This window comes from Streptomyces iranensis (assembly GCF_017874715.1).
GTDB lineage: Bacteria > Actinomycetota > Actinomycetes > Streptomycetales > Streptomycetaceae > Streptomyces > Streptomyces iranensis.
In genome coordinates this window covers 115,344-172,399 of the sequence record NZ_JAGGLR010000031.1, presented here as the reverse complement: position 1 = coordinate 172,399, position 57,056 = coordinate 115,344, and the positions used below count along the sequence as shown (strand labels likewise).

49 protein-coding genes and 9 pseudogenes are annotated in these 57,056 nt (G+C 67.0%); 32 read left to right on the top strand and 26 right to left on the bottom strand.

Going from position 1 to position 57,056, the window contains the following annotated elements; translation table 11 throughout:
• Positions 1-454 (top strand): biotin/lipoyl-containing protein (locus J2Z30_RS42805; protein WP_308280248.1); only part of this gene is annotated, 454 nt, incomplete at its 5' end.
• Positions 455-690: 236 nt separating this feature from the next.
• Here J2Z30_RS42805 and J2Z30_RS42800 read toward each other — a convergent pair.
• Positions 691-1,134: an ATP-binding protein gene (locus J2Z30_RS42800; protein ID WP_044580311.1), complete on the bottom strand. Its 444-nt coding sequence runs from the start codon at positions 1,132-1,134 to the stop codon at positions 691-693.
• 595 nt (positions 1,135-1,729) lie between these two features.
• Here J2Z30_RS42800 and J2Z30_RS42795 point away from each other — a divergent pair.
• The 4 genes and pseudogenes from J2Z30_RS42795 (at position 1,730) to J2Z30_RS52175 (ending at position 5,966) form a co-directional block, all read left to right on the top strand.
• Positions 1,730-2,684, top strand: a pseudogene (locus J2Z30_RS42795) (IS701 family transposase).
• 235 nt (positions 2,685-2,919) lie between these two features.
• Positions 2,920-3,612 carry a FadR/GntR family transcriptional regulator gene (locus tag J2Z30_RS42790; protein ID WP_044580309.1) on the top strand — a complete coding sequence of 231 codons (693 nt, stop codon included), beginning with the start codon at positions 2,920-2,922 and terminating at the stop codon, positions 3,610-3,612.
• Entirely contained in the window at positions 3,609-4,886 is a 1,278-nt protein-coding gene (locus tag J2Z30_RS42785; RefSeq protein ID WP_308280247.1) for an MFS transporter, read from the top strand. Before J2Z30_RS42790 ends, J2Z30_RS42785 begins: the two co-directional genes overlap by 4 nt.
• A 71-nt stretch (positions 4,887-4,957) precedes the next feature.
• Positions 4,958-5,966: pseudogene (locus J2Z30_RS52175) on the top strand (IS630 family transposase).
• A 452-nt stretch (positions 5,967-6,418) separates the two neighbouring features.
• Here J2Z30_RS52175 and J2Z30_RS42770 read toward each other — a convergent pair.
• The 7 genes and pseudogenes from J2Z30_RS42770 to J2Z30_RS42740 all read right to left on the bottom strand — a co-directional run bounded on the left by J2Z30_RS42770 (position 6,419) and on the right by J2Z30_RS42740 (position 12,883).
• Positions 6,419-7,402 carry a LysR family transcriptional regulator gene (locus J2Z30_RS42770; protein ID WP_044580308.1) on the bottom strand — a complete coding sequence of 328 codons (984 nt, stop codon included), beginning with the start codon at positions 7,400-7,402 and terminating at the stop codon, positions 6,419-6,421.
• A 60-nt stretch (positions 7,403-7,462) separates the two neighbouring features.
• Positions 7,463-7,558, bottom strand: a pseudogene (locus J2Z30_RS50320) (IS982 family transposase); the annotation flags it as partial.
• Positions 7,559-7,725: 167 nt separating this feature from the next.
• Positions 7,726-9,555, bottom strand: a complete 1,830-nt coding sequence (locus tag J2Z30_RS42760; protein WP_052701891.1) for an AMP-dependent synthetase/ligase — start codon at positions 9,553-9,555, stop codon at positions 7,726-7,728.
• A 46-nt stretch (positions 9,556-9,601) separates the two neighbouring features.
• Positions 9,602-10,102: a flavin reductase family protein gene (locus J2Z30_RS42755; protein WP_044580305.1), complete on the bottom strand. Its 501-nt coding sequence runs from the start codon at positions 10,100-10,102 to the stop codon at positions 9,602-9,604.
• Positions 10,095-10,874 carry an enoyl-CoA hydratase/isomerase family protein gene (locus J2Z30_RS42750; RefSeq protein WP_044580304.1) on the bottom strand — a complete coding sequence of 260 codons (780 nt, stop codon included), beginning with the start codon at positions 10,872-10,874 and terminating at the stop codon, positions 10,095-10,097. The genes J2Z30_RS42755 and J2Z30_RS42750 overlap by 8 nt, the downstream gene beginning before the upstream one ends.
• Before the next feature lie 12 nt (positions 10,875-10,886).
• Positions 10,887-11,705, bottom strand: a complete 819-nt coding sequence (locus J2Z30_RS42745; protein ID WP_044580303.1) for an enoyl-CoA hydratase/isomerase family protein — start codon at positions 11,703-11,705, stop codon at positions 10,887-10,889.
• Entirely contained in the window at positions 11,702-12,883 is a 1,182-nt protein-coding gene (locus J2Z30_RS42740; RefSeq protein ID WP_044580302.1) for an LLM class flavin-dependent oxidoreductase, read from the bottom strand. Before J2Z30_RS42740 ends, J2Z30_RS42745 begins: the two co-directional genes overlap by 4 nt.
• A gap of 197 nt (positions 12,884-13,080) precedes the next feature.
• Here J2Z30_RS42740 and J2Z30_RS42735 point away from each other — a divergent pair, with 197 nt between their 5' ends.
• Positions 13,081-13,848: a creatininase family protein gene (locus tag J2Z30_RS42735; RefSeq protein ID WP_209469069.1), complete on the top strand. Its 768-nt coding sequence runs from the start codon at positions 13,081-13,083 to the stop codon at positions 13,846-13,848.
• Positions 13,849-13,916: 68 nt separating this feature from the next.
• Positions 13,917-14,465 (top strand): TetR/AcrR family transcriptional regulator, encoded by a 549-nt coding sequence (locus J2Z30_RS42730; RefSeq protein WP_199335039.1) that lies wholly within the window; start codon positions 13,917-13,919, stop codon positions 14,463-14,465.
• 341 nt (positions 14,466-14,806) lie between these two features.
• Here the strand turns inward: J2Z30_RS42730 and J2Z30_RS51170 are convergent, their stop codons facing one another.
• Entirely contained in the window at positions 14,807-14,938 is a 132-nt protein-coding gene (locus tag J2Z30_RS51170) for a hypothetical protein (RefSeq protein WP_281062818.1), read from the bottom strand.
• A gap of 73 nt (positions 14,939-15,011) precedes the next feature.
• Here J2Z30_RS51170 and J2Z30_RS42725 point away from each other — a divergent pair, with 73 nt between their 5' ends.
• Positions 15,012-16,841 carry an AMP-dependent synthetase/ligase gene (locus J2Z30_RS42725; RefSeq protein WP_052701890.1) on the top strand — a complete coding sequence of 610 codons (1,830 nt, stop codon included), beginning with the start codon at positions 15,012-15,014 and terminating at the stop codon, positions 16,839-16,841.
• A gap of 555 nt (positions 16,842-17,396) precedes the next feature.
• Entirely contained in the window at positions 17,397-18,695 is a 1,299-nt protein-coding gene (locus J2Z30_RS42720; RefSeq protein WP_044580299.1) for an MFS transporter, read from the top strand.
• Between the two features lie 96 nt (positions 18,696-18,791).
• Here the strand turns inward: J2Z30_RS42720 and J2Z30_RS42715 are convergent, their stop codons facing one another.
• From J2Z30_RS42715 to J2Z30_RS42700, 4 genes are all read right to left on the bottom strand, one after another.
• Positions 18,792-20,450 carry a sodium:solute symporter family transporter gene (locus J2Z30_RS42715; RefSeq protein ID WP_308280246.1) on the bottom strand — a complete coding sequence of 553 codons (1,659 nt, stop codon included), beginning with the start codon at positions 20,448-20,450 and terminating at the stop codon, positions 18,792-18,794.
• Positions 20,451-21,032: 582 nt separating this feature from the next.
• On the bottom strand, positions 21,033-21,398 hold the full coding sequence (locus J2Z30_RS42710; RefSeq protein WP_044580297.1) for a VOC family protein: 366 nt from the start codon (positions 21,396-21,398) through the stop codon (positions 21,033-21,035).
• Between the two features lie 111 nt (positions 21,399-21,509).
• Positions 21,510-22,010: a flavin reductase family protein gene (locus J2Z30_RS42705; protein WP_044580296.1), complete on the bottom strand. Its 501-nt coding sequence runs from the start codon at positions 22,008-22,010 to the stop codon at positions 21,510-21,512.
• The gene (locus J2Z30_RS42700) at positions 22,003-22,173 is read right to left on the bottom strand and encodes a hypothetical protein (RefSeq protein WP_020867429.1); all 171 of its coding nucleotides are present in this window, start codon (positions 22,171-22,173) and stop codon (positions 22,003-22,005) included. The genes J2Z30_RS42705 and J2Z30_RS42700 overlap by 8 nt, the downstream gene beginning before the upstream one ends.
• Positions 22,174-22,489: 316 nt before the next feature.
• Between J2Z30_RS42700 and J2Z30_RS42695 the strand changes: the two genes are divergently transcribed.
• The 5 genes from J2Z30_RS42695 (at position 22,490) to J2Z30_RS42675 (ending at position 29,854) form a co-directional block, all read left to right on the top strand.
• Positions 22,490-23,671, top strand: coding sequence for an LLM class flavin-dependent oxidoreductase (locus J2Z30_RS42695; protein WP_078957181.1), 1,182 nt, complete (start codon positions 22,490-22,492; stop codon positions 23,669-23,671).
• A gap of 100 nt (positions 23,672-23,771) precedes the next feature.
• Complete coding sequence (locus tag J2Z30_RS42690; protein ID WP_044580295.1) at positions 23,772-25,337, top strand: acyl--CoA ligase family protein; 1,566 nt, start codon at positions 23,772-23,774, stop codon at positions 25,335-25,337.
• Complete coding sequence (locus J2Z30_RS42685) at positions 25,307-26,050, top strand: NUDIX domain-containing protein (protein WP_078957180.1); 744 nt, start codon at positions 25,307-25,309, stop codon at positions 26,048-26,050. The genes J2Z30_RS42690 and J2Z30_RS42685 overlap by 31 nt, the downstream gene beginning before the upstream one ends.
• 171 nt (positions 26,051-26,221) lie before the next feature.
• Positions 26,222-28,564 carry a thiamine pyrophosphate-binding protein gene (locus tag J2Z30_RS42680; protein WP_044580292.1) on the top strand — a complete coding sequence of 781 codons (2,343 nt, stop codon included), beginning with the start codon at positions 26,222-26,224 and terminating at the stop codon, positions 28,562-28,564.
• Between the two features lie 627 nt (positions 28,565-29,191).
• Positions 29,192-29,854, top strand: coding sequence for an adenylate kinase (locus tag J2Z30_RS42675; RefSeq protein ID WP_044580291.1), 663 nt, complete (start codon positions 29,192-29,194; stop codon positions 29,852-29,854).
• Between the two features lie 122 nt (positions 29,855-29,976).
• Here the strand turns inward: J2Z30_RS42675 and J2Z30_RS51950 are convergent.
• Positions 29,977-30,111: pseudogene (locus J2Z30_RS51950) on the bottom strand (IS701 family transposase); the annotation flags it as partial.
• 118 nt (positions 30,112-30,229) lie between these two features.
• On the opposite strand from J2Z30_RS51950, the gene J2Z30_RS42670 reads away from it, so the two are divergent.
• Positions 30,230-30,862: a hypothetical protein gene (locus J2Z30_RS42670; RefSeq protein ID WP_308280245.1), complete on the top strand. Its 633-nt coding sequence runs from the start codon at positions 30,230-30,232 to the stop codon at positions 30,860-30,862.
• A 59-nt stretch (positions 30,863-30,921) separates the two neighbouring features.
• Here J2Z30_RS42670 and J2Z30_RS42665 read toward each other — a convergent pair.
• Positions 30,922-31,299, bottom strand: a pseudogene (locus tag J2Z30_RS42665) (transposase); the annotation flags it as partial.
• A gap of 87 nt (positions 31,300-31,386) precedes the next feature.
• Between J2Z30_RS42665 and J2Z30_RS42660 the strand changes: the two are divergent.
• A pseudogene (locus J2Z30_RS42660) lies at positions 31,387-32,472 on the top strand (integrase core domain-containing protein).
• A 57-nt stretch (positions 32,473-32,529) separates the two neighbouring features.
• Positions 32,530-33,117: pseudogene (locus J2Z30_RS42655) on the top strand (helix-turn-helix domain-containing protein); the annotation flags it as partial.
• A gap of 78 nt (positions 33,118-33,195) precedes the next feature.
• Here the strand turns inward: J2Z30_RS42655 and J2Z30_RS42650 are convergent.
• A complete protein-coding gene (locus J2Z30_RS42650) occupies positions 33,196-33,699 on the bottom strand; it encodes a TetR/AcrR family transcriptional regulator (RefSeq protein WP_245389065.1) in 504 nt (167 codons plus the stop codon).
• 221 nt (positions 33,700-33,920) lie between these two features.
• Positions 33,921-34,181, bottom strand: coding sequence for a hypothetical protein (locus tag J2Z30_RS42645; protein ID WP_209469068.1), 261 nt, complete (start codon positions 34,179-34,181; stop codon positions 33,921-33,923).
• A gap of 135 nt (positions 34,182-34,316) precedes the next feature.
• On the opposite strand from J2Z30_RS42645, the gene J2Z30_RS42640 reads away from it, so the two are divergent.
• The 4 genes from J2Z30_RS42640 to J2Z30_RS42630 are packed head-to-tail and all read left to right on the top strand — an operon-like array spanning position 34,317 to position 36,191.
• A complete protein-coding gene (locus tag J2Z30_RS42640; protein WP_044580289.1) occupies positions 34,317-35,024 on the top strand; it encodes a hypothetical protein in 708 nt (235 codons plus the stop codon).
• A gap of 17 nt (positions 35,025-35,041) precedes the next feature.
• Complete coding sequence (locus J2Z30_RS51520) at positions 35,042-35,338, top strand: SDR family NAD(P)-dependent oxidoreductase (RefSeq protein WP_308280244.1); 297 nt, start codon at positions 35,042-35,044, stop codon at positions 35,336-35,338.
• Positions 35,242-35,589, top strand: coding sequence for an SDR family oxidoreductase (locus J2Z30_RS51515; protein ID WP_052701888.1), 348 nt, complete (start codon positions 35,242-35,244; stop codon positions 35,587-35,589). Before J2Z30_RS51520 ends, J2Z30_RS51515 begins: the two co-directional genes overlap by 97 nt.
• Before the next feature lie 20 nt (positions 35,590-35,609).
• Positions 35,610-36,191, top strand: coding sequence for an NAD(P)/FAD-dependent oxidoreductase (locus tag J2Z30_RS42630; RefSeq protein ID WP_052701882.1), 582 nt, complete (start codon positions 35,610-35,612; stop codon positions 36,189-36,191).
• A gap of 11 nt (positions 36,192-36,202) precedes the next feature.
• Here J2Z30_RS42630 and J2Z30_RS42625 read toward each other — a convergent pair whose 3' ends face one another.
• On the bottom strand, positions 36,203-36,772 hold the full coding sequence (locus J2Z30_RS42625) for a helix-turn-helix domain-containing protein (protein ID WP_044580288.1): 570 nt from the start codon (positions 36,770-36,772) through the stop codon (positions 36,203-36,205).
• A 128-nt stretch (positions 36,773-36,900) separates the two neighbouring features.
• On the opposite strand from J2Z30_RS42625, the gene J2Z30_RS42620 reads away from it, so the two are divergent.
• The 4 genes from J2Z30_RS42620 (at position 36,901) to J2Z30_RS51510 (ending at position 40,487) form a co-directional block, all read left to right on the top strand.
• A complete protein-coding gene (locus J2Z30_RS42620; protein WP_044580287.1) occupies positions 36,901-38,403 on the top strand; it encodes an MFS transporter in 1,503 nt (500 codons plus the stop codon).
• A 59-nt stretch (positions 38,404-38,462) separates the two neighbouring features.
• Complete coding sequence (locus J2Z30_RS42615; protein WP_044580286.1) at positions 38,463-39,113, top strand: SAM-dependent methyltransferase; 651 nt, start codon at positions 38,463-38,465, stop codon at positions 39,111-39,113.
• Positions 39,114-39,163: 50 nt separating this feature from the next.
• The gene (locus tag J2Z30_RS42610; RefSeq protein WP_044580285.1) at positions 39,164-40,234 is read left to right on the top strand and encodes an alkene reductase; all 1,071 of its coding nucleotides are present in this window, start codon (positions 39,164-39,166) and stop codon (positions 40,232-40,234) included.
• A 70-nt stretch (positions 40,235-40,304) separates the two neighbouring features.
• Positions 40,305-40,487: a hypothetical protein gene (locus J2Z30_RS51510; RefSeq protein WP_209469075.1), complete on the top strand. Its 183-nt coding sequence runs from the start codon at positions 40,305-40,307 to the stop codon at positions 40,485-40,487.
• A gap of 96 nt (positions 40,488-40,583) precedes the next feature.
• On the opposite strand, the pseudogene J2Z30_RS51945 reads toward J2Z30_RS51510, so the two are convergent.
• Positions 40,584-40,658: pseudogene (locus J2Z30_RS51945) on the bottom strand (integrase core domain-containing protein); the annotation flags it as partial.
• 150 nt (positions 40,659-40,808) lie between these two features.
• On the opposite strand from J2Z30_RS51945, the gene J2Z30_RS51940 reads away from it, so the two are divergent.
• Both J2Z30_RS51940 and J2Z30_RS42595 read left to right on the top strand, forming a co-directional pair.
• The gene (locus J2Z30_RS51940; RefSeq protein ID WP_372453398.1) at positions 40,809-41,453 is read left to right on the top strand and encodes a hypothetical protein; all 645 of its coding nucleotides are present in this window, start codon (positions 40,809-40,811) and stop codon (positions 41,451-41,453) included.
• Positions 41,454-41,735: 282 nt separating this feature from the next.
• Positions 41,736-42,143, top strand: a complete 408-nt coding sequence (locus J2Z30_RS42595) for a TetR-like C-terminal domain-containing protein (protein WP_281062816.1) — start codon at positions 41,736-41,738, stop codon at positions 42,141-42,143.
• Positions 42,144-42,459: 316 nt separating this feature from the next.
• Here the strand turns inward: J2Z30_RS42595 and J2Z30_RS42590 are convergent, their stop codons facing one another.
• The 7 genes and pseudogenes from J2Z30_RS42590 to J2Z30_RS42560 form a co-directional block, all read right to left on the bottom strand.
• Positions 42,460-43,506 (bottom strand): amidohydrolase family protein, encoded by a 1,047-nt coding sequence (locus J2Z30_RS42590; RefSeq protein ID WP_345660521.1) that lies wholly within the window; start codon positions 43,504-43,506, stop codon positions 42,460-42,462.
• 55 nt (positions 43,507-43,561) lie between these two features.
• On the bottom strand, positions 43,562-45,562 hold the full coding sequence (locus tag J2Z30_RS42585) for an acetoacetate--CoA ligase (RefSeq protein ID WP_044580281.1): 2,001 nt from the start codon (positions 45,560-45,562) through the stop codon (positions 43,562-43,564).
• Positions 45,559-46,401, bottom strand: coding sequence for an SMP-30/gluconolactonase/LRE family protein (locus J2Z30_RS42580; RefSeq protein ID WP_052701881.1), 843 nt, complete (start codon positions 46,399-46,401; stop codon positions 45,559-45,561). The genes J2Z30_RS42585 and J2Z30_RS42580 overlap by 4 nt, the downstream gene beginning before the upstream one ends.
• Positions 46,398-47,885: a bifunctional 3-(3-hydroxy-phenyl)propionate/3-hydroxycinnamic acid hydroxylase gene (locus tag J2Z30_RS42575; protein ID WP_209469067.1), complete on the bottom strand. Its 1,488-nt coding sequence runs from the start codon at positions 47,883-47,885 to the stop codon at positions 46,398-46,400. The genes J2Z30_RS42580 and J2Z30_RS42575 overlap by 4 nt, the downstream gene beginning before the upstream one ends.
• Positions 47,886-47,896: 11 nt before the next feature.
• Entirely contained in the window at positions 47,897-48,526 is a 630-nt protein-coding gene (locus J2Z30_RS42570) for an MFS transporter (protein ID WP_308280243.1), read from the bottom strand.
• A gap of 73 nt (positions 48,527-48,599) precedes the next feature.
• A pseudogene (locus J2Z30_RS42565) lies at positions 48,600-49,682 on the bottom strand (integrase core domain-containing protein).
• A gap of 102 nt (positions 49,683-49,784) precedes the next feature.
• Complete coding sequence (locus J2Z30_RS42560; RefSeq protein ID WP_044580279.1) at positions 49,785-50,489, bottom strand: FadR/GntR family transcriptional regulator; 705 nt, start codon at positions 50,487-50,489, stop codon at positions 49,785-49,787.
• 240 nt (positions 50,490-50,729) lie between these two features.
• On the opposite strand from J2Z30_RS42560, the gene J2Z30_RS42555 reads away from it, so the two are divergent.
• The 5 genes from J2Z30_RS42555 to J2Z30_RS42535 all read left to right on the top strand — a co-directional run bounded on the left by J2Z30_RS42555 (position 50,730) and on the right by J2Z30_RS42535 (position 56,817).
• On the top strand, positions 50,730-51,974 hold the full coding sequence (locus tag J2Z30_RS42555; RefSeq protein ID WP_209469066.1) for an aminotransferase class V-fold PLP-dependent enzyme: 1,245 nt from the start codon (positions 50,730-50,732) through the stop codon (positions 51,972-51,974).
• Positions 51,975-52,059: 85 nt separating this feature from the next.
• Positions 52,060-53,361: an ABC transporter substrate-binding protein gene (locus tag J2Z30_RS42550; protein ID WP_044580278.1), complete on the top strand. Its 1,302-nt coding sequence runs from the start codon at positions 52,060-52,062 to the stop codon at positions 53,359-53,361.
• A gap of 146 nt (positions 53,362-53,507) precedes the next feature.
• Positions 53,508-54,353, top strand: coding sequence for a carbohydrate ABC transporter permease (locus J2Z30_RS42545; RefSeq protein WP_245389063.1), 846 nt, complete (start codon positions 53,508-53,510; stop codon positions 54,351-54,353).
• The gene (locus J2Z30_RS42540; RefSeq protein WP_044580275.1) at positions 54,350-55,186 is read left to right on the top strand and encodes a carbohydrate ABC transporter permease; all 837 of its coding nucleotides are present in this window, start codon (positions 54,350-54,352) and stop codon (positions 55,184-55,186) included. The genes J2Z30_RS42545 and J2Z30_RS42540 overlap by 4 nt, the downstream gene beginning before the upstream one ends.
• Positions 55,187-55,191: 5 nt before the next feature.
• Positions 55,192-56,817 carry an alpha-amylase family protein gene (locus J2Z30_RS42535; protein ID WP_052701879.1) on the top strand — a complete coding sequence of 542 codons (1,626 nt, stop codon included), beginning with the start codon at positions 55,192-55,194 and terminating at the stop codon, positions 56,815-56,817.
• Positions 56,818-57,056: the final 239 nt, after the last annotated feature.

Here is a 57,056-nt window from a genome sequence, read left to right as displayed (position 1 = left end):
GTTCACCATCCACACCCGCTGGATCGAGACCGAGTTCAACAACACCATCGCCCCGTTCACCCCGACCGGGGCGGACGAGGCCGAGGAGCCCACCGGCCGCGAGACGGTCGTCGTCGAGGTCGGCGGCAAGCGGCTGGAGGTCTCGCTGCCCGCCTCCCTGGGCGTGGCCACCGCCCCCGCGGGCGGCTCGAAGAAGCCGAAGCGCAAGGCGGTCAAGAAGTCCGGCTCCGCCGCCTCCGGCGACGCCCTGGCCTCCCCGATGCAGGGCACCATCGTCAAGGTCGCCGTGGGCGAGGGCGACACCGTGGCCGAGGGCGACCTCGTCGTGGTCCTGGAGGCCATGAAGATGGAGCAGCCCATCAACGCCCACCGCGCGGGCACCGTCAAGGGTCTGGCCGCCGAGGTCGGCGCGTCCCTCACCTCGGGCGCCGTCATCTGCGAGATCAAGGACTGACAGTAATGATCGCTGCGGCTCCACTCGGAGGTAAGCCCCAGAACTGACTGGCGCTTCCGCCGTCCTCGGCAGGATTAGCCGACCGCCCGGCGGGGCCACAACGCGTCGCCAGACATCTGTGACTTCCGAGTACGTGCCGCCAGAACTCGCGAGCTCCCCCCTTGACCGCCTCCAGCAGCCGAAGGTGACACGTCTGCCGCGCGGGGTGGACGCCGGAGAGCTGGCCAGGGCGTGCGCTATTGGATCTCCGCCCATCGAGTGGTCCCGCCTTGGTAGGTCGTGGTTCCGGAGCGGGCGGACAGTGCGGCGACGATGGCGCTCCCGCGGCCGCTCTCCTCGGGCTGCCGAGGGCTGCCGCCGTGGTGACGCAGCAGCGCCGGGCCCGCGTCAGTGACCTCGATGCGGACGGCGCACGCAGCCCGGCCACCCTGCCGGGACAAACACAGCGACGCAGGGGGAAGGGCGTGAATGACCGCATTGGTGATCAGTTCGGAGACGACCAGAAGCGCATCGTCCGCAAGGTCCGAGGGGATGCGCCACTGTTGCATAGCGCGGGCGGCGCGTCGGCGGACGGCGGCAAGACCTTCTGGAATGTGAGGCAGAGGGAAGACCACATCTGTCCGAGCAGATGAGACTGTCTCAAGGCTGTTGCCGAGCTTCACGGGCAGGTTGTGAGTCATGGTGCTGTCCTGGGGGTGCTCCCGGTGGGGCTGCGGACGACGAGGCCGAGGAGGAACCTCTCGGGCGCGGTGTGGCGGCGCCTAGCCACCGGGGATCCGGCGGGGGTGGCCCCTCAGTCATGACGATGACGTCCGTACCGACTCTTCCGTCGTTATTGGCCGCTAACGTTATGGGCGATTCACATTCAACATATGTCCTGATATCGACGGAGTCAAGGCATGAGCGAAGAGGAAAAAAGTTAATGTACAGTAATGTGGCCGTGGTGTCAGGGATCGGTCTGCCACCTATTCGCGCGGCTGCCAGCTGGCAGCACAACCAGGGAGGACGTACCGGCTGATCAAGTGCCGGGGAGGATGCGATCACGCCCATGGACGACGAACCACTGGCCCGCGTATTCACTGACGGCGTCAAGGCAGTCGCATCCCGTGGAGTGCTCGGCAACCCACATGGCATGTCATCTGAGCTGGGCTTCGCCTGTCTTAACGCGCGCAGCCGACCTACTCGCGGAACACGCAACGGCATGTTATCGGCTGCCCACCTAGTAGGACTCCGTTAGGTCTTCCGGTTCGGCCTGTTCCTGGGCATGTTGGGTGGATGGACGCACATGAAGTGAACCGTGTCCGGGCGAAGTTGGCGTTATACGTGGCTGACGTGTTCGCGTCGGTGCCGCGCAAGGACCAGCGGACCAAAGGCGACTGCTACCTGCGGGGACTGATGTTGGACGGCCGCCGCAAGTCGATCCAGGCCATGGCCTCGCGGCTGCCGGACGGCAACGAACAGCGCGTCGGATCTGTGAACGCATGCTGCCACTGGTCAACCCGACCGCCTGGGTGATCGACGACGTGTCGCCGCCCAAGGACGGAAGAATGTCGGTCGCCGTGACTCCGCAGTACTGCGGAGCTCTGGGCAAACGCGCCAACCGCCAGGTCGCGGTCAGTGGCGGCTGTTCCTGCCCAAGGAGTGGGCGGCGGACACTGACCGCAGGACCCTCACCCGCATCCCGCCCGAAGCCGGGCACCGCGAGAAGTGGCGGCTGGCTCTGGACATGCTCGACACGCTGGCCGGCTGGGGCATGAGGCCGCCGGTCGTGGTGGCCGACGCCGCCTACGGCACCAACGCCCACCTTCGGGCCGGCCTGGCACAGCGGGGAATCGACTACACGCCGGCCGTCCGCGCGGACGTGACCGCCCACCCATTCGACGCCCAACCGACAGCCCCGGACCGCAAGGGCCCCGTCGGCTGCTGGCCCCAGCCCCGCTACCGCCACCCCGCACCCTCAGTGGCAGCCCTTGCCACCGGCCTCGGGCAGAAGGCGTTCACCTCCCTCACCTGGCGGCAGGGCTCAGGCGGCGAGTTACGTTCCCGTTTCGCCGCCGTGCGCGTCCGCCCGGTCGGCAACTTCGAAGGCAGGTCCTGGCCCGGCTGGCACCACCACGTCACCCTCGTGACCGCGGCCCACGCGTTTCTCACCGAACAACGTCCGGTCCCAAAAGTACCTGGACCGCACTCACCCTCTACCAGATCCTCGACGCCCTCCAGGACATCCTGAGGTGCTGGACCGGCACCTGCACCACCTGCCACCAGCCCCTCCCCACCAGGCCCACAACACCTAGATCAAGACAGACCTAACGGAGTCCTACCAGGCCGAGTCGTCAAGACGCCCATCCGCGCCGCCGCGATCAACGCATTCGCTGCGTCGAGGGCCCATGGACGGCAGGAGGACCAAGGCGGGTGGCGACCTACATCACGTACAGATGTCAGACATTCGGTGTTAGGTTCGCCTTATGAAAGATCTTCGCACGCCGCGCCGCGTCGCGAGCTTGTCGGCGCAACTGGTGGACACCCTTCGTGAGCAGATCACATCCGGCACATGGCCTGTAGGGATGCGGATTCCGCCCGAACATGATCTGGTCGAGCAACTCGGTGTCGGGCGTACGACGGTGCGCGAGGCGCTCGGCGCGCTGGTGCATCTGGGCCTGCTGGAGGCTCGGAAAGGTGACGGGACGTACGTCCGGACATCAAGCGAAATGCATTCGGTACTGATGAGACGTGCCAACACCTCGAGGTGGAGCGACGTGCTGGAACTGCGCGCAGTGCTGGAAGAGTACGCCTCGGGCTTGGCCGCGTTGCGGCGTACCGAAGACGACCTGAATCGCCTGCGGCACCTCCTCGACGAGGCCGAGGCGACAGCGGATTCACCGGAGATGGCCGCCATCGCAGAGATCGATACCCGCTTCCACCAGGCCGTGGTGAGTGCCAGCGGGAACACCCTCCTTACCGAGGTGTACGACGTCCTCAGCACCGCGGTCACCGAACAGATCGGCGGCACACTCTGGCCCGGCGCGACGGCCGCAGAGCACAGCCTTCTGCACAGGCGTCTCGTTGAGGCGATCGCTGCCCAAGACGAGGTCGGTGCACGCTACTGCGCCACCGAGATCGTGAAGCTCACCGAGACCGGAACGGAACGACAGAAGTGACCACCTCGAGGAACTCCCGCGCCGGCCTCACCACGGCTACGAAGGCCGACCGGATCGCAACCCCGAAGACGCCGGTTACTACGCCCACCCTTTCGGCCGGCCTCTTGATCGCGATCCTTTTGGTGGCGGCCAACCTACGCGTGACCTTGACGGGTGTGGGCACACTGCTGCCGGCCATCGAGCACGACACAGGGTTGACTGCGTCAGAGGGTGGCGTACTGAGCACCCTGCCGCTGTTTGTGTTTGCTGTGACTTCGCCCTTTGTCGGGCGCACCTCGCACCGGGTCGGCACCACCCGCCTCCTCGTGGCCGCCCTCGCAGTGCTGGCAGCGGGCACCGTGATCCGGTCCTTGCCTTCGCTTGCCTGTTTGTTCGTCGGAACCGTGATCCTCTCGGTGGCGATCGCAGTTGGCAACGTCCTGCTGCCTACGGTGATTCGCACCCACGTGCCCGGCTCGCGGGTTCATACCGTCAGCGCTCTCTACGTCACCGCTATGGGAGTGGTCGCTGCTCTGTCGTCCGGCATCTCCGTCCCGCTTGCCGAGACCCTACCCGGAACCTGGCATTCCGCCCTGGCCTGGGGAGTAGTCGTCGCCGTCGCCGCTCTCGCCGTGTGGCTGCCTCGGCTACGCGGGTCCCGGCCGGACGGCGGCGTGCGGTCTCATGGGACACACGCTCGAACCCCATGGCGATCCTGGCTGGCATGGCAGGTGTCCTTCTTCATGGGCCTGCAATCCCTTGCCTTCTACACCGCCGTCGCTTGGCTGCCCAGCATCCTCAGTCAGCAGGGCACGAGCACCACAGCTGCCGGCTGGATGCTGTTCTACTACCAGCTCGTCGCACTGGTCACGAGCATGTTGCTGCCTTTGATCACTCGAGGCCGCCACGACCAGCGCTTCGCTGCGGCTGCGGGCTCAGCGATCGTCGCCGCAGGCTTCGCGCTTCTGCTCCTCTTTCCAGCGCTCGCACTCGCGGCGTGCACTCTTCTCGGGTTGGGAGCCGGTGTCTGTCTCGTGCTCGCCCTGAGCTTCCAAAGCCAACGTGCCACTGGTCCCAGCGAGACCACAGCCCTGGCCGGGATGGCTCAGTCCATCGGCTATCTCGTCGCCGCGGCCGGACCCCTTCTTCTGGGCGTCCTCCACGACACCACCGGCAGCTGGACCGGTGCTCTCCTTCTCCTCACCGCATTGAGCCTGGTCATGGCCGCTGCCGGTTATGGCGCTGGACGCGACCGCCACGTTCACACCCGGCCTGACCACAAAACAGACTACTGATCTCGGCTCGTTAGGGTGATGTTTGCGGAACATCCTGATGTGAGTGTTGTGTTGTCGGTAGTCCGTGGTGCGTGAGATATGCGGATGGGGGCGGGCTGACGCCTGCAGCACGGCGGCGCCGGGAAGCGGTGCGGATACAGTCGGCGGAGCTGTTCGCTCAGCAGGTCAACCGCCCGAGGTGGCCCGGCAGCTGCGTGTGAGTGTGAAGTCGGCTTACCAGTGGCAGCAGTTGTGGCGGCAAGGTGGTGCCGACGCGCTGCTTTCGCGAGGGCCGAGCGGGGGCCGGTGTCGCCTGTCGTCGCGCTGTCTGGAGAAGCTCGCCGGGTATCTCGAGCAGGGGCCGGCCGCGCACGGGCTGGACGGAAGACCAGGTGTGGACGGCTGCACGGGTGGCCACGCTGATCAGCAGGAAGTTCCACGTCTCCTACAGCGTCCCGGGCGCAACGAGGCTGATGCGCCGGCTCGGTTTCACTCCGCAGATGCCCGCACGCAGGGTGGCCGAGCGCGACGAGCAGGCCGTGACCGGCTGGAAGGAGGCGACCTGGATGGAGGTAAAAAGTGGGCGGCCTGCAGGGACTACATCTGCTTTGAGGACGAGGCGGGCTTCACCCGCAGGCCGCCCAAAGGACGCACCTGGGGCCGGCGAGGCCACACCCCAGTCGTCACCGTCAGTGGACGACGCTCGGGGCGCCTGTCGGTGGCCGGGCTGATCGCCTGGCGTCCGGGCTCCCGCACCCGGCTGTGCCACCGCCTGCTCACTCACCCCGCGGGGTGAAGGCACCCATCGTGCTGGTGTGGGACCGGCCCAACACCCACGTCTCCAAGACGATGCAGGAGCTGGTTGCCGAACGTGGGTGGCTGACGGTGTTCCTGCTTCCTGCGTACTCGCCCGATCTGAACCCGGTCGAGGGCGTGTGGGCACATGTCAAACGCAGCCTGGCCAACCTCGCCGTCGTCGCCCTCGACCCCCTGGAGAAGCTCGTGCGCAACCGGCTCAAACACCTGCAGTACCGACCCGACACCCTCGATGGGTTCATAGCCGGGACCGGCCTGCCCCTGGACACCCCCACATCACCCTAACGAGCCGAGATCAGTAACGCTGATACGTAGTTAGCGGAGCCCATCGGGCGTGGCTGGTACGGGGAGCCCACGGGGCGCGCCGGATGAGTCGGATCGGTAGGACGGGACACATGTTGGACCGAATGCACCGACCGCCTCCTCATCACCGGCGAACGACACCTGCGCACGGTCCTCACCCAGTACGCGGAGCACTAGAACGCGGGACGGGCCCACCGCAGCCTCGACCTACGCGCCCCGGACGACCACCCGAGCGTCATCCCCCTGCCTGCTGCCGTAGTCCGACGGCGACAGCTACTCGGCGGTCTGCTCAACGAGTACCACACCACGCCACCCCAACGACTTCTCCAGCCACAAGAAACACCCAGATCAGCGGCCTGATCGGGGTATTGACACCCTTCAGGCCCGCCGAAGGCCACCCGGCAGCACCACCCGGCCCGAGACGATCGCCGACCTCATTCTGCGAGCTCCACCCCCGCGTGGCTCAATGTGTCTGGTTCGCCGGTGTAGCCCTCGTGAACGTGGGAGACTCCTCGCGGGGGATCGATCTCGGTGGCGCGCATGAAATCCAAAAAGCGAGCCGCGACGGGCGAGAGGTCCTGAGAGCAGCGGTACATCACGCCGGTGACCCTGGTTGCTCCCGGAGAAACCACGGGTACCGCGACCAGATCATCCAGACCGAAACCCTGCAACTCCAAGGCCGGCAGAGCTGCCACGCCCACGCCGGCCCGTAGCAGCCCGCGGATCGTCGCCGCGCTACAGGCATTGAAGTGGTGGCTCACCGAGATCGAGTGCTTGCTGAACGCAGCGTCGGTGATCGCTCGGATGCTGGTTCCGGGCCGCGTTGCGACCACGGTCTCACCATTGAAGTCCGCCCACGAGATGGAATTCTGCGCCGACCAAGGATGGCTGTGGTGCGCGACCCCGTAGAACTGTTCCCGCAGCAGTGGTGTGAAGCAGAAGCCGTCTGGCAGGTCACCGTGGGCGGTCAAGCCGAGTTCGACAGTCCCACCTTCGAGGCGTTCGACAACTTCATCCGCGGCCCCGTCGATGATCTCGAACTCCACCTCGGGGTGATCCAGCATGAAGCCGCGCATCACGCCCGGCAGCACAGCCGCCGCGAGCGACGGAAGCGCGGCTAGGGCGATGGTTCCGGACTGGGCCGCCACGTACGACATGAAGCGGCTCAGTCGCATGTCCATGTCGTCGAGGACGGCGCCCGTCATGAGGAGAAAGGCATGCCCCGCGGCCGTGAGGTCGAGCTGTCGAGTGGTGCGGTCGAACAACCGCACCCGCAGGAGACGCTCGACTTCCTTGATCCTCCTGCTGAGGACTGACTGAGAGATGTGCTCCGCTGCGGCTGCTTTCGTGAAACTGCCGGATGCGGCGAGTGTCCGGACTGCGCGAAGCTGCTGCAACGTCAGGTCAGGGACCGGCATGGCTCCACCTCTTGCCGCATACTCGGGTGGACGTGGCAATCATGACTGCACCTGCGGTCCGGCGGCGTAGTAGCCGTTGTCGGCGTGCCCGGTCAGCTCCGAGCGCTTGACCGTTTCCCGCGACATGCCGCAGGGCACAGGGGTGGCGGACAACAACGGCTGATGGCCACGGCAGGCACGGGATACGACCACCTGGTCGTTGATCAGCACGTAGAGTGCCATCAGAAGGGTGTTCGGTTCTTCGCTCACACATCAAGCTGAACGCCCTCCTCCCACGCCTGCGGACCCATCTCACCTCACGCGATCTCCATGCGATCAACGGCCTAGTTCGGCCTCGAGCGCACATGGTTTGCGATCGCCGCATCGTCGTTCGCGCCGTACATGTCGTCGATCAACGTTGCGAACGAGTTCACGACGGCATTGCGCTTGATCTTGCCGTTCGCGGTCCGCTCGCCGCGCTCGACTTCCAGGGACCGCGGCAGAACGCGGAAGTCCTTCAACTGCTCTACGCGCGCGAGGTCCGCGTTGACCCGAGCGACCTCCGCTCGCAGGCTCTCGGCCAGCACCTCTGCCGACCGGGCGTCTGCGGTTGTGCTCGGTTCGAGCAGGACGGTGAGGTATTTGCGGGCGTCGCCGACGACGATCGCTTCGTTGATCAGTGAGCTCTCCTTCAACCGGGTTTCGATGGGCTGAGGATTGATCGTTTTGCCGCCTCGGGTGATGATCACGTCCTTCTTCCGGCCGATGAGCCGGATGTCGCCGTGGGGTGTGCGCTCCATCAGGTCACCGGTACGGAACCAACCATCCTGGAAAACAGCCTCGGTCTCCGCCGGGTTGCGCCAGTATCCGTCGAAGAGCAACGGCGCGCGGAGCAGCATTTCGCCATCGTCCGCGACTTTCACCTGGAACCGCGGGTCCGGGAATTCCCTGCCGATGAAGCCCGGACGGGGGAACGGCTGGTTGAAATGAGCGATGGGACACCCGGCGGTCTCGGTGAGACCGTAGTTCTCGCGAAGATCGAGCCCCCAGATCTGCCAAATCGCGATGACGCTTTCGGGCATCGCGGCAGATGCGGTGTAGGCAACCCGGATGCGATCCATTCCGACGGTAGCCCGCAGTGGCAAGAACACTCCGCGAAGTGCGGCAGCGTACGCGATCCGCAGCAGTACCGAGGGTCGGCGATGGGACCAGCGGCGTTCGGCTACCCTGCGGCCGGCCCACATGGCGGCGTCATAGGCGTAGCGACGAAGTCGCGGCCAGACCTCCGTCTGTGCGATCAGTTCGCCGGCGATCTTCTCGTAGAACCGCGGCGGCCAGAGCACTGCCGTCGGCCGCACCGAGCGCAACACATCTTCGTAGTCACCAATGCGGCAGTATGTGACCACCAGCCTTGAGAGCAGCGGCGCGAACACCGACACCACCGCCGGCGCCACATGGGCCAACGGCAGGAAGCCCACGACATCGTGCTCGTGGCGGAGGAGCTGCGGGTAGAGGCCGACGAAGGTCTGAACCGAGTGCTGAAGCGTGCGGTGCGAGTGGGTGACGCCTTTCGGAACTCCCGTGGATCCCGACGTGTAAAACAGCACGGCGGCATCGTCGAGGGAGCCGACGGCGACCAGCTCGGACAGAGGATCGGCGCTGTCGTCGGCGTACTGTGTTCCTTCTTCGCACAGCGCTTCCCACGGTGTCCTTCTGATCACCTCGGGTAGCTCCGGCGGAGTGGCGTCGATTCCGACCACGAGCCGCAGCTTCGGTGTGTGTGCGGCGACCTTCGCCACCTTGCTGAGCTCCGTCGTCGTCTCGCCGATGAAGGCGACGGCCTCGCTGTGTACGAGGAGTTGCTCGATCTCGGCAGGTGAGTTGGTCGGATAGACGCCGATCACGACGCCGCCGACACTCTGCACGGCCAGCGCGGCGAACACCCACTCCGGGCGTGCGCTGCTCATCACCGCGACGCGATCGCCGTGCCGCACACCTTGCGCGATGAGGCCGAGCGCGAGATCTTGCACGCGATCCCGGTACGTCCGCCACGTGATCGCCTGCATGACCCCATCACGCCAGTAACGCAGCGCGACGGCGTCGGGTTCCCTGTTCGCGCGATCGAGCAGCAGCCCCGGTAGCGTCCGGGTTGGCTCGAAATTGGTCAGATCCATGACACGGCCTCTCTTCCAGAGCCGACAAGCCCGAGCCCGATGAGATTCATGCGGCACTCTCCCCGAGGTGCAGGAAGCCACCTCGGTACCACGTCACCGGCTTGCCACTACCTGTCCGCGCGTCGTCTACACGGCCGATGAGGATCACATGATCCCCGCCGGGTACGGCTTGCTCCAGTTCGCAACCGATGACTGCCGCTGCATCGGGCAGTAGCGGGTGACCCGTCTCATCGAATTCGAAGGCTCCGTACGCGAACTTGTTTTCACCTTTTGTCGCGAACTTGATCGCCAACTCGGCGTGTGCGGGTGTCACGATGTTGACGATGAACCGCTCAGCTGCCATGAAGACGGGAGAGCAGTCCGCTCCTTGGTCCAGGCACACCAGGACGAGCGGCGGATCGAGCGACAGCGCCGCGAAGGAACTCGCGGTGAACCCGTGGAGCGTGCCTGACGCGCTTCGCGTCGTCACGATCGTCACGCCTGAAGGGAAGCGGGCCAACGCCGAGCGGAAGGCGGCCGGGTCCAGCCCTTGAAATTGATCAACCATGATATCCCTCGCGGGCAGCTCGGGCGGCAGGGTCGTCGAAGACCGTGCGCGCGTCGGCAACCGTGACGCGGAGCTGCTCTTCGACCGGCCAACTGGAAGTCCCTGAGTGAAGGGCCCGTTTCAGCGCCGCGAACACGGCAGGTGGTTTCGCCGCTGCCGCCCGCGCGTCCGCCATCGCGATCGCGAGCAGGTCGTCCTGCTCGACCACCTGGTCGACGATGCCCATCCTCTCCGCATCGAACGCGTCGACGGGCTCTCCGCCCAGCAGGAGGCGCCGGGCCGCGCGGTCACCCAGGACCCCGCGCACTCGAGTGATCCCCTTCACGGCCGGCAGCATCCCGTGGTTGATCTCGGGGAAGACGAAACGCGCCTCAGTCGACGCGTACACCATGTCAGCGAACAGTGCCATTTCGATGCCACCACCGACGCACCAGCCGTTGACCGCACACACCAGCGGCCGGGCAAAGTCCTCCAACGCGCAGAGCAGCGCGTGAAACGACGCCATCCGTTCGACCATCGAATCGGCGCCGAAGCCGATGGCTTCCTTGATGTCGCCACCCGCGCAGAAGAAGCGCTCACCAGCTCCCGTCAGGACCACTGCGGGGGTGCCGGGGCCGCTGGCAAGGGTTTCCAGCGTCTTTGACAGCTCGCTGACGAGCGAATTGCTGAGCGCGTTCGCCGGCGGGTGATTCAGAGTGAGTACAACCACGCCGTCCACTTCGTCGGACGCGTGCACAGCGCTGGGCGCTGTGTTGTGCGAGGCAATGCTCATGCTCGCCTTCCCTCAGTTCGCCGGTCCGCCGGCGGCGCGAGCGGAGGGGAAGTCCACGGGGCGCTTCTCCCGGAAAGCCTGGCGTGCTTCGGCGTAGTCGGCACCGGCGAAGTCGAGGATCTCGAGTGCCGAGGACAGCTCGTGCTGGGGCATCGCGTTGGTGAGCCAGGCGTTGAGCGCACGCTTGGTGAAACGGAGCGCCTGCTGGGAACCGCGGGCCAGCTGGGACGCGACCTCGAGCGCGCGGGGCAGCACCTGCTCGCGGGGAACGGACAGGCTCACGAGCCCGATCCGCTCGGCCTCGGCGCCCGTCAGCTTCTCGGAGGTGAGCACGTAGTACTTGGTCTTGGCCATGCCGACAAGCAACGGCCAGATGAGCGCGGCGTGGTCGCCGGCGGTCACACCGACCTTGGTATGGCCTTCGATCAGCACCGCGTCGTCCGCGGCGATGCTGATGTCGGCGAGAAGCGCGGTCGACAGCCCGTAGCCGACCGCGGGGCCGTTGATCGCGGAGATGATCGGCTTCTCGATGCGCAACATCGTCGCGACCCGCTTGCGTTCGGTCTCCAGCATCGCGAGCGCATCCTGGGGCGTGGGATCGGGCTGAGCGACGTCCATCCCGGTACAGAAGGCTTTGCCGGCCCCGGTGATGACGACGACCCGGGTCTGGTCGTCGCGCTCGACGTCGGCCCAGATCTGGTTCATCTCCTCGAACATCGGCAGGGTGAGCGAGTTGTACCGGTCGGGTCGATTGATCGTGATCTGGAGGATGCCGTTGTCGTGGTGTTCGGTGAGGATGTCGCCGGTGCCGTGGTTGTAGAGGTTGGTCATCGGCTGGTCTCCTTGTGGTGTGTGGGGTTGTGCTGGGAGTGGAAGTGGTGGAGTGCTTCTTGGTGGGCGGGGCGTGCGGCTCGGATGTCGGCGAGTACGTGGTCGGCGGGGCGGACGACGTTGCGGGGGTTTTTGAAGTGGGGGATGACGTATTTGCCGAAGAGTTCGATCGAGCGCAGTAGCTGGTGGTGGGGGAGGCTGTCGACGCGTAGTACGAGTGCGTCGACGCCCATGTCGGCGTATCGCTGTACGTGTTCGATGCAGTGGTGGGGGTCGCCGACCATGAAGCCTTGGGAGTGTTCGAACATGTACTCCTCGTCGTTGAAGTCGATGTTTTTGACGGCGCCCATGTAGGCGTAGTCCTGTGAGAGCTTGGACAGCCGTTCGTAGGCGTCGGTGGAGAGTTTGGCCATCTCGAAGAGGGGTTTGGCCTCGGTGCGGGCTTGCGCTGTTGTCTCGGCGCAGTGCATTCCGCCCGAGATGGCGACCATCTTGCGTGGTGTGATCGGGTGGGGGTGGTCGGTGGCGGCGAGTGTTTTGTCGTAGAGCTTCACCATGTTTTCGACGAGGTCGAATCCGAGGTAGAGGCCGCCCATGATGGCGCCGATGCCCATGGTGGCCGCGGTTTCGACGGAGCTGGGGCTGCCGGCGGCGGCTGAGATGGGCGGGTGGGGCGCCTGGAGGGGCTTGGGGACCAGGCTGCGGGGCGGGATCTTGTAGTGCTCGCCCACGTAGGAGAACGGGTCGTCGAGGAAGGCGCGGCGGATGAGTTCGACGCCTTCTCGCCACTGGGACTTGTTCTCGGATGGGTCGACTTCGAAGGCGCGCAGGGCGAGGGTGGTGTTGCCGCGTCCGGTGCCGAGTTCGACGCGTCCGTTGGAGAGGATGTCCTCGGTCGCGACGCGTTCGGCCACGCGCAGTGCGTGGTTCATCCGTGTCGGCAGCAGCGTCACGAGGTGGATGAAGCGGATCCGGCTGGTGAGAGCCATCAGGTAGGGGTAGAGCACCTCCGGAGCGGAGACCGAGGCCGTCCCGAGGGCGACGTGCTGCTCGGAACTGCCGAAGGCGTCGAAGCCGACGCGCTCTGCGAGCAGTACCTCCTCGACCAGTTCCCGGTAGCGGTGCTCATGGGTGAGCCCGACCGGGGTGTCCCCCTCGGTCATGAGGATGAAGTCCATACCGACCCTTCCGTCGAATGTTATTCGGCGATAACGTAGGACGTAGACCAGCCCAGGTCAAGGCCGCGATGGATGGGGAAGACGTTAGTTATGATTAACGTGCGTGAGCCTCGACCGCGGACCTCTCCCCATCCGTCGAGTAGTGACGCATCCGCGAGGTACTGGCCGAGCAGGCGCAGGAGGAGGAGTGACCACACGTGAGCGAGTTGCGGATTGAGCGTTTGACCTCGTCTGACATCGCGAGTGCCATCGCGAGCGGTATGCGTACGGCGGTCTTGCCGCTGGGCGCCACGGAGCAGCACGGTGCGCACCTGCCGATGTCGGTCGACAGTGATCACGCCGATCGACTGGGTGTTCTTGTCGCCGAGCGGCTTGGCGACGCGCTCGTGCTACCGACGGTGCGGATCGGCTGCTCGTCGCACCACCTCGGCTTCGCCGGAACGCTCTCGCTGCGGGCCGAGACGCTCGAAGCGATCTGCGCCGACTGCTGCGCGAGCCTTGCCGTGCACGGCTTCCGTCGGGTTCTGATCTTCTCGGCGCATATCGGCAACTACCCGGTGCTCAGCGACATCGAGCCGAAGCTCGCCGCGCGGTTTCCCTCCGACCTGGATGTCATCGCGTTCGCAGACTCGGCAGCGGTCCTCCGCGCGTGGCGCGATGCCGCTCAACGCGTCGCCGGCCTCGCCGACCACGTCGGAGGCCATGCCGACGTCGCCGAAAGTTCGATCATGCTAGCCGTGCGGCCGGACGCCGTGAGGAACGATCGTGCCGCCGCAGGTTTCACCGGGTCCATGGATGACGCGTTGCTGGCCCGCGTATTCACTGACGGTGTCAAGGCAGTCGCACCCAGCGGGGTGCTCGGTGATCCGCGCGGCATGTCGTCTGAGCTGGGCTTCGCCTGTCTGACCGCGGTGGCCGACCTGCTCGCGGAACACGCAATGGCACGTTATCGGCCGCTCACCTAGACTAGACTTTACGTGTGTCGAGCTCACCTACCCCCCGTACCGCGTCTCCCCGCGCCACCCGTCGGCAGGTGCTGATCAAGGTCGCCGGAGAGTTGTTCAACGAGCGTGCCTTCGATGCGGTCACCACTGAGATGATCGGCGCGCGTGCCGGTGTGACCGGCCCCGCGCTCTACCGGCACTTCCCGAGCAAGCAGGCGTTGCTGATCGCCGTGCTCGAGGATCCGCTCAACGAACTACTGGTTCATGCCCGCAAGACGGCAGCCGAAGTGACGGATCCACGCAAGGCACTCGAGGAGATGATCGATTACCACGTCAAACGCAGTCTCCAGAACGTTCCGTCCACGCTGGTGTTCCTGAAGAACGAACACAACGTCCCCGAGGACGAACGCCATCGCATGCGACGCATGATGCGCCTCTACGCCGAAGAGTGGAGCGGACTGGTCACCCGGCTGCGGCCCGACCTGTCAGACGCGCAGACCCGCGTTCTCACACACGCCGTCTTCTCGATGATCAACGCGGTACCCCAGTTCAACAGTGGCCTCGATCCCGACATCGTCGCGACGACCATCCGCACCGCCGCGATCAACGCGCTGCTCATCCCCGCGGACGCGATCTGACAGGAGTGGGCGTCTTCAAGGGTGCGGCTCGTAGCCGCTGACCTGATCCAGGCCGGGGCTGGTGACCGGGAGGTGACGCGGCGCTTCGGGATGCCCCGGATGTCGGGGAACCATTGGCGGCGAGCGTCGGCTCCACGTCGTTGGCGGCGGTCCAGGGTGGACCTTGGCGTGCCGATGCAGGGAGAAGTCGTCCAGGACCGCGAACAGCATCTCCCCCGGCCAACGCTCGCGCAGTGTCTTGGGTGAGGCGATGTCCTTGACCGCCTGGACCTGGGCAGACTCGGCCGGATGCCGAAGGCTCCGGTGCGCTGCGGAGGGCGATCGAGCCACTACTCTTCTTGTCAGCTCGCGTCCGCGGGGACGAGCAGCGCGTTGATCGCGGGAATGCGGATGGTCGCCGTGACGATATCGGGATCAAGGCCGTTGTTGAACTCTGCGAGCCGATGACGTGGTACCGCGGCGATTTCCTCCACCTTGGCAGGGTGTTATATGGATGACGTCGGGCCCGGCTCGTCAGCTCTCGTGGATCCGCGGAGAGGCCGTGTGATGGATCTGATGAATTTTGAACCGATCCGGACGCATCCGCAGCTGTTGCTTGATCGTGCGCGCTCCGAGCCCAACATCGTTGCGCTGCGTCACTGGCGCGAAGGGGTTGTACACGCGATCACATGGCGGACGTACCGAGACCGAGTACGCGAGATCGCGCTCGGCCTTGTCGAGCACCACGTGCGGCACGGCGATCGCGTCGCGGTCATGAGCAGCGCACGCCCGGAATGGGCCTTCGCCGCACTGGCCGTGCAGAGTGTCGGCGGCGTGGTGGTCGGCGTCTACCCGACCAACTCGCCCGCCGAGATCGAGCAGATCCTGGCGCACAGCGAGGCAGTGGCCTTTATGGGCGAGACAACTACGGAGCTCGACAAGGTGGCGGAGATCGCGGCCCGCACACCCAAGCTGCGGCTCGTCGTCGGCATGGACACCGCCCCGTCGGCGCTGCCCGGGGCAATCACTGGGACAACGTGGGAGGAGCTGCGCACAGAGGGAGCTCGGCATCCAAGCGTCGTATCCGACCGTCTGGTCGAGATGGTCGCTGCCACGACACTCGACGACCCCGCCGTTCTCTTCTACACGTCGGGCTCCACAGGAGCTCCGAAAGGCGTCACACACTCGCACCGTACGCTTCAGCACTCGGTCCAGACCGTCGTCGGCCTCTATCCGGAGCTCGACAGCCGTGAGCACGACATCGTCGGCTTCCTGCCGCTGGCCCACGTGGCGCCGGCGCTGCTGCTGATCTTCACTCCGCTGCTCTCACGTCTCGTGGTGACGTACTGCCGCATCGAGGACTACGAGGACGCATTGCGCACCGTGCGACCGACGGCACTGCTGTGGCCCCCGCGCTTCTACGAGAAGGTCGCCGGCGAGCTGATCGCACGAACGCAGGCATGGCCCCGGGTGCGCCGGTACGCCTACAAAGGCGCGATGTGGGTCGGTCGCCGAATGGTCGAGCGCCGTTGGTCCAGTGGTCAGCCTTCGGTATTGCTGCGGATCGCGTACACCGCAGTGCTTCACCGTGTCTTCCTGCCGTTGCGGGCAAGCGTCGGGTTGGACCGCCTTCGCGTCGCTTTCACCGCCTCTGCCGCGACGCCCGAGAACGTCATCGCGCTGTGGCAGATCTGGGGGCTGGATCTACGCGAAAGCTATGGCCTCACCGAAACAGCCGGCTGCCCCGTTGCTCATTTCGACCAGACGTTTCCTCGCCCGGGATATATTGGTCGAAAATTCTCGGACCCACGCTTCCAGATCGAGGTCGCACATGATGGTGAAATGCTGGTCCGCGCACCACTGCTGTTTCGCGAATACTGGCGCAACCCCAAAGAGACAGATGCCGTTCTGCAGGACGGTTGGTTCCGTACCGGCGACCTGATTGAGCGTACCGCGCACGGTGAGATCCGCCTCATCGGCCGAAAGAAGGACGTGATCATCACCAGCGGCGGCAAGACGATCAATCCGCAGCCGATCGAAACCCGGCTGAAGGAGAGCTCGCTGATCAGCGAAGCGATCGTCGTGGGCGACGCGCGCAAGTGCCTCACCGTGCTGCTCGAACCGAGCACACAGGCCAAGGCGCTGACTGCGACGGCGCTGTCCGAACGCCTGCGGGCCGAGCTCGGGCGAGTCAACACCGGCCTCGCACGCGCGCAACAGCTGAAGGACTTCCGTGTGCTGCCTCGGCCCCTCGAGGCCGAACGCGGCGAGCGGACCGCGAATGGCAAGGTCAAGCGGAACGCGGTAGTGAATTCATTCGCTACGCTGATCGACGAAATGTACGGCGAGAATGACGACACAGTGATCGCGAACCACCTACGGCCGCGGTCGCATTAGTGAAGGCTCCCGATCTGACACAACAACAGCGCCGAGCAGTGCAAGCCGGCGCCGCGGCGCAGACCTTTCTTGCGCGCCACTCCCAGATCATGTCTCTTCTGCATCCATACTTGTGGAATTTGAATTAGTCCAGTCGTATCAGTGCATTGCGCGTCTGTGTACGACGGGTCAGAGTCAGCACATGCGAAGTGCATCGAGAGTGTGCGTACGCAGTTCCTGCTGACCCACGAGGTATGGCATGCCATCGGCGGCGCTCCATCAATGCGCCCCATCATCCGATGGCCATCCCGCAGCCGTCGAATCAGCAGTCACCGACGAGGTAGCCCGGACGGCTGCGCCGCTCGAATCCAGAGAGATTGGGGCTTCAGCCCCCTGAGGCAGCACCGGGCACCGGCGACTGTCGACCTCGCCACAGTGCCTCCGGGCCTGACCCGACGGAAAGGTCCAGTCAGGACCCACCCCCCTGATCGCGCCGAGCAACGTGACGGCGTCGACCTCGCGCGGCGAGGGCGGCCGAACGGCGCGTCTCCCATCCTGGTGTGACAAGGAGAGTCAATGACGACGGCACAACATTCCGAAAAGACGATCAGCTTGAGGTCCGCCCGGCGTGCATCGCTGGCGGGCGGCGTCGGGACACTGATCGAGTACTACGACTTCAGTGTCTATGGGTTTCTGACGCTCACCATCGGACCGTTGTTCTTCCCCAGCGACAATCCGACGGTCTCAACCCTGTCCGCGCTCGCGGTGTTCGCGTCGTCCTACCTCATCCGTCCGCTCGGTGGCTGGTTCTTCAGTCGCCTCGGCGACCGCCGCGGCCGCCGGACAGCCCTCGTCGCGACGATCGTGATGATGGGCGTGGCGTGCGGCGTGATGGGCCTGCTGCCCACCTACGGACAGATTGGAGTCGCCGGGACGATCGCAGTCATCGTTGTGCGACTCGCCCAAGGGTTCGCTGCCGGCGGTGAGATCGGTGGCGCTGCCACCTACATCGCCGAGCTGGCGCCGCCCGGCAAGCGGGGCTTCTACGGATCGACGGTTTCCATGGGGTCTACTCTCGGGTTCGCCGTGGCCGCCGGCGTCGTAGGGCTGGTCCGGCTGCTGGTTCCGGCCGACCAGATGGCAACGTGGGGCTGGCGGATCCCGTTCCTCCTCTCGCTGGTCCTCACTGTGGTATGTCTGCAGGCTCGGCTGCGGGTCGAGGAGTCGCCTCAATTCCAAGAGCTGAAGGAGAAGGCCGCGATCGTGCGCAGCCCGATGCTGGCCGCTCTGCGTAGCCACCCGCTGTCGGTTGCCCGCGTGGCGGGCCTGGCCATCGCGTTCAACGGCACCGGCTACTTCGGCGTTGCCTACTTCGCCATCTTCCTGCAGGAGGAAGGATTCTCCGCCACAGGCGTCGCCTGGACATCAGCGTTGTGCATCGCCCTGGCCACCTTCACCTACCCATGGGCGGGCAAGTTGACGGATCGCTACGACCGCAAGCCCATCCTGCTGGCGTCCTACATCATCTTCGCCGTCATCGCTTGGCCGGTCTTCGCACTCCTCATCGCAGCAACCAACCTCTGGGCCGTCGGAGCCGTCTATCTGGTCTTCATGTTCTTCACCGGGTGGGCGCAGGTGCCTACGTGGCCGTTGGCCACGGAGCTGTTTCCGGCAAGCGTGCGCTACTCAGGCATCGCGATCGGCTACAACCTGGGCGTGATCATCGGCGGCATCACGCCACTCGTCGCCGCTGCCCTCGTGGCCGGTACCGGAAGCAGAACCAGCCCCGTCTACTGGATCCTCGCCGTAGCACTCATCGGAGTGATCACTGTCGCGCGACTACCGAAGACCGCGTCGAAGCCGCTACCCGCCTAAGCGGACAGGCCAGGTCCACGATCTCCTGCAACGCTGCGCGGAAGCCGCCCGGGTGCAGGAGATCGTCGAGCCTGCGGATACCACAACCGCGGCGAATCAGCCTGCATGCCGACCGCGCGCTGTCCGCGGGCGGGCTGTACTCCTCCGTCCGACTTCCTTTCCCGTCGTACTCACTGCACCGACAACCGGTTGAGAACTCTCTGGTGAGGTGAGGCTGCCGATCCACCCGAGGAAGAGTGCCGCCGGCACGGACACCATGCCCGCGTTGTAGTACGGATACCAGTTGAAACTCAACTCAGGCCATAGTGAGTTCTTGGTACCGGTGGCGACGGGTGAGGAGACCGTGAGCACGAGGGACAGCAGCAGTCCTCCGTAGACGGACCAGAGAAGCCCCCGGCGATTGAACTTGGGCCAGAAGAAAGTGTAGATCAGCGCCGGGAACACACCCGACGCCGCAACGCAGAGAGCGAAGATGACCAGGGACTCGACCGGGTACCGGCTGATGGCTGTGGACAGCGACAGGCTCACGGCGACCAGGACGGCGAGGACCAGACGCAGTACCCGCGCTTCTCCGGTTCGGGTGCGCGGGTCCTTGCCCTGAGCGAACACATCACGCGTGAAGGTGACAGCGGCAGCGAAGGCCACGCTTGACACGGTCGTGAGCGCGGCGAGGAAGGCCACGGACGCCATGGCCGTGATGAGCGCAACGCGCGCCACTGAGCCGTGCGGGAGTACTTCCGAAGCCAGCAGAATCGGGGACCCCTGCCCAACGTCGTCAACCGCTCGGATGACGTCGCCTCCCACCACGGCCGCGGCCGCGAAGCCCGCCGCGCTCAGGAGGACGACAAAGGCAGCACCCAGTCCCGAGGCAATGCTCATGGATCGGCGTGCCGAGCGCCCGGTGCGGGAGGCACTCACACGCAGGATCAGGTTCGGCAGCACGGCCGTACCGAGGATAACGACGATGTGTTCGCCGATCGCGTTGAGTGATCCGAGGTTCGCGGCGCGCGGCCAGAGTCCCGGGCTCAGATATCCGTTCGGCGACATGCTCTTCTCCGCCGCCGCGGAGAGCAGATACCCGGGGTTCCACTCGAATCTGCTGAGGGCCAGCAGCGTGATCAGCGAAAGCGTGATCAAGGTGACGACCACCTTGACGACCTGCATGAAACTGGTGCCTCGCAGATCTGCCACGACGGCGAAGAAGCCGACGAGAAGCCCCATCAGCACCGTGCAGACCACTTGGGTTCCATGGTTCGACCGGCCGATCAGGAGGGCCACGCTGATGCCGGTAGCCCGCAGTTGGACCATGAGAAGGGGAATGGTGATCGCAAGTGTCACCAGAGCCGCGGCAGTCCGCGACGCGCGCCCCGCAGCACGCAGGGAGAAGAGGTCACCGAGAGTGTAAAGTCCGCTGTCGCGTATTTTTTGAGCAAGGAGCAGCAGTACACCGAGGGCGAGCATGAGGTCGATGGCGATGCTGAACCCGTCGTAGCCGTACAGAGCGATAAACCCGGACGTCACCAACAGAGTGACGACCGTGATCTGCTCGCCCGCCATGGCGAACCCGTTGAAGACCGGAGAGAGTGACCGATCCGCGATGTAGAGCCTTTCCGGCTCGTGTTCCTGACTCGAGGCAAGCGTGAAAAGCCACAGGACAGACAGCCCGATGAATACCAGGAAGGCGACGATCACGGGGCCTCTGGCGTCTGAACCGATCGGGTCGAGTACACCTGCGCTCAAGATGTGTACGGTCACCGCTTCACCGCCAGGGATCGTCGTCGGGGGACGCACCCGACGTCTCGGCCTGGGGTATGCCGGAGGTCCGGGGCCGCTCGACGGGATCACAGGCTGTGCATCGCGTCTCGTACACCCACACGGTGGCGGCGAAGAGGCCGCATTGCAGGATGCCCCAGACAAGGCCGAGAGTGATGTGCCCGTACACATGAACTGCGGGAACGGCGGTCAGCAAGGACAACGCGATGCCGACGACAAGAGGGACAGCGTTGGCGGCGACGAATGCACGCTGGGCACGACGCGTGGTTCCGCGGAGACTTTCACCGTGTTGCAGTCGGAGGGCATCGAGCGATGGGTCCGGTGCCGGCGGGTGTTCCGGTGAGGGCGAGGAGAAGACGGGGTGCACGGAAACCTTCCGGGCTTCGAGGGCGGGTGACTCGGCCGGCGAGTATTGGTGCCTCGGACGCGCAGCTTGTTCCTGCGCGCAAAAGGTCGAGGATCTGGCCGACGGCCGGGGGGGGGACACGAACAGGAATGTCAAGGGCATCCGACGACGTCTCGGTCCGGGGCATGGCGGAGGCCGAGCCGCTGCCGGACTGACCGCTACCGCGGCCCGTAGATCACTACGGTGTTGCCCCATGGGTCCCGTGCCACGGCCCGGACCTCGTGCGGGCCTTGCTCGGGCTCCCGGACTACGGATCCGCCGCCTTGTACGAGGGCGGTGAGCGCCGAGGTCACGTCGGGGACCTTGAACGACGCCGCGGGCACCCCACCGGTGACGTCCTCGGCCGGGCTGGTCAGGGCCAACGTGGTGCTGCCGGCGTCGAGGGCGGCGTAGCGGTCGCCGTCGACGAACTTCGTGGCCAGGCCGAAGGCGTCGGTGTAGAAGCGCACGGCGGCGTCGATGTCGGCCACCGGGTGCAGCACGTTCCCGATCTTCACGAGGTCGACCTCCACGGAATCACTCACCGGACGGCCCCGCAGTACGGCCCGAGCGGAGGGTTTCACCACACCGCGCGCCGCGCGTGGATGAACCACTCGTGCGATCCACCGGAGCTGACGAGCCGGGTCCGATGTCCGTCATGTAACGCTCTGCCCGAGGTGGAGGAAATCACCGCGGTACCACATCACCGGCTTGCCGCTGCCTACGCGCGCGTCGTGCACACGACCGATGAGAATGACGTGATCTCCGCCGGGGATGGCTTGCTCCAGCTCGCAGCGGATGACCGCCGCGGCGTCGGGCAGTATCGGGTGTCCGCCCTCGTCGGACTCGAAGCTTCCGTGTGCGAACTTGTCCTCGCCCTTCGTGGCGAACCTCATGGCCAACTTCGCATGCGCGGGCGTCACGATGTTCACGACGAACCGCTCAGCCGCTATAAAAGCTGGGAAGCAGTCCGCTCCTTGGTCGAGGCAAACCAGAACAAGTGGTGGATCGAGCGACAGCGCCGCGAAGGAACTCGCGGTGAACCCATGCGGGGTGCCCCCGGCACTTCGGGTCGTCACGATCGTCACGCCGGCAGGGAAGCGGGCCAACGCCGAACGGAAGGCAGCCGCGTCCAGCCTCTGGACTTGATCAGCCATTCCACACCTCGCGGACAGCTCGGACGGCGGGGTCGTGGTAGCCGCCGAAGGCATCAACGTCGACGTGCGCCGCGAGTGGCGCCTCCTCGACCGGCCCTCGGTAACGGTGCTCACGTGCGAGCCCGGTCGGGATGTCCCCCTCAGTCATGACGATGACGTCCATGTCGATCCTTCCTCGAATGTTATTGACGAATAACATATGACGGGGCTTGGGTGCGGTCAAGCCTCCGGTTGGAGAGGTGAATCCGTTAGTGTGCAGTAACGAAGCGGGAGTCACGTCAGTCCGCGGCCGCCTGTGCGGCCCTGTGTGGCTGTCGGTCGCGATGTGACCGGGGTCGCTCTGGTCGCGGCCCCTCCCGCGCGCCCGGTCGACCTCTGTTGTTATCACAAGGTAACGCCCGTCGCTCTTCTGAGGGCCTTGACCTGGGCTGGGCTACGACCTACGTTATCGCCCACTAACATTTGACGGAAGGATCGGTATGGACTTCATCCTCATGTCTGAGGGGGACACCCCGGTCGGGCTCACCCATGAGCACCGCTACCGGGAACTGGTCGAGGAGGTACTGCTCGCAGAGCGCGTGGGCTTCGACGCCTTCGGCAGTTCCGAGCAGCATGTTGCTCTGGGTACGGCTTCGGTCTCCGCTCCGGAAGTGCTTTACCCGTACCTGATGGCTCTGACGAGCCGGATGCGGTTCATCCACCTGGTGACGCTGCTGCCGACGCGGATGAACCATGCGCTGCGCGTCGCGGAGCGTGTGGCGACCGAGGACATCCTGTCCAACGGCCGTGTCGAGCTTGGTACCGGGCGCGGCAACACCACGCTCGCCCTGCGCGCGTTTGAGGTGGACCCTTCCGAGAACAAGGCTCAGTGGCGTGAGGGCATCGAGCTGATCCGGAGCGCGTTCCTCAACGACGTGTTCTCGTACGTGGGCGAGCACTACAAGGTTCCGCCGCGCAGCCTGGTCCCCAAGCCCCTGCAGGGTCCCTACCCGCCCATTTCGGCTGCCGCCGGCAGCCCGAGCTCGGTCGAGACGGCCGCCTCGATGGGTATCGGCGCCATCATGGGCGGCCTCTACCTCGGATTCGACCTCGTCGAAAACATGGTCAAGCTCTACGACGACACTCTCGCCGCCACCAACCACCCCTACCCGATCACGCCGCGCAAGATGGTCGCAGTCGCCGGTGGTATGCACTGCGCCGAGACCACTGCCCAGGCCCGCCTCGAGGCGAAGCCCCTGTTCGAGATGGCCAAGCTGTCCACCGACGCATATGAGCGCCTGTCGAAGCTGTCGAAGGACTACGCCTACATGGGCGCTGTCAAGGACATCGACTTCAACGACGAAGAGTACATGTTCGAACGCTCCCAGGGCTTCATGGTCGGCGACCCCGAGCACTGCATCGAACACGTACAGCGATACGCGGACATGGGCGTCGAAGCACTCGTCCTGCGTGTCGACAGCCTGCCCCACGACCAGCTGATGCGCTCGATCGAACTCTTCGGCAAGTACGTCATCCCCCGCTTCAAGCACCCCCGCAACGTCGTGCGCTCGGCCGACGACGTACTCGCCGAGATCCGAGCCGCCCGCCCCGCCCACGAAGAAGCACTCCGCCAGTTCAACGACACGCACAACCCCAGCCACCACAAGGAGACCAGCCGATGACCAGCCTCTACAACCACGGCACCGGCAACGTCCTCACCGAACACCACGACAACGGCATTCTCCTGATCACGACCGGCGTCCCGGTACACGGAGCGGTGCGATGACCCGCGACCTGGGCTCCTTGTCCTTCGAGCCGTTGACCCCGACGTCGTATCTGGATCGTGCTGCGGCGGCGCATGGGGATCGGGTCGCGGTGGTGGATGGGCCGTCCCGGTGGACCTATGCGGAGCTGCGTGATCGGTGTCAGCGGTTGGCGGGCGGGTTGGCCTCGTTGGCCGGAGGACGTCCGGTGGCGGTGCTGGCACCGAACACGCATGTGTCGCTGGAGGCGCACTACGGGGTGCCGTGGGCGGGGGTGCCGCTGGTCGCGGTGAACACCCGGTTGTCGGCGGGCGAGGTCGCCTACATCCTGGAGCACTCCAAGGTGTCAGTGCTGGTCCACGACCCGTCGTTCGACGCGTTGGTGGACGAGGCCCTCGCCCGGCTGGACGCCCCACCGCACCGGATCAGGGCGGGGCGGGAATACGAGGATCTGCTGGCCGCGGCGGAGCCGCTGCACCTGACCCCGACCGACGAACGGGCGCTGCTGTCGATCAACTACACCTCGGGGACCACGGGCCGCCCGAAGGGCGTGATGTACCACCACCGGGGCGCGTTCCTCCAGGCCGTGGCGATGGTGGGACACACCGGACTGACGCCGTCGAGCGTGCACCTGTGGACGCTGCCGATGTTCCACTGCAACGGATGGACGTTCCCGTGGGCCGTGACCGCGGCGGCTGGGACGCACGTCTGCCTGCCGAAGGTGAATCCGGCGGAGATCTGGCGACTGCTCCGGGAGGAGGGCGTCACGCACCTCAACGGGGCGCCGACGGTGCTGTCGATGATCGCGTACGCCCAAGAGGCCGCACCACTGGACCGCACGGTGCGGATCGCCACCGGTGGGGCGCCGCCGTCGCCGGCGATCCTGCGGCGGATGGCGGCGCTGGGGTTCGAGGTCACGCACCTGTACGGGCTGACCGAGACGTACGGCCCAGCGATGCTGTGCGACTGGCGCCCGGAGTGGAACGACCGCGACGCCGCGGCACAAGCGCGGCTCAAGGCGCGCCAGGGCGTCGGGAACATGATCTCGTGTGTGCCGCGGGTGATCGCGGACGACGGCACGGACGTCCCCGCGGACGGTGTCACCACGGGGCAGATCGCGTTGCGGGGCAACAACCTCATGCTCGGCTACCTCGACGACCCGGAGGCCACCCTGGCAGCGGTGCCGGACGGATGGTTCCGGACCGGGGACATCGGGATCCTGCACCCCGACGGGTACGTGGAGCTGCGTGACCGCTCGAAGGACGTGATCGTCTCGGGTGGGGAGAACATCGCGTCGGTCGAGGTGGAGCAGGCGATCATGGATCATCCGGCGGTACTGGAGGTGGCGGTGATCGCCGTGCCGGACGAGCGCTGGGGTGAGGTCCCTGCCGCCTATGTGAGCCTGCGGGAAGGCGCTACAGCCACCGAGGCGGAGATCATCGAGCATGTGCGGGGCAGGCTGGCCCGGTTCAAAGCGCCGAAGACGGTCACGTTCACCGAGCTGCCGAAGACCTCCACCGGAAAGATCCAGAAGTTTGTGTTGCGGGACAAGGCATGGGCCGGGAGCGAGAGCCGCATCCGGTGAACGACGTGAACGGACCGGCGGCACGCGAGGTTGCCTCAGAGCGTGTCACACCTCGTGCTTCACGAGGCACGGCGTCCGGTGGTGATCAGAAACGCGAAGAGCTCCTGCCCGCAAGGGGACTTTTGCAGGGTCCAGGCCGTCGCATGAAGGAGGCACCAGATGAAGAAGCGCGTCGGGCCCTCCCCGGGGTCCGTACCGAAGGCGGTGGTCGCGGGGTGGTCTCCCAGGCTTCACAAGGGGCACAGTCCCTGAATGCGTCCGGTCGCCCCAGGTCTCAGCGGCAGGTGGTCGCCGTCATCCTCATGTGGCGAGGGCGCATCGGGTTGTTCAAGCGCAGTGGAACTGTCCAGCATGATGCGGGCTTGTGGCACTGCATCACCGGATATCTGGACGCTGACAGCGACCCGGTACGGCAAGCCATCCAGGAGATCTGGGAGGAGACTCTGCTGCCCGCCCGCGCTCTGGAGCAGCTGACCGCGGGCCTCACGCTGCGTCTCGCCGACCCTCGTGGCGGGCCGGACTGGACCGTGCACACTTTTTTGGCCTGCACGAGTCAACGCCGGCTCACTCTCAACTGGGAGCACAAGGCATACCGGTGGGTATGGCCCTGGAAGCTGTCACAGTTCGACGGGCAGGTCGTATGGCTGACGGATGTCCTGCGAGCAGTCGACTCTCTGCCGTCAGCCAAGGCACGTGACAGGGCCGCGTCTTAAGGCCGGTGCGAACCGGTCCAGCGCCCTGGGCCAGCCGATCAGGTGGCCCGAATTCAAGCAGAATGCTCGATCTAAAAGGCACATCCTGTGCAGTCGCGGAGTCACCCGCCTTCTGGCGGAGCATAACGCGAATTCCCTCAGGCATGGTGCCGAATGCGGAGGTGGTCTGTGATGGTGGCGGAACCAAGGCCGGCCGGCGGCAGCGGCGGTCCTGCCCGGGCGGAGGAGCTTGTTGCGCTGGAGTCGGTCGAACAGCGGGTGCTGTGGCTGTCCACCGCGATCATCGATCACGCCAACCGGGTGCGACCGAACCCTTCGGGACTGAAGGTGGGCGGTCACCAGGCGTCCAGTGCCTCGATGACCTCGATCATGACGGCGCTGTGGTTTCACGCACTGACTGCCGAGGACCGGGTGTCGGTCAAGCCTCATGCCTCACCGGTGTTGCACGCGATCAACTACTTGCTGGGCGAGCTGGACGAGTCCTACCTGACCACGCTGCGCGCCTTCGGTGGCCTGCAGAGCTACCCCAGTCGTTCCAAGGACCCCGACCCGGTCGACTACTCCACCGGTTCGGTCGGTATCGGCGCCACCGCTCCCCTGTGGGGCGCTCTCGCCCGGCGTTACGTGGAGGGGCGCTTCGGCGGTGCCGGGAGGGGGCGCCAGTACTCCCTGCTCGGCGACGCCGAGCTGGACGAAGGCGCGATCTGGGAAGCCATCCAGGATCCGATGGTGCCGGGCCTGGGCGAAGCGGTGTGGGTCGTCGACCTCAACCGGCAGTCCCTCGACCGGGTCATCCCCGGCATCGCCGCGGACAAGCTGCAGGGTATGTTCGCCGCGGCCGGGTGGCAGGTCATCACCCTCAAGTACGGGCATCTCCTGCAGGGGTTGTTCACCCGGCCCGGCGGCGAGGCCCTGCGCGCTCGTATCGATGCCATGGGCAACCCCGAATACCAGCGCCTGCTGCGCTGCTCCGCCGACGAGCTGCGCGAGCGCTTGCCCGGCACCGGCTCGACCGCCGGGCCGATCGCCGACCTCATCGCCCCCCTGGACGACGCCTCGCTCCTGGCGGCGCTGCGCAACCTGGGCGGCCACGACATCGGCGCGCTGTCGGATGCGTTCGCCGGTGTCGACGACACCCGCCCGACCGTGATCTTCGCCTACACGGTCAAGGGCTACGGGCTCCCCACCGAGGGCCACCCGCAAAACCACTCCTCGCTCCTGACGGCCGACCAGATGAGTGCACTGGCCGACCGCCTGGGAACCGATCTCGACGACCCGTGGACGCGTTTCGGTGCGGGTTCGGCGGAAGCGGCCCTGTGCGCGGCGGCCGCCCAGCGGCTGCACCGCCCCGAACAGGCGCCCCAAAAGCCCCCTGCCGTCCCCGCCGACCTAGCGCGCCCGGCCCCTACCGGCATCGGGAACACTCAGCAGGCTCTCGGCCGCGTCCTGCTGGATCTCACCCGGCGGGCGCCGGAGGCGGCCGCCCGGATCGTGACCGTCAGCCCGGACGTCAGCTCCACCACCAACCTCGGCGGCTGGCTCAACAAGGTCGGTGTGTGGTCCCCGGCCGAGCGCCCCAACTGGTTCGCCGACGACGCCGAGACCATCCTGCACTGGCGCGAGCAGCCGACCGGTCAGCACGTGGAGCTGGGCATCGCGGAGACCAACCTGGTCGGTCTCCTCGGCGAGCTGGGCGCCACCTGGAGTCGGTGGGGCCAGCCGCTGCTGCCGATCGGCGTCGTCTACGATCCCTTCGTCAACCGGGCCTTGGAGCCTTGGTCGTTCGGCATCTATGCCGGTGGCCAATCGATCTTGGTCGGCACCCCCTCCGGTGTCACCCTCGCCCCGGAGGGCGGCGCCCACCAGTCGATCACCACCCCCTCGCTGGGCATTGAACAGCCCGGCTGCGTCACCTATGAGCCGGCGTTCGCGATCGACACCGAATGGTGCCTGCTCGCCGCACTCGGCAACTTGGCCAGTCCAGAGGGCACGTCGGCCTATCTGCGGCTGTCGACCCGACCCATCGACCAGTCGACAGCCGCGGTGCCCAGCGACCCGGCCGCTCGCGAACGCCGTCGCCGACATGTGACCGCCGGGGCCTACCGGCTGCGGCAGTACGAGAAGCCCGTGGTGACACTCGCCGCGATGGGCGCTTTGGTCCCGGAGGCCCTGGCCGCCGCCGACCGGCTCGCCGCCCTCGGGCATGGCGCCGACGTTGTGTGCGTGACCAGCCCGGACCTACTCTTCCGCGCACTCCAGGCCCGTCGCGGCCTGTCGGACGACCCGGCCTGGATCCTCGACCAGGTCTTCCCCCTCGACCGGGCCACCCCGCTGGTCACCGTCCTGGACGGGCATCCCCACACCTTGGCTTTCCTGAGCACGATCCAGAACGTTCCCGTCAGCGCCCTCGGCGTGACCCGGTTCGGCCAGTCCGGGGCGATCGAGGACGTCTACCGCTACCACCGCATCGACACGGACAGCATCGTCACCACCGCCCTCGACCTCATCGATTGAGGAAGAACCCGGCAGCCTCCGTGCGCAGGGGCCGGTACAAAAGAGCAAACCGCACTCACCGTCCGCGCCGACCGCGTCTCACACCATCGACGTCGCCCCTCGACAACACCGTGCTGGGTCGCACCAGGAGTTGACCGCGGCAGCCACCATGCACAACCGGTCCGCCGCGCCGTCCCCTCGCCGGGGATTCGCCTCTCATACCCCGTCCGGCGGCACGCCCCTGTCCTGCCGAAAAGACGTACCGCCGGACGGTCCCGGCACAGCCGACCCGTACCACCACCCCATGGGGCAACAGCTCCCCACCCACTCCGTCCGGCGGCACGGCGCGGCACCCGCCCTGACAAGCCGCGCCGTGCCGCCGGACGGTCGCAACCAACCTGTCCGCCCTTCCCACGGCGAGCCGAGCAGACGCACCACCCAGACGATTGGACATGTGATGAAGGCTCTGAGCGGAATCGAACGAAAGTGGTCTGGGGCTCCGGCCATTCCCCGACCAGCCGCACCGTCAGTCAGTCGTTCGTATCTGGCCGTGGGTGGCCGGATCGGCGAGGTCGTCTCCAAGCCGTCGGCAAGCGCCTCCGCCGCTGATGAGTTCCAGCAGCGCGAGGACGAAGGGTTCCTCCGTTGATGCGCATCGTCCTCGTCGGGCCGCCGGGCGCTGGAAAGGGCACTCAGGCCACACGCCTGGCCGGGAAGCTGTCGATCCCGCACATCTCTACGGGCGATCTGTTCCGGGCCAACATCAGCCGGCAGACCAAGCTGGGGAAACTCGCGAAGGTCGCCATGGACGCCGGCAACCTCGTCTCCGACGAGCTCACCATCGCGATGGCGAAGGACCGCATGCAACAGCCGGATGCCGAGAACGGCTTCCTGCTCGACGGTTTCCCGCGCAACGTCTCGCAGGCCGAGGCGCTCGACGAGCTGCTGAAGACCGAGGCCATCAAGCTGGACGCGGTTCTTGACCTCGAAGTCCCCGAGGGAGAGGTCATCAAGCGCATCGCCGGCCGGCGCATCTGCCGCGGCCGGTCGGCACACGTGTTCCACGTGTCGTACAGCCCGCCGAAGAAGCAGGGCGTGTGCGACGTCTGCGGCGGTGAGCTCTACCAGCGCGACGACGACTCCGAGGAGACCGTCCGCAAGCGGCTCGAGATCTACTACACGCAGACCGAGCCGATCATCGAGTACTACAAGACGCAGGGCCTCGCGGTCACGATCTCCTCCCTGGGCCCGGTGGACGAGGTCACGCGGCGGGCGCTGGAAGCCCTCGAGCGCGAGGACGACGGCAAGTAACCGCCAGCACGTCTTCCACCACCACAAATGGCGGCGGGCGTATGACCAGAGCGGAGTGCCCTTTGACGTCCGAGGAGACCTGACCGGCAAGAACGTCGCAAAGCATCCATCGAGGGATGGCTGGGCGCACCAGGCTCCGCCAACGGCACGAGCGCCGACTGACGTGGCTCCTCCCGGTTGAACCGGTGCACGAACCGCTCGTACACCGCACTCAGTTCCCCGGCCCACAACCTGACATCAGCAAGGTCCCCACCCATAACCGGACCAACGACTGAGCTGGCCGGCAGTCACGGCAAGCACCGTTGCAGTACTAGCCGTCGCGCAGAGGTACCATCCACCACCAACATGAAAACGACCCAGACAAGGGAGCTTGTGGTGGACACCTCCGCCAGCAACACTACTCTGAAGTCGCAATACGCGGCGCAGATCACCGCCGATCTGGAACGCAACTCCGCCGAACACGAACGCGTCAGCTCTGAAATCACGGCACTGCAGCAGCAACTGTCGGCGCTGGAAAACAACCGGGCGCTCCTGCTCAGCATGCGGCAGACCCTCGGTGACGAAGCCACCGGTAACGTACCCGAGAACACCGACGTCAGCAGCTTGGAGAATGGCTCGTCCGCTGCACGGAAGACTGCATCGCTGCCAGCAGCACGCAAGCCGAAGAAGAACACCAGCACGACCACCGGCAAACGGAAGAGGGCAGAGTCGGCCAGCAACCGCCCCAAGCACGCGCGGAAAGCGGGTGCACCCACGCTCCGGGACCTCATCCGTGACGACCTCGCCCAGCACGGCGAACCACGCTCGGCAATCGAGGTCACCGCCGCCCTCACTCAGGCTATTTCAGACCGGGAGATCAAAGCCACTGTCGTGCGCAGCACTCTGGAGTCACTCGTCGCCAAGGGCGAAGCTCACCGCACCAAGCAGAAGCGATCCGTCTTCTACTCCACTGCCGCCCCAAACACGGCCGCCGGTACAGCGGAGCCCAGCGAAGCAACCCCTTCCTGAGAGGGATTGCACAGAACATCCGGCGTTGCGCCACGCCGTCCGAGAACCCGCGAGCAGCACTACTGAGCTTGTTGGCGTGATGTCGTCAAGGTGAGACCGGTATCGGCGAGGCATCCTTCGATGAGGTTGCTGCGGTATTGGATCTGGCGGAGGCCATGCCGGGGGGTGCGCATCAGGTGGTCTGGGTCGGTGAAGGCGGTGTTGGCCTGGCTGCTGCGTCGCAGCAGTGACCAGAGGCCCTCGACGGGGTTGAGGTCGGGTACGTAGGCCGGCAGGAGGTAGCAGGTGATCCAGTCGTGAGCATCGATGAACGCTCTCAACCGGGCGTCCTTGTGGACGTTCAGGTTGTCCCGGATGAGGACAATCAGTGCGCCGAGTTGCTGATGGGCGGCGATGAGCAGGTCGCGGTAATCGGTCCAGGTGAAACTGCGTCTGCCTGTCCCGCTCGGAAATACGATTCTGGGTCTGGCCTGCAACTTCTCCGCGCAGGGGGCGGCCTGCACGGCACCTGGGATGATCTGCCGATGCCACTTTCAATCGTCACCGCGCTGGTCCGGAACCTGATCAAGGTGCCCGCTGCCGTGCTGCGCTGCCGCGTGGCGAAGGAGGCGGAGGTCTTGGGCGTTGCGGCACGAGAACGCGGTGTTGCGCCGCCAGATCGCCCGAGTCCGCTACGAGCCCGCCGACCGAATCTGGCTCGCCGTCCTTTCCCGGCTGGTCCCGCGTGAACACTGGCGTCACGTGTTCTCTGTCACCCCCACCACGCTGCTGGCCTGGCACCGGCAACTCATTGCGCGCAAGTGGACGTTCCCCCAGCACCGCCGCCCCGGCAGGCCGTCCACCACGCCCACTGTCAAACAGCTCATCCTGCGCCTGGCCAAAGAGAACAGTGCATGGGGCCACCGCCGTATACAGGGCGAACTTGCATGCCTCGGCTACCAGATCGACCCGTCCACGGTCTGGGAGATCTGCATGCGGCCGGCATCGATCCCGCTCCGCAGCGCTCCGGCCCGACCTGGCGTGAATTCCTCACCGCCCAGGCCCATGGCATCCTCGCCGCCGACTTCCTCCACATCGACACCATCTCCCTCAAGCGCCTGTACGCCCTGGTCTTCATCGAACACGGCACCCGGCGTGTTCACCTCGCCGGCGTCACCGCGCACCCCACCGCCCCATGGACCCTCCAACAGGCCAGGAACCTCACCATGACGCTGGGGCGCCGGATGGACTCCCTGCACTTCCTCCTCCGGGACCGGGACAGCAAGTACACCAACGCCTTCGTCGCCGTCTTCCAGGCCGACGACATGGAGATCCTGCTCAGCCCGCCCCGGGCACGGAAGGCGAACGCAGTCTGCGAGCGAGCCGTGGGCACCCTACGCCGCGAAGTCCTCGCCCGGATCCTGATCTACAACGAAGCCCATGCCGTGAAGGTGCTGACCGAGTACATCCGGCACTACAACCAGCACCGCCCCCACCACTCCCGGCAGCAACTCCCCCCGGACAGTGCCGAACCACCCGCCCTGGCCCACGTCAACGACCTCACACCCCATCGAATCGAACGACGGCCCGTTCTCGGTGGCCTGATCAACGAGTACCGCCAGGCTGCCTGAACGGCATCGCCGCAGTACACAGCATCGAATCGTATTCTCGAGCGGCACAGGGACCACAGTCGTTGCCGGAGCAAGCCAGGCCGACCGCCGATAGCGGAATCTGTGAAGAAGTTGGTGCTGCGGCTGGCGCGGGAGAACCCGCGCTGGGGCTGCCGCAGAATCCACGGCGAGCTCGCCCGGCTGGGCCACGGGATCGGCGCCTCCACGGTGTGGAAGATCTTGACTGCAGCCGGTGTCGATCCGGCTCCCCGCCGCATGGGGACGACATGGCGCGAGTTCCTTATGGCTCAGGCCAGCTCCATCATCGCCTGCGACTTCCTGCACATCGGCCCGGCGGACCTTCGCCGGGTCTACGCGCTGGTCTTCCTCCAGCACGGTACACGCCGCCTCCACGTCGCCGGGGTGACCGCACATCCGACCGCTCAGTGGACGGCCCAGCAGGCCCGCAACCTTGCCCTCGCCGAGGGCATGCGCCTGGAGTCACTGCGCTTCCTGATCCGTGACCAGGACAGCAAATACACCAAATCCTCCGACGCAGTCTTCGAAGCCGAGGGCATCGAAACCCTGAGGACCGCCCCGCGGTCCCCGCGGATGAACGCGCACTGCGAGAGAATGATCGGGACACTGCGGTGTGAACTCCTCAATCCAACCCGCTCATGCCAGACCAACGAACCACCGAATGGAAAGCCACGAGTTAAAGATCTGCACGCCCTAAGCAGGGTCTTATGTGAGCAGGGGGATGAAGATCGTGTCAACGATCTCCTGGATGGCGTGCGCGGACATTGGCGCCAGGTCCATGAGCACTTCGTGTCGGAGCAGGTCAAAGGGCAACCGTGTGATTCGCGGAGTCAGCTTCGAACCATCGATCTCTCCTCGCTCGACGGCGCGCTGCGCGACGGACTCGATCAGCTCCCACCTCTCATCGATCAGGGACGCACGCAGCTCGGCGGGTGTTGTTCCCATCTCTTCGAAGTAGGCGGCCAACTGTGCGGTCATGGCGACAGCGAACACAGTGAACGCCCCGTTGAGCTGTTCGAGCAGCCCGATCGTGTCATCGCGCAGCGATCCGGTGTCGGGATCGGTGAGCGGGAACTTGTCGCTGGCATGGCCGATGGCATCACGGACCAGCATGGCCTTGGTCGCCCAGTGACGGTTGACGACCGGGCGACTGGTGCCGGCACCGTCCGCTACCGCGGCGAAGGTGAGGCCCGCGTAGCCGCGTTCCATCAGCTCTTCCCAGGCGGCGTCAAGTAGGGCGGCCTGCAGTTCTGCGCCGCGCCGACGGCGGCGGGGGGGCGGGCTCCGGGCTTGCAAGATGCATGACTGCATCTTGTTGTGGATTTGGGCGGGCAGCAAACGGGCTGGCGCATTCCGTGTGCGCAGCTGGACCGTCGCCGCATCTGCATTGCCCGCCTCCTGCCATGAAAGACTTCCCAGGAGCGTAGATGTCACCCCGTAGCCAGTTCCGCGTGATGCGACCAGGCGGTTGCCTCGTCGTAGCGGGTGCCAGTTTCGAGGCATCCGTGGAGTATGCCCACGAGCCGGTTGGCGAGCTGGCGCAGGGCGGCGTTGTGGCCGACTCCGCGGGCGCGTTGCCGCTGGTGGTAGGCGTGGGCGTTGGGCGAGACGCGCAGGGTGCTTAATGCCTGGGTGAGCAGGGCGTCGATGAGCCGGTCGTTGTGGACGTAGCGGGCCAGGGCGACGTCCACTCTCCGGGCCGAACGGCAGGGGCACGGTCCTTCATCAGGACTCAACAGTCCAGGCACGAGTAGTGCTCACCTGCCGCTGGCTACCACCTGGAGTCTGCCGGATGGCCGACTCCCCAAACTGATCAGGAAACACACGTGAACACCCACACCGAAGCACAGCAGACCACCCTCGTGACCGTCGATGTGCACACCATGGGCCGCACCTTCGACGAGACCGAAGTCGACCGGTGGGAGCTCAAGGCAGCACGCCGGGCCTTGATGAACCTGAAGAACGTGGCAGGCGGCCAGGTGATGATGGACCTGCTCGCCGAGCAGATCGACGCCGGCGACCGCTACCACAAGGAGCTCGTCGCGGCCTCGGGAGGCACTTTCCGTGAGTCGCGCACCGAGTTCACCGTCCGCGGGCTCAGCGGCACCGACCTGGCCAGCTGGTTCGCCGCGCAAGCCGGCACCGGCCGCTTCCAGGACAAGTCACTGCTCGTCAACGCCCACCCCGAGCACTACGTCGAACCGCCCACCTACACGGGCGGCATGGTGGAGACGATCGGCGGCCACCTCACCCGGTTCAAGGTCTCGGTAGCGCGCGAACTGCCCGCCGCTGTCAGTGCATTCCTCGACGCGTCCTACCCGGTGACGCTGATAAACGCCCTGCTCAGCCTGGACGACGCTACTCCCTTCGCGTACTGCCTGCACCAGGCGCGGGACACCGAGACCGGCGCGAACGTGGTGGTGCGCGTCGTCTATCCGTCGGCCGCCCCGGACTCGATGATCGAGGGTCACTGCGAGCATCTGGCGATCGAATTCCGCAGCTGGATCCGTAACGCGGCCGCCGCGGCGCGCTGACCCGACGAAGGCCACTCATGGATTTCAAGGGAAAGAACGCACTGGTCACCGGCGCCGGTGCCATCGGTGGGCTGGGGTACGCGGTGGCGCGGATCCTCGCCTCCGGCGGTGCTGATGTCACGGTCACCGGACGCGACCCGCGGCGCGGTGCCCAGGTGGTTGAGAATCTCGGCGGGCGACTCCGCTTCCTGTCGGCTGATCTGAGCAAGGTCGACACGTGCGGCGGCTCGCCGACGCGGTCGGCCCCGTCAATATTCTTATCAACAACGCCGCGGTCCTGCTCGGCGCGACCAAGGCGGCGCTGGAGTCCCTGACCCGTGCCTGGGCCGCCCAGTTCGCCCAGGCGAACGTCCGCGTCAACGCCGTCTCGCCGGGTCCGATGCGCTCGTCGAAGGCGGTCGAGTCACTCGGCCAAGATGTCGGCGGATACGGCGACACGGTGCCGCTGGTCCGGGTGGCCGACCCGACCGAAGTCGCCGAGGTGGTCGCCTTCCTGACCAGTGACCGGGCCAGCTTCACAACCGGGGCGATCGTCGCCGCCGACGGCGGCCGTTCCGCAGTCTGACCCGGCTCAGTGCAGCCTCAGTGCATCAGGCGCTGTTGTTTCGCCAGTGGTCCAGCCTGGTGACGCTCTTCCTGCACACGGGGCCGGAGCCTGAAGAGGAGCAGTGGGAGCGTTTGGCGGCCCGTGGCATCGAGGTTGTGCAGGGAGAGGTGACCGGCCTGGAGGTCGTGGACGACAGGCTCCGAGGCGTCCGGCTCTCCTCGAAGCTGGTGGCCCCGGTGCATTCTCTGGCGGTGGCCCCGCAGTTTCTCGCGCAGGGCGAAGTCCTGGCCGGCCTCGGCATAGGCCCGGCGCCGCACCCAATGGGCGTCGGCACCTATGTGCCATCCGATGCCGGCGGCGCAACGGATGTCCCCGGCGTCTGGGTGGCCGGCAATGTTGCCGATGTGTTGGCCGGGCTCGTCCAGGCGCAGGCCGGCGGTGCGACGGCCGCGGCGGCCATCAACGCCGACCTCGTCAACGCCGACACTGACGAGGCCCTTGTACGCCGGCGCGCTGCCCCGCGTGAGGACTTCAGTGCCGCAATCGAGGCGCAGGTCACCGAGCATGTGCTGGGCGAACGGCGGCATGGCCTCGACTCCCTGCTGCCCGGTACGGGGTGACCGCGATGCGGTCAGGTTGGGCGGGCCCTGAGGTGGGCCCGCTCGCCCTGCTTGCCGAAGATGACCAACAGCTCCACCGGCTGATCGTCGTCGGCGCCTAGCCAGTGCGGCACATGGGTGTCGAATTCCGCCACTTCACCTGGTGTGAGGAGCAGGGAGCGCTCGCCGAGGAGCAGGCGCAGCCGGCCGTCCAGCACGTAGATCCACTCGTAGCCCTCGTGGATGTTCGGCTCAGGCTCGCCACCGCTGGGGCTGATGACGAGTTTGTGGGCGTGCAGCCCGCCGGGGCGGCGGCTCAGTGGCACATAGGTCATGCCGTCGCGGGTGACGGGCCGCAGATGCACGCGCGGATCGCCTGTCTCGGGCGCCCCGACCAGCTCGTCCAGGGGGACCTGGTAGACGTGGGCCAGGGGGAGCAGGAGCTCCAGATTCGCTTTGCGGCCGCCGCTCTCCAACCGGGAGAGCGTGCTTTCGGAGATCCCTGTGGTCTGGGAGAGGGCGGCCAGCGTGATACCGCGCTGCAGGCGCAGCGCCCGCAGTCTCGGTCCGATCGCCGTCAGGACCCGATCGATATTCGTCATGACATCCACCTTGCCAAAAGAGCATGAGAGTTTGCATCTTCGGCACGACTTGTTTCAGCCTCCTGGCCATGCAACGGCGCCCGCCGCCTCGTCGCCCCATCTTCGGTTCCGGCTCAGGAGAGATTTCAATGACCAGCCCCGCCCACCGCGCCCATAGGGCGCCCGACCCCACCACGCCGGACCCCCATCGGTGGATGACGCTCATCGTGGCATCCGTGGCGACCCTGATGGTCGTCCTCGACGTGTCCATCGTGAACATCGCTCTGCCCCAGGCCCAGAGCGACCTCGGCATGAGTGACGCCAGCCGCCAGTGGATGATCACCGCTTACGCACTGGCCTCCGGCGGCCTGCTCCTGCTCGGCGGCCGCATCGCCGACTTCGCCGGCCGCAAGAAGATCCTCCTCATCGGCCTGCTCGGCTTCGCCGCCGCCTCCATGCTCGGCGGCCTCGCTCTCAACCCGAACATGCTGTTCGCAGCCCGCGCCCTGCAGGGAACTTTCGCCGCCCTCCTCGCCCCGGCCGCCCTCTCCCTGATCACCGTGGCCTTCACCGACCCCAAGGAACGCGCGAAGGCTTTCGGCGCCTTCGGCGCGTTCCAGGGCGGGGGCGGTGCCGTCGGGCTGCTGCTGGGCGGTGTGCTGACGCAATACGCGGGCTGGCGCTGGTGCATGTACATCAACGTCCCCATCGCCCTGGCTGCAGCCCTCGCCACCCTCCCCTACATCCGTGAAAGCCGCGCCGCGGGTGACCGTCACTACGACGTCCCCGGAGCCGTGCTGGTGACCGGCGGACTCGTCGCCCTCGTCTACGGCTTCGCCCAGGCCGCCGACGGCGTTGGCTGGACCGCCCCGGCAACACTGCTGCTCCTGGCCGCCGCCGTGGTTCTTCTGACTGCGTTCGTCGTGGTCGAGCACCGCAGCGCCCACCCGCTCCTCCCGCTGCGCGTGATCCTCGACCGCTCCCGTGCCGGCGTGTTCCTGGCCAACCTCCTCATCGGTGCCGGCATGTTCGGCATGAACCTCTTCATGACCTACTTCCTGCAGGTCAACCTCCACTACACACCCCTGCGGGCCGGATGCGCCTTCCTGCCCTTCAGCGTCGGCATCATCGCCACCACCACCCTCGGTGCCCCGCTGGTCACCCGCCTCGGCCCCAAGACCCTGATGGCGGCAGGAAGCACGCTGGCCACGGTGGGACTGTTCTGGCTCACCCGACTCGATACCGCGTCCGGCTACGCGGGCGAAGTCCTCCCGACCCAGATCCTCGTCAGTGTCGGCGTCGGCCTGTTCTTCCTGGCCGGCCCCAACGTGGCCCTGTCCGGCGTTGATCCACACGACGCCGGTGTCGCCAGCGCTGCCCTGAGCACCAGCCAGCAGATCGGCGCTGCCCTGGGCCCCGCCCTGCTCAACACCCTCTACGCCTCCGCCGTCACCGGCTACCTCACCTCCCGCAGCGAAAGCCCCGGGCAGGCCCCCCAGGCCGTGCAGTTGGAGACCTACCTCCACGGCTACCGCATCGCGTTCATCGTGGCGGGCGCTTTCCTGGCCGCCGCCGTTGTCGCACTACTCGCCCTGGTGAAGACGCCCAAGAGCACGGCCGGCGACGCGGCCGCACCCGCCCCGGGCCACTGAGCTCACCCGAGCCCCGGCCCCAATCCGCCCCGAAGTTATCCGAAGGAGAGGCACACGCGATGGACGAGTGCATCCGCGAAATCCATGCCGCCAACGATGCTGCCAGCTTCTGGGAGCAGCTCTACCGCGGCAAGGGCAGCGTCTGGAAGGACACCGCGAATCCTCTGCTCGCCGAGACGGCCCGGCACCTCACACCCGGCCACGCCCTCGACCTGGGCTGCGGCGAAGGCGGAGACACCCTCTGGCTCGCCACCCACGAATGGCACGTCACCGCAGTCGATATCGCCCCCACCGCCCTGCAGCGCACCAGCCGGCTCGCCGCCCGAAACGGCCTCGAGAGCAGTGTGCGCACCGAACAGCACGACCTGGCAGAGACCTTCCCCTCCGGCACTTTCGACCTCATCTCGGCCCAGTACCTGCAGACCCCCTACGCCTTCCCGCGTGCCAGCGTCCTGCGCCGCGCCGCACACGCGCTCACTCCCGGCGGGATCCTCCTGATCGTCGACCACGGCTCGGTACGCCCCTGGGCCTGGAACACCGATCCCGACACCCGCTTCCCCAGCCCGGAAGACATCTACGACGAACTCGCCCTCGACACGGCGCGGTGGACACCCCAGCGCCTGGCCACCCCGCAGCGGGTGGCCACCGGCCCCGGTGGTCAGACCGCGACCGTCACCGACACGGTCGTTGCCGTACGCCGCCTCGCCTGACCTTCCGCACCCCACGCACACTGCACAACCCCGCTTCAGGAGTTACCTTCATGACTGACCTCTTCGCGCCCGTCACGGTGGGCAAGTGGACGCTGAACAACCGCATCGTCATGGCCCCCATGACCCGCAACCGGGCCACCCCCGACGGTGTCCCCACCAGCCTCATGACGACCTACTACACTCAGCGGGCCACCGCCGGGCTGATCGTCACCGAGGGGGTGCAGCCCAGCGCGGTCGGACAGGGCTACATGAACTCGCCCGGCCTGCACACCAGCGAACAGATCGAAGCCTGGCGTACCGTCGCCGCCGGCGTGCACCAGGCAGGCGGCCGAATCGTGGCCCAGCTCATGCACGCCGGACGCATCTCCCACCCCGACAACAAGCACCGGGCCGAAACCATCGCCCCCAGCGCCATCGCCGCACCGGGCGAGATGTTCACCCCGGCCGGCCCGCAGCCCCACCCCACCCCGCGCGCCCTGGCCACCGAGGACATTCCTGCCGTCATCGACGAATTCACCCGCGCCGCCACTGCCGCCATTGCCGCCGGCCTGGACGGCATCGAACTGCACAGCGCCAATGGCTACCTCCTGCACCAATTCCTCGCTCCCTCCACCAACCAGCGCACCGACCACTACGGCGGTTCCCCCCAGGCCCGTGCCCGCTTCGTCATCGACGTGGCACAGGCCGTCAGCGACGCCATCGGCAGCGAACGCGTCGGCATCCGCATCTCCCCCGCCATCAACCTCCACGGCGCGCTGGAGACCGACCCCCACCTCACCGCGGCCACGTACCGCACCCTCGTCGACGCGCTGTCCGGGATGGGCCTGGCCTACCTGCACGCCATCGGCGACCCCGCCTCCCCGCTGCTCACCGACCTCGCAGAGCGCTTCGGCGGCTCCCACATCGTCAGCAACGGCTGGGACCCCGTCACCGACGTCACCGCCGCACAGGAACTGGTCACCACCGGACAGGCCGACCTTGTCGCGGTCGGGCGTGCCTTCATCGCCAACCCCGACCTGGTACAGCGCTGGCGGACCGGAGCCCCGCTCAACCAGCCCGACAGCACCACCTTCTACGGCGGTGACCACCGTGGCTACACCGACTACCCGCATTTGGCGTAGGGTGCCGACCTCTGATCCGCCTGGGATGCGGGCAACCGCTCACGCATCCTGCATCGCCGAACATCCGGCGGTGCAGGAAAACGCACTGCAGCTGTTCCTCCGCGTCGCCTATCAGGCACTGTTCGACCGCTTCCCGAGCCTCATCCTCGGGATGAACGAACGCGACATCCCATGGGAGTACGACGTGGCCTTCATCCGACCGGCCGGCCTGCCGGTGGCATGGGACGGCAAGCCCAATACCAGTGTCGGCTGACACCCCTGCGCTCGCCGGGCCGCTCGGGTGGTCGTCTGGGGCGCGTAGGTCGAGGCTGCGGTGGGCCCGTCCGGTGTTGTAGTGCTCGGCGTACGTGGTGAGGACGGCACGGAGGTGTCGTTCGCCGGTGATGAGGATTCGGTCGGTGCATTCGGCGCGGGCTGTGCGTATCCATCGTTCGGCGGACGCGTTTGACCAGGGGGCTCTGCGGCGTCGGGATGACGGCTATGCCGTTGCCGGCGAAGACGGCGTCGAATGCGGCGGTGAACTTGCTGGCCCGGTCACGGATGAGGAACCGACGACACCCAGGCCGCCCGGACGATGCTGACCCGGCTGCGGCGCACACACCCGGAGATCACGATCGTATGGGCCGACCGTGCCTACGCCGGCACCCTGGTACGCCGGTGGGTGAGGGCGGCTGGACGACAATGCGCGGCGCCCGAGCCATCCAATCAGCATGTAATCGCGACTCGATGCGTGCGCCCAGCGACCGTCCACCCGGGCGCCCGTCTGTGGCGTAGCAATACGCAAAAGGAGCGGCCCGCCAGCGTTCCGCCGGGCCGCTCCCGCCGTCCTACCAGCCCAGGGTCAGCGCCAGGCGGAGCACGCCCTCCCGTGGGTGGACCCGTGCTCAGTACAAGCCCTGATCCATACAGGATGGCTGAAGTGGAACTCGCCGGTGACAAAGTGCACCGACGTACCCGCGCCCCTGCGGGCGCAGTAGTTGAGCGCGCTGCTCGTGCTCTTGAGGACCTGACCACAGCCGCTGTGGCGGTCTCCCTTGGTGTCGTAGACCTGGCCAGCCGCCTTGGCCGTGCTGCCCTTCCAGCAGATGCTCGCGCTGATGCGCGCACCGGTGACCGAGGCGGTGGCTTCGCGACAACTCCACCCCTGTGTCGCAGTGCTGCTCGCGGAGGCCGCCGTTGGGACAGACGCCGCCTGAACGGGCGTGGCGTCCAGCATTGACATGCCCGCCAGCGCCGCGGTAGCCGCCAGTGCGGCTATATGCCTGTGAAGCTTCATTTCCCCGTTTCCTATCAGTTTCGATGAACCAGTTCCTTTAAGCCCTGATTGCGTCGACCATGATGCCGCTCGCCACGGAGGGGAGTCAGGGGCCGCGACTGTAAAAAATTCCCCATATCATCCTTTTGGCTTTAAGTAGCCGCTATCTGGTTGATTAGGGGCCAATATTGCGAGCGTCCGCTGCGCGGGGAATCTGCGGGTGGCATCGCCTCGTTCGAGGCTGCTATGGATCAGCGCCGCCGTGCCCACACTCGCCGCGATGACCGACTCGGCCAGCCCGGCCATTACCGCACTCTCTTCGGCGGGCGGATGCCGGACGATCTTGTCCCCGGATCAGCGCACGGCGCCGGGGCCGAACTGCTCGAGGCCGTCGTGACCTCCCTGGCGGCCGCCGCCGAGGGAGAGCGCAGGCAGCCCTCGGCGGAGCAGCAGTGGCAGGCCGGCCTCATGCTCTGGACCGCGCTGCACGGCCTGGTCAGCCTCTACAACGACCACGGGAACATTCCCTGGCCACCCCTGGACGACCTGATCGCCGACCTGCTCAGCCTGCACACAGCCCGCCCGGCGGCCGAGATCGCGGCCCTCCTGCCCCAGTGCGGGGATGACCCGGGCTTGGCCCCGGACTCCATCTGACAGCTGATCACGCGCCGGGGAGGGTGCGATGCCCGTGTCCGCCTCCTCTCCCGTCGGCGCCGCCGCTCCGGCCGTCGCGCCGAAGGTCGGCGCGGCGGTTGCGAGCAGGACAAGTAGAGGGCGGCAGAGCATGGTGCGGCTGTCGGCTGACTCCGATGCCCAGCCGAAGCAGCAGAACAAGGAGTCGCACCGGCGGGGTCTGGCGCTCCTGTTCGGCGAGCATCCCACGGCTGCCGAGCGGCTCGCCCGCCACGCCGTCTTCTCCGGACCAGACCCCCCGCCCGAGCTGGGCGACCTTGCCGACGAGGCGCTGCGGTCAGATGCGCAGCACACGTCTGGCGTTCAGATGGGCAACCTTCTCCTTCACCTGGGATGGAAGGTCAGCCTTCTCGATCGAGGCCACCGCGTCGGCCGTAACCTCGTACGGGTAGTCGACCGCGAACATGACCGCGTCGGCCCCGATGGTCAGCACGGCGGCTTGTACGGCCTCCGGGGCCAGTACCCCGCTCGTGGTGATCAGGATGTTGCTCCCGAAGTACTGCGACGGCATCCGCTGGAGCGGTTCGTCGACCCGGAGCGAGCGGTAGCGCGAGTCGATGCGGGAGCGTTGGAACGGCAGGAACTCGCCGAGGTGCCCGAGGATTAGGGTTGCGGCGGGGTGCCGGTCGAACACTCCGGCATAGATCAGCCGCATGGCGTGGCCGCCGGTTTCGGCCTGCCAGCTCCAGCTGGCCCCGTACATCTCGGGCCGTCCGCGCATCACGCGCCAGTCGTCGCAGGGCAGCGAGCCGGGGTGCAGATACAACGGCACACGGAGCTCTTCCAACGCGCTCCACAGTTCCTCATATGCGGGATCGTCCAGGTATCGGCCCTGCGTGTGGTCGTTGACCAAGGCACCTTTGAATCCGAGCTGCTCGACGCAGCGTTGGAGTTCGGTCACGGCGGCGGCAGGGTCCTGCAGGGGCAGGGCGGCGAACCCCCTGAAGCGGGTGGGGTGGCGGGCGATGGTCTGGGCGAGGAAGTCGTTGGCAAACTGGGCGTTGTCGACGGCGGCGCCGGCGTCGGTGTCGGCTTGGATGCCGGGGACGCTCAGCGACAGGATCTGAATGTCGATGCCGTGTGCGTCCATGTCGGGAAGACGGTGCTCCTCAAAGTCACCCAGGCGTCGTCCCCAGTCCTTGACGTACTGGTCGCTGACCTGGATCTTCTGGGGCGACGAGGGTTGGCGCGAGAACAACTCCGGGATGATGAAAGCTTCTTCCAACGCGATGTAGGTCATGGCAGGGCTCCTTCGTCGTGCCTTGTGGTGGTGTGGCGGTGATCGGAGGCGGTAGGCAGGTCTCGGACAGACTGGCCCCGCCATCAGGAACGATGCTGCTGGCCTCGGCGTCGGGCAGCCCGGGGCAGCGTTCAATGCTCTAGGGTCTGCCGTTCGCTGATCGGGACGGAGCGGAACCGAGAGCGGTGCCACGTCGCGTATGGTGAGCGGCGCCGATCCGTGCGTACCAGTCGATGAGTTCTGGTCTGTCGACGCTGCCGGGGTCGACCACGGTGTCCTGAGCGTCTCCGCGCAGCAGACGTTTCACGGGGACTTCGAGTTTCTTGCCGGTGCGGGTGTGCGGGATACCGGGGGCTTGGATGATCTCGTCGGGTACGTGGCGGGGGGAGGCTCCGTGGCGTATGGCGTTGCGGATCTTCTCGCGCAGCACGTCGTCGACGTCGGTGCCGTTGGTGGTGGTGACGAACAACGGCATCCAGTAGTCGCCGCCGTCCTGCTCGATCCCGACGACGAGAGCTTCTGCGATCTCCTTGAGCTCCTCCACCGGGCCGTATATGTCGCTGCTGCCCATGCGTATGCCGTGGCGGTTCAGGGTCGCGTCGGACCGGCCATGCATGATCACCGAGCCCTGATCGGTGATGGTGATCCAGTCGCCGTGCCGCCACACTCCCGGGTATACGTCGAAGTAGGCGTTGCGGTGGCGGGAGCCATCCGGATCGTCCCAGAAGAAGAGCGGCATCGACGGCGTTGGCCGGAGTACTACCAGTTCCCCCACCTCGCCCCGCACCGGCTTCCCGTCCGGGCCGAAGGCTTCCACGGACACGCCCAGGCAGGGGGCGGACAGCTCCCCGGCCCAGACCGGAGTGGTGGGGGTGGCACCGATGAACGCGGTGACCACGTCGGTGCCGCCGCTGGTACACACCACCTGTGCCCGGGGCCCGAGCTCGCCGGCGACCCAGTGCTGCAGGTCGCCGGGGAACGTCGAGCCGGTGACGCCCAGGCGCTCGAGCGAGGCCGGATAGTGGTCGGTGATCCGCACGCCGGCCTTGCGACACGCCGCCAGGTAGCCGGGGCTGGTACCCAGGACCTTCACCTCCAGGCCGGCCGCGAGCTGCCAGAGCACATCGGTATCGGGATACGTCGGGCTGCCCTCGTAACACACGGCTGTGGCACCCAGCAGCAGACCAGCGACCAAGACGTTCCACATCATCCAGCTCGGCGTGGTGTGCCACAGCAGGCGGTCCCCGGCGCGCAGGCCAAGCTGCAGGCCCAGGTTTTTGAGCTGCTCGAGCACGACCCCGCCGTGCCCGTGCACGATGCCCTTCGGCCGTCCGGTCGTGCCCGAGGAGAACACGACCCACAGCGGATGGTCGAACGGGACGGGGCGGGGTGCGAAGTCGGCGTCGTGCTCGGTGAGCGTGGACCACCCAAGGGCGTCGGGCACCCGTGTCGCGTCCCCTACAACGATGGTCGCCGCCAGGGTCGGCAGTGCGTCGCGCAGGGCTTGTACGTCGGGGCAGCGGTCGATGTGCTTCCCGCCGTGGAGGCAGCCGGTCCCGGCGATCAGCACGGTCGGCTGGAGTTGTGTGAACCGTGCTTCGGCCGCGGCCGCGGTGTAGTCCTGCCCGCACACCGCCCAGGTCGCGCCCAGGCTGGCGGTGGCGAGGAAGGCTGTGATGGCCTGTACCCCGTTGGGGAGGTATCCCACCACCCGGTCACCCATGCGCACGCCAAGTCCGGTGAGTGCCTGCGCGAGTGAGGCGACCTGGCGGCGCAGTTGGTGCCAGGTGATGGCCACCGGGCCGGTGTCCTCGGTCACCGTGATGACGGCGGTGTCGGTGCCGGTCCGGTCGCGGAACACCTCGGCCGTGTAGTTCAGCGTGCTGCCGGGGAACCACACGCTTCCCGGCATGGCCTCGGTCGCCAGCGCGGGTCTCGCTGGGCGCTCGGGCAGACGGCAGTAGTCCCACACCGCGGCCCAGAAGCCGCTCACGTCATCAACCGACCACGCCCACAGCTTGTGGTAGTCACCGCTCAGGTCACGTCCTGCGTGCTGTGAGGCGAACCGTGTGAAGTCGGTGATCCGGGCGTTTTCGACAGCCTGTGTCGTCGGGGTCCAGTCCGGTGGCTTCGTGCTCATGAGGTGTCCCCCGCCTTCGGTACTTCGAGCAGTGCGACCGTCGTGTGCACTGCCTTTGTGGCCATGGCCTCGCCCAGGGGGAGGCCATGGGTGTCGGCGAGGGTGACGAAGAGCCGGTTCCCGCCGTCGCTGCAGCATGCGATCGGCAGCAGCGTCCCGGTGCCGATCGAGGTGACCAGCTCGTTCTCCCGCACCAGGGCGACGGCGTGTCCGGTCGTGGTGGCCACCCAGACTCCGTCTTGTGTCGACCAGATTCCGTCCGGCCGGACGTCGTCGCCGATCAGGTGGGCGAGGTCGGCGTAGGTGCGACGGTCCGTGAGGGCGCCGTCGTCCGCGACGGTGAAGGCGGTCAGTCGTTGCCGGGTGGTCTCGGCGACAACCAGGGTGCGGCCGTCGCCTGCGAAGGCCAGCCCGTTGGGGAACTCAACGTCTTCGGCGGCCACGTGTACCGCTCCGTCTGCAGCAACGCGCAGCAGCCGACCCGGTCGCAATGGCTCACCGGCGTGCGCGGCGAAGCCGACGTCATCCACGTAAAGGTTGCCGTGCGGGTCGCCGACCATGTCGCCGAGCGGACCGGTGGCCACCGCGCTCAGGTCCGCGTAGGTGTCGAATTGCTCACCGGTCCACACGCCGATACGCCGTTGATGCATCATGGCCCCGACCAGCCGCCCGTCCGGCAGGAACCAAAGGCCGTTGGGGATGGCATCCAGCGGGATGCCGCGCCAGGGGCCGTCGTGGTCGGTCCACAGCTTTCCGCCCTGGGTGTCGGACAGCCACAGTGCACCGCGCTGCCAGCGGGGGCCCTCCCCCCACGTCATTCCGGCCGCGTACTCCTTCACACGCCCACCTCCTGTACCGATGCCGTCCGCGCCAGGTCGCGGGTGGCCCGCTCCAGTTCCGCCGTGTCGGCGACGAGCGCGAAGGTGTAGCGATCCGGACGGATGATTGCCGCTGCCGCCGCATGTTCGGCCAGCCAGCGGTCGTTGACCGGCCCCGTCTCCGGGACGGCCATTACGCCGAGTTGGCGCCATAGCTGCTGCACATCCGCGGACACGGCGGAGGTGACCTCCGGCTTCCCCACGATGGTGAAGCCGTATCCGCTCACATCGTCCAGCTTCTCCCCGTTCGAGCCGCGTGGCTGCGGGCTCAGTTGCCCGATGGCTCCGCCGGGCTGGACAACCACGCCTGGCCCTAGCAGCGGCCGGTACCTCTCGATCGTCTGCGTTCCGTTCAGCTCCGGGAACGCGCCCATTCCGAGGGCTTCGATGAGGTTGGACTGCCGAGCGGATTCCTCAATGTAAGGGCGCACGTGCGCAGCCCGCTCGCTTTCGTAGGTGTCGAGCAGGGCTTGGGGACTTTCGCCCTTGACCACGGCGGCGAGCTTCCACGCCACGTTCGCGGCATCGCGCAGCCCGGAGCACATGCCCTGGCCGAGCATGGGAGGCATTTCGTGCGCGGCGTCGCCGGCGAGCAGCAGGCGGTCGGACCGCCAGCCGTGCACGAGCCGGGCGTGCCATTCGTAGGTGTCAGTACGCATGATGCGGTAGCTGCCCGGTTCCAGCCAGCGGCTCAGCAGGTCGTACACCGACTGCGGTCGTTCGAGCTCTGCCGCGTCGTCCTCGTCGAGCAGCATGAACTCGAAGCGGAGCATGGGCGGGAAGATCGGGACGTAGGTCACGGGCCGCTTCCCCTCGCACCAGATGAATCCGCTGTCCGCCGGGAGCTGTGCAGGGTGTTCGAAGGGGTGGATGTCGACGATGAGGGAACGCTGAGTGCCGTGGAGGTCCTCGACTTCGGCGTTCATCGCCTGCCGGACGAAGGAGTTGGCGCCGTCGGAGCCGACGGCGTAGCCGGCCGTGAGAGTGGTTTCGGCTCCGGTCGACCGGTCGAGCAGCGTGAGCCGCACCGCTTTGTCGTCCTGCTCGATCGCGGTGGCCGTCCAGCCGAACCAGAGGTCCGCGTTCGCGTCGGCCGCCAGCAGACCCCGCAGCCGCGACTCGAAGTCGGGCTGGTGGAACTGGTAGTCGGTGCGCCAGCCCTGGTCAGACTCCTCCTCGGGCAGCGTCTGCTGGAGGAAGGCCTGCCCGTCCTCCCGGTGGAGTGTCCAGGCGGCTTGGCGCAGGAACTGGTGTTCCATGTCCTGCGCGCCGAGGGTCTGCAGAAGGCGCATGGTCTCGTCGTCGAGATGCGTGGCGCGCGGATGCTGGCAGACGAGCCGGTTGGGGTCGATGGCGGCGACCCGGAGCCCCTTCATGGCCAACAGTCGCGCGAGAGCCAGTCCGACCGGGCCGCAGCTGACGACGGCGATGTCGTAGGTGTCCATGATGCGCTCTTTCATTTTGTGTGTCCGGCCGTCGGCTCTTTGGCACGCAGCGCGGGGGCGAGACAGCCCTGATTCTGGGATGTCCGTCCGCCGACAGCCAGGGCGAGGGCTGTGCCGAGGACGGCGGGGACGGCGAAGAGGACGAAGTTCCAGCGGGGTTCCAGGCCGGCCGCGAGGATCCAGCCGCCGAACGTGGGGCCGGCGATGGCGCCGATGCGGCCCACCCCGAGCGCGACACCCACCGCGCTGCCCCTTGCGGTCACCGGGTAGGAACGTGAGATGTACACGTTGATCAGTCCCTGGACGCCGACCGCGCCGCAGCCGCCGACTATCACGATGCCGTAGAGCACCGGCAGCGGCAGTTGGGCGCTCATGGCGACGATCGCGGCGGCTCCGAGGGCGAAACTGGCCGTGATCGGGCCCCTCGATCCGGCACGGTCAGCCAGCAGCGCCATCGCGAGCCCGCCGACGGTGGCACCGAGGTTCAGCAGCACGAGGAAGGTCTGTGAGTCCTGCAGCGGATAGTCCGCCGTCTGCATCAGCCGCGGCAGCCAGGTGTTCATGCCGAAGATGAGCAAGAACGACAGGGCCGCCATGGCGCAGAACATCAGGGTGGTGCCGCGGTAAGGCGGTCTGAGCACCAGCCGGACACCACGGTTGCCGAGGTCGGGGGCCGATTCGGGCTGTGCGGTGCCGATAAATCATCCGTCCAGTTCACGCCGCTCGTTGGTACTCGTGGAGGGTTCCGCCGAGTGGGTCTCGTCTGCGGACTTCCAGGTGGGCGAGTTGGACTTGTTGGGTGATGGGTGTGGGTAGCGGGAGCGGCTTGTTCCAGGGCTCTGTGCGGGCGGTGCTCGTTGTAGAAGGATTCGTACTCGCGCAGTGCGTGGAGGAGGTGGCTCTGGTTCCAGATCAGGGTCCGGTCCAGGAGTTCGGTGCGACAGGTCTGTATCCAGCGCTCCATGAGTGAGTTCATCCGTGGTATCCGAATGCCGGTGGTGACGACCTTGAGACCGGCATCGGTCATCAGGGCGTCGAAGGCGGCTGTGAACTTGGAATCGCGGTCGCGGATGAGGAACTTCACCTTGCTGCCCGCGTCCTCGAGATCCATGAGGAGGTTGCGTCCGAGCTGCACGGTCCACTCCGCGGTGGGGTGTGCGGTGGCGCCGAGGACCCGGATGCGACGGGTGGTGTGCTCGATGGCAGAGAAGACGTACAGGCGCGCCCCCTCAGCGTGCGGACATCGAAAAGATCGCAGGCGAGAAGAGCCTTGGCCTGGCTGCGGAGGAAGTCGCCCCAGGTGGTGCTCTGCCGTTCGGGGGCGGGTGGGATGCCGTGCTCGCGGAGGATCTCCCAGACGGTGGAGGCGGCGACCTTGATCCCCAGCACGGCGAGCTCGCCGTGGATCCGGCGATATCCCCACGCGGCATTCTCCCTGGCCAGACGCAGGACCAGGACGCGGATCGATGGAATGGTGCGTGGGTGTCTACGTCGCCTGGGTACGCAGGTCGCGGCATGGCGCCGCCTGAGCAGCTCGCGATGCCAGCGCAACACCGTCTCGGGGCTGACCAGTAGCAAAAGGTGCCGCAGTCTGTCTTTGGGGAGGTGGTGGAGCAGGCCGGCGAGGATGGCACGGTCGCTGTCGGTGAAGCTCGGCTTGCCGACCTGACGCTGCAGGACCAGCAGCTGGTGCCGGAGGACGAGGATCTCGATGTCCTTCTCTTTGTCGCTCATCGGCAGGAGGGGTAGTACCGCCAGGGCGTTGGTCGTAGCGAGATAGGCCAGACGCAGGAGCACGACAGGTCATATGCCGCCGAGGCCCTGCGCGGGTGAACCACTTGGGGCGAATGACAAGCAGAGCCGACGATCCGTGATCAGGCTTCCGACCGGCGTGGATGATTAATCGGCACCCGCAGAGTCCTCCTCCATGGGCGGCATGAAGGCGCGCAGCCATCGCTCCGTCTGGGCGACATGGGCCTCGGCCGCTCCGGCGGCGGCGCGCGGATCGCGGTCGGCGATCGCGGTGGCCAGCACGCGGTGATCCTCGTCGCTCTTGCGCCGCATCTGCTCGCCCTCGGGGAGGGTGAAGATCTGGTACTTGCGGGAGCGGGCGCGGAAGACCGAGAGCAGGGAGGCGAGGGCGGGGTTTCCGGCCGCGGTGGCGATCTCGGCATGGAAGCGGTGGTCGAGGTCCGATGCCTCGGTGGGGTCGTCGGTGGCGTCCATGGCCTCGATGAGTGCGAAGAGTTCCCGCACCGTCTCCGGGGTGCTGCGGGCCGCAGCCTGCGCCGCGACGTGGGACTCCAGGACACGCCGGATCTCGTACACCTCCAGCAGACCGGAGAGCGGCAGCAGTTCCAGGGTGAGCGACAGGCTACCTATGATGTCCTCCGGCCTGAGCTGGGAGACATAAGTACCGGAGCCGTGCCGCGGCTCGATCACCCCCAGGGCCGCGAGCATCCGTACGGCCTCGCGCAACGACCCCCGGGACACGCCGAGTTCCTCGCACAGCTCGCCCTCGGGCGGAATGCGCCCTCCGGCGCTGAGGCGCCCGGTGGCGATCATGTGGCGTAGGCCGTGGAACGCCTTGTCGACTGCGGACATCCGATTCCTCCCGAACGGGCGGGGCGCGGTCCCGCCCCCTTCGTCGCACTGTACCGATTCATCAGATATGTCACAGGTGTCGATCGGAAGTCATCTGATGATCCACCCTGCTGCACCCCTTGATTGCATGGAATCCGTCATGCAGGATGCCGAGTCATCATACGTGTTCTGGTTGCGATCAGATCTCTCTCGTTTCTGGCGCCCCTCGGAACACCCGGACCCCGGCAGATCGGGACTCATGTGAGCGAGACCGATGTCATCGCGGCGCCACGCCCCCTGTTGCTGGCCGACGGCCGTCCCGCCGACCGGGCGTGGACGCTGGACCCCGCCATGAGACACCTGAACCACGGTTCCTTCGGCGCGGTTCCCCTGGTGGCACAGGAGCGGCAGAAGCAGCTGCGGGTGGAGATGGAGTGCTCCCCGGTGGTGTGGTTCCCGGCGCTGCCTCAGCGGATCGCCGACACCAGGGTCGAGATCGCCGACTTCTTGGCGGTGGCCGCCGACGACCTGGCCCTGGTGCCGAACGCGAGCGCGGGCATCAGCACCGTGTACGCCGCCCTCGACCGCCGCCGCAGCGGGGAGATCGTCGTCACCGACCACGGTTACGGCGCCGTGACCATGGGCGCCGAGCGGCTGGCGCGCGACCGCTGGGATGGCGGGGTCCGCACCGCGCGGGTACCCCTCGACGCGGATGAGGAGCAAGCGTGCGAGGCCGTGTTCGCCGAACTGTCCGAGGCGACGGACCTCATCGTGGTGGACCAGATCACCTCGGCGACCGCCCGCCGGCTGCCGGTGGAGCGGATCGGCGCGGAGGCTCGGCGGCGCGGGATCCCGCTGCTCGTGGACGGTGCGCACGCACCTGGTCTGCTCCCTGCCCCGCTCTCGCGGCTGACCTGTGATTTCTGGGTCGGAAACCTGCACAAGTGGGGATGCGCACCCCGGGGCACCGCAGCGCTCGTCGCCCGTGGTCCGCTGCGTGAGCGGCTCTACCCACCGATCGACTCATGGGGTGCAGAGGACCCGTACCCCGACCGCTTCGACCAGCAGGGCACGGTGGATGCCACCTGCTATCTGGCGGCACCGACGGCGCTCGGCTTCATCGAGCACACCTGGGGCTGGAGGCGCGCCCGCCGCTATATGGACCACCTGGCCGGTTACGCCGCGCAGGTCATCGGTGCCGCGTTCACCGAGCTGACCGGCGCCGACAGCAGCGTCGACGTCGGCATGCCGGTCCCCGGGATGCGTCTGGTGCGGCTGCCCGAGGGGCTCGGCGCCACCCGCGTCGAGGCCGACGCGCTGCGCGACCGGGTCGCCAGGGAGCTGGGTGTCGAGGCGGCCTTCACCAGCTTCGGCGGCATCGGCTATCTGCGGGTGTCCGCCCACGTCTACAACACCGCCGCCGACTACGAGTACTTCGCCGAGACCTGCGTCCCCGTCCTCGCTGAGTGGGCTCGCGCGGCTCGCGGGCGGCACGGCGCGCCATAGCGGCGCGACACCGTACTCCCCTCCCCACCCCCGACTCCCCAAGCCGCTCCGAGCGCGGCCCGCACCCAAGAAAGAGGTCAGCACGATGAGGAGAAGGACGGCAGCCCTCGCCCTCGGCACCGCCGCAGCGATGGTCCTGACCGGCTGTTCCGCCATGAGTCCGAACGCGAACGGCACGGTCACGCTCAACATGGTCGAGAGCCTGACCAACCCCTCCCGCACCGATCTGCTCAAGGGGCTCATAGCCGACTTCGAGAAGCAGAACCCCAAGATCAAGGTCAACCTGATCTCGCCGCCCACCGAACAGGCCGATCAGAAGATCCAGCAGATGCTCCAGTCCGGCAGCAGCGTGGACGCGCTCGAGGTACGGGACATCACGGTCGGCCCGTGGTCGAACAACGGCTGGCTGTACGACATGGAGAAGGACCTCAAGGGCTGGCAGGGCTGGAACGCCATGACGGAGAACGCCGTCAAGGCGTCCGAGGACGCCAAGGGCCGTACCTTCTTCGTCCCCTACGGCTTCTACGGGCTGAGCCTTTTCTACCGCAAGGACCTGATCAAGGACGCCGGGTTCAGCAAGCCCCCGGCCTCCTGGGACCAGCTACTGAAGCAGGCATCCGCCATCAACGACCCGGCGGAGCGCCGCTACGGCTACGCGTTCCGCGGCGGGGCCAACGCCAACAGCAACGCCACCGCCATCATCGAGGCGTACGTGGCCGACAAGGTCGACCTCGCCAACGGCTACAAGCTGAAGAACGGGCGCACGATCTTCTCCGCGCCCGAGGCCCTGGACGCCCTCAAGACCTACCTCACACTCTTCAAGAAGGCATCGCCCAAGTCGTCCGTGTCCTGGGGCTATCCGGAGATGGTCGAGGCGTTCTCCAACGGCTCCACGGCCTTCCTGCTCCAGGATCCGGAAGTCATCGCCACGGTCTCCGAGTCCAAGTCGATCTCGAAGGAGCAGTGGGACACCGCTCCGCTGGTGGCCGGACCCAGCGGGAAGACCGTCCAGCCGCTGGCCACCGCCGGGTGGGGCATCGCGAAGGGCAGCAAGCACAAGGCCGAGACCGTCAAGCTGATCAAGTTCCTGTCCCAGGGCAAGGCGTCGACGGACTTCACCAAGAAGAACAGCCTGGTGCCGATCCTCAAGTCGGCGACCGAGGACCCGTTCTACAAGACCGGCCCGTGGTCGTCCTACGTCACCATGACCAAGCACCCCGACACCTATCTCAACGTCAGCCAGCCGCGCGGCGTGACCTGGTGGAGCGAGTGGGAGCAGAAGTCCGACGCCGACGTGCAGAAGATGGTGACCGGCAATATGTCGCCCAAGGAGCTGCTGACGGGCTGGGACGCGTACTGGACCAAGAAGTGGGAGCAGGAGAAGTAGGGATGCCCGCCACGTCCGCAACGACGACCGGGCCGAAGACTTCGCGCCCCGTCCGGAAGCAAGCCGCCCCGGGGGCCCGGAACGGGCCGCGGGGCGGCCGGAAGCGGGAGTTCACAACCCGCCGGGGCCTACTCATCGCCGCCTTCATGGCGCCTGCCGCGATCTTCGTGGCGGTGTTCACGTACTACCCCATGATCGCGGGCAGCCAGATGGCCTTCCGCCACTGGGATCTGAACGATCTCACCAACACCTCCTGGGTGGGCCTGGACAACTTCCACCGTGTCTTCTCCGACCCCAACTGGGGCACCGTGCTGGGCAATACGGGCGCCTGGGTCATCGGATCGATCGTGCCCCAGCTCGTGATCGGTTTCGCGCTCGCACTGTGGCTGCGCCGCCGGTTCCGCTTCCGCGGCGTCTACCAGGCGCTGATCTTCTTCCCCTGGGCGATCTCCGGGTTCCTCATCGGCATCCTGTTCCGCTGGATGTTCAACAGCGAGTTCGGCGTCGTGAACGATCTGCTCCAGAAGGCGGGGCTGATCGACGAGCCCGTGGCGTGGCTGGCCGATCCGCACAAGGCGATGATCGCCGTACTGATCGCCAACACCTGGTACGGCGTCACCTTCTTCGCCATCATGATCCTGGCCGCGCTCCAGTCGGTCCCCGACGAGCTGTACGAGGCCGCGGCGCTGGACGGGGCCGGGAAGGCACGCACGCTCTTCCAGATCACCATCCCCTATATCCGGGTCACGCTGGTGCTCACGGTGCTGCTGCGGGTCATCTGGATCTTCAACTTCCCCGATCTGATCTTCGGGATGACCGGTGGCGGGCCGAACAACCAGACACACATCGTGACCACCTGGATGATCAAGATCACTCAGCAGGGCGACTACGGCAAGGCCTCGGCGCTCGGTCTCCTCGTGGTCGCGGGGCTGCTGCTTTTCACGGTGTTCTTCCTGCTGGCCACGCGTGAGAAGCGAGAGGTGAGGTCGTGATCGGCAAAGAGACCGCGGTCGGCCGGGCCGTCCGGATCGTCTTCCTGGTGCTGTGGCTGGCCTTCACCGTGTTCCCGCTGTACTGGATCGCCATCACCTCGCTAAAGGCGCCGGGCGACATCTTCTCCTTCCCCCTCGCCTACTGGCCCGAGCACTTCTCGCTGGAGAACTACAGCGAGCTGTTCAACAAGGCCGACTTCGGGACCTATCTCACCAACAGCCTCATCGTCGCGACCGTCGCGGGCGCGGTCGCCACCGCCATCTCGATGCTGTCGGCGTATGTGCTGGCGCGCTTCGAGTTCCGCACCAAGTCCGCGTTGCTGACGGCCGCCCTGGTCACCCAGATGATCCCGGCCTTCATCGCGCTGGGCCCGCTGTATCTGCTGATGACCGACCTGAAACTGGTCGACAACCGGCTCGGGCTCATCCTCGTCTACATCGCCGTGTGTATCCCCTTCTGCACGGTGATGCTCCGCGGCTTCTTCGAGAACATCCCCGACGCGCTGGAGGAGGCCGCGATGATCGACGGCCTCTCCCGGTTCGCGGCGCTGTTCCGGGTGCTGCTCCCGGTGATGCGTCCGGGGATCGTGGCGGCGTTCATCTTCAACTTCGTCAACTGCTGGAACGAGCTGTTCCTGTCGGTGACCCTGATGAACAGCGACGCCAACAAGACGACCCCCACGGCCCTCAACGGATTCATCTCCAGCTTCAACATCGACTGGGGCTCGATGTCCGCAGCGGCCGTGTTCACGATCCTGCCAACCATGGTGCTCTTCGCCTTCGCGAGCCGCCACATCGTGCAGGGGCTCACCTCCGGCGCCGTGAAGGGGTGAGGCCGATGGCCGCGATCGACGTTCCGCTGCCCGACTCCGTCCATGTGATCACCGGTCCGTCCGGGGACCCGCGCACCGCCGCACCGGCGGGGGCTGGCCGCTGGACCGTGCCCGGCGCCGAGGTGACGGCGCGACACGATCCATACGGCGCCCTGCGGCTGGTGCTCGCCGCGCCGGGTCCGGAGGGCCTGTCGACGGTGGCGCTGCGCTGGCGCCACCACCCCGGCGGTCACCGCCCCGCCGTGGTACTCGGCGATGCGTGGGAGCGCTCGTACGGCGAGTTGCAGTGGCGCAGCGTCCAGCCGGAACGCCCCCTGCCCTGGTACTGGCTGAGCACCGACCCGGCAACCGGTGGCTGCACCGGGCTAGGCGTACGGACCCGCGCCGGGGCGCTGTGCTGTTGGACGGTGGACGAGGACGGCACCACGCTGTGGCTGGACGTACGCTCCGGCGGCCTGCCTGTGCTGCCGGGCGACCGGGAGATCGCCGCCGCCACGGTGGTCGGGGTGGCGACGAGTGCGGACACCACCCCGTACGCGGCGCTCCAGGAGCTGTGCGCCGCCATGTCCCCCGATCCGCTGCTGCCCGCGCAGCCGGTGGTCGGCTGCAACAACTGGTACTACGCCTACGGCCAGGACTTCGGCCCGGACGCCGTACTGCGCGACGCGGCCACCATCGCCGAGTTCGCCGGGGACCATCCAGTGCGGCCGTTCTGTGTCGTCGACGACGGCTGGACGGAGGGCGGGGGAAGCGCCCCGGGAGGGCCGTGGGACACCGGCCTACCCGGGCTGTTCGACGACATGGCCGGCCTGGCTGCGGGCATCGCCGACCGTGGCGCCCGGCCAGGCCTGTGGTTCCGGCCGCTGCTGTCCCGGGTGCCGACGGAGGGGATGCGCACGGACACCGGCGCTCCCGGCCGGATCCCCCTGGACCCGTCGCTGGACGCGACGCTGGCGACCGTCGCCGCCGATGTCGCCCGCTTTCGCTCCTGGGGTTTCGAGCTGATCAAGCACGACTTCAGCACGTACGACGTCTTCGGCCGCTTCCACCCGGACACACCGCACGAAATGGCCGGTGCCGGATGGCGGCTCGCCGACCACACCCGCACCACCGCCGAAGTGCTGGTGGGCCTCTACCGGACCATCGCCGAGGCGGCCGGGGACGCCGTGGTGCTTGGCTGCAACACCGTCGGACATCTGGCGGCGGGTCTGGTGCAGGTGCAGCGAACCGGTGACGACACCTCGGGCCGTCACTGGGAGCGCACCCGACGGATGGGCATCAACACCCTCGCCTTCCGGCTGGCCCAGCACAGCCGCTTCTACGCGGTGGATGCCGACTGCGTGCCCTGTACCCCGGCCACCGAGTGGCGGCTGAACCGTCAGTTCCTGGACCTGGTGGCCCGTTCCGGCACCGCGCTGTTCGTCTCCGTCGCCCCGGCCGCCCGTACCCCGCAGACCGATGCCGACCTCGGCGCGGCCGTCCGGCTCGCGCTGGACGGCGGGTCGCCCGGCGGCGTCGAACCGCTGGACTGGCTCGGGACCACGGCCCCGCGCCGCTGGCGGACGGGCAACGCGGAACGCACGTACACGTGGTCCCAGCCCTGGGGTGCGTGGCCGCCGCTTCCGCTCTAGACAGCTGTAGACGGCCCTGGCCATTGGTCAGGCGCGGGTGGATTCGCGACACCGCCGGACGGTTGGACGACCTGATGAACTGTCTCCGCGAACTCGATATCGACCTCTCGTGGCAACCCGATCGCGATGGCCACAGGCAACGCCGTACTTGACTTCATCGATTCGCACGAGTTGCAAGCCAACGCCGTCGAGGTCGGGACTGCAGCAGAGTTGGGTGACACCTGACCTGGCTTGCTGAG

What these genes read in the sequence shown, in the direction of transcription:
- J2Z30_RS42705 (WP_044580296.1), bottom strand. Translation starts at nt 22,010, where the DNA reads ATGGCTGATCAAGTCCAGAGGCTGGACGCGGCTGCCTTCCGTTCGGCG.
- J2Z30_RS42545 (WP_245389063.1), top strand. Translation starts at nt 53,508, where the DNA reads ATGGCGCCTGCCGCGATCTTCGTGGCGGTGTTCACGTACTACCCCATG.
- J2Z30_RS42595 (WP_281062816.1), top strand. Translation starts at nt 41,736, where the DNA reads ATGGATCAGCGCCGCCGTGCCCACACTCGCCGCGATGACCGACTCGGC.
- J2Z30_RS42690 (WP_044580295.1), top strand. Translation starts at nt 23,772, where the DNA reads ATGACCCGCGACCTGGGCTCCTTGTCCTTCGAGCCGTTGACCCCGACG.
- J2Z30_RS42695 (WP_078957181.1), top strand. Translation starts at nt 22,490, where the DNA reads ATGGACTTCATCCTCATGTCTGAGGGGGACACCCCGGTCGGGCTCACC.
- J2Z30_RS42550 (WP_044580278.1), top strand. Translation starts at nt 52,060, where the DNA reads ATGAGGAGAAGGACGGCAGCCCTCGCCCTCGGCACCGCCGCAGCGATG.
- J2Z30_RS42800 (WP_044580311.1), bottom strand. Translation starts at nt 1,134, where the DNA reads ATGACTCACAACCTGCCCGTGAAGCTCGGCAACAGCCTTGAGACAGTC.
- J2Z30_RS42585 (WP_044580281.1), bottom strand. Translation starts at nt 45,562, where the DNA reads ATGAGCACGAAGCCACCGGACTGGACCCCGACGACACAGGCTGTCGAA.
- J2Z30_RS42745 (WP_044580303.1), bottom strand. Translation starts at nt 11,705, where the DNA reads ATGACCAACCTCTACAACCACGGCACCGGCGACATCCTCACCGAACAC.
- J2Z30_RS42760 (WP_052701891.1), bottom strand. Translation starts at nt 9,555, where the DNA reads ATGGATCTGACCAATTTCGAGCCAACCCGGACGCTACCGGGGCTGCTG.
- J2Z30_RS42535 (WP_052701879.1), top strand. Translation starts at nt 55,192, where the DNA reads ATGGCCGCGATCGACGTTCCGCTGCCCGACTCCGTCCATGTGATCACC.
- J2Z30_RS51520 (WP_308280244.1), top strand. Translation starts at nt 35,042, where the DNA reads ATGGATTTCAAGGGAAAGAACGCACTGGTCACCGGCGCCGGTGCCATC.
- J2Z30_RS42685 (WP_078957180.1), top strand. Translation starts at nt 25,307, where the DNA reads ATGGGCCGGGAGCGAGAGCCGCATCCGGTGAACGACGTGAACGGACCG.
- J2Z30_RS42755 (WP_044580305.1), bottom strand. Translation starts at nt 10,102, where the DNA reads ATGGTTGATCAATTTCAAGGGCTGGACCCGGCCGCCTTCCGCTCGGCG.
- J2Z30_RS42680 (WP_044580292.1), top strand. Translation starts at nt 26,222, where the DNA reads ATGGTGGCGGAACCAAGGCCGGCCGGCGGCAGCGGCGGTCCTGCCCGG.
- J2Z30_RS42560 (WP_044580279.1), bottom strand. Translation starts at nt 50,489, where the DNA reads ATGTCCGCAGTCGACAAGGCGTTCCACGGCCTACGCCACATGATCGCC.
- J2Z30_RS42615 (WP_044580286.1), top strand. Translation starts at nt 38,463, where the DNA reads ATGGACGAGTGCATCCGCGAAATCCATGCCGCCAACGATGCTGCCAGC.
- J2Z30_RS42790 (WP_044580309.1), top strand. Translation starts at nt 2,920, where the DNA reads ATGAAAGATCTTCGCACGCCGCGCCGCGTCGCGAGCTTGTCGGCGCAA.
- J2Z30_RS51940 (WP_372453398.1), top strand. Translation starts at nt 40,809, where the DNA reads ATGCTGACCCGGCTGCGGCGCACACACCCGGAGATCACGATCGTATGG.
- J2Z30_RS42740 (WP_044580302.1), bottom strand. Translation starts at nt 12,883, where the DNA reads ATGGACTTCATCCTCATGACCGAGGGGGACACCCCGGTCGGGCTCACC.
- J2Z30_RS42725 (WP_052701890.1), top strand. Translation starts at nt 15,012, where the DNA reads ATGGATCTGATGAATTTTGAACCGATCCGGACGCATCCGCAGCTGTTG.
- J2Z30_RS42650 (WP_245389065.1), bottom strand. Translation starts at nt 33,699, where the DNA reads ATGGAACGCGGCTACGCGGGCCTCACCTTCGCCGCGGTAGCGGACGGT.
- J2Z30_RS42620 (WP_044580287.1), top strand. Translation starts at nt 36,901, where the DNA reads ATGACCAGCCCCGCCCACCGCGCCCATAGGGCGCCCGACCCCACCACG.
- J2Z30_RS42770 (WP_044580308.1), bottom strand. Translation starts at nt 7,402, where the DNA reads ATGCCGGTCCCTGACCTGACGTTGCAGCAGCTTCGCGCAGTCCGGACA.
- J2Z30_RS42750 (WP_044580304.1), bottom strand. Translation starts at nt 10,874, where the DNA reads ATGAGCATTGCCTCGCACAACACAGCGCCCAGCGCTGTGCACGCGTCC.
- J2Z30_RS42675 (WP_044580291.1), top strand. Translation starts at nt 29,192, where the DNA reads ATGCGCATCGTCCTCGTCGGGCCGCCGGGCGCTGGAAAGGGCACTCAG.
- J2Z30_RS42720 (WP_044580299.1), top strand. Translation starts at nt 17,397, where the DNA reads ATGACGACGGCACAACATTCCGAAAAGACGATCAGCTTGAGGTCCGCC.
- J2Z30_RS42575 (WP_209469067.1), bottom strand. Translation starts at nt 47,885, where the DNA reads ATGGACACCTACGACATCGCCGTCGTCAGCTGCGGCCCGGTCGGACTG.
- J2Z30_RS42700 (WP_020867429.1), bottom strand. Translation starts at nt 22,173, where the DNA reads ATGGACGTCATCGTCATGACTGAGGGGGACATCCCGACCGGGCTCGCA.
- J2Z30_RS42625 (WP_044580288.1), bottom strand. Translation starts at nt 36,772, where the DNA reads ATGACGAATATCGATCGGGTCCTGACGGCGATCGGACCGAGACTGCGG.
- J2Z30_RS42590 (WP_345660521.1), bottom strand. Translation starts at nt 43,506, where the DNA reads ATGGCGGGGCCAGTCTGTCCGAGACCTGCCTACCGCCTCCGATCACCG.
- J2Z30_RS42610 (WP_044580285.1), top strand. Translation starts at nt 39,164, where the DNA reads ATGACTGACCTCTTCGCGCCCGTCACGGTGGGCAAGTGGACGCTGAAC.